Raw genomic sequence first — 57,671 nt, 5'->3', positions numbered from 1 at the left:
AGCAGAAAAGCATAGCGTATTTGTGCCGGAATATAGCGCTCCCCACCGGTTACTCTACGATATGAATCCATTGCTTCGCGGTTACGCTGCGATGTTTCATAAATACGTCCCAAATTGAAGTTGACGGAATTAGTGTCTTCAAATCCCAGTTCAAGCGCTTTTTTGAAATAGCGTTCTGCATTGCCGTAGTCATCCAGTTCAGCGGAGAGCAAACCGATAGCCAGTGCTATATCCGGATTGGAAGCATTTTCGCTTTCCAGCCGGTGAAATTGCTCACGGGCCAGACTGAATTTTTTGTTTTCCATTAACGCACGGATATAAGCAATCCGCAGATCATTAGCTTTCGAATACTGATCAAGGTAACGCTTATAAAAATTTATTGCAGCCGGGTTATCGAGTTTTTGCAGAATGCGGCCTTGATGAATTGCCGCCATTTCCCATTCTGGCCGCAACTTGAGCGCCTTTTGCATGGCATCGGATGCCAGCTTCGGCTGATCTGCCGCCCAGGCGGCCTGAGAGACGGCAAAATGTGCTTCTGGCAGTTTATCGTAGGATCGCGCCAACTGCCGAACCAGTGTCAGCGCTTCTTGTTTGTCAGGATGACGCGACAGCAGCTTGTTGATTTGCATAAAGGATTTACCCACTGCATCCGGTTGCGAAGCCAGCAACTTTTCGAGATGAGGACGCGCTCTGTTTAATTGACCCACATCAATAAATAAAATAACCGCAGCCTGATGCGCCGCTTGCGACTGTGGCTCAAGCGTTACCCACAAATCAATTGCCTCTTGCGCAAGTGCTGGTTGCCGGGTACGCAGGGCAATGTCGGCTGCCCGCTCAGCAATTCTGGCATCCCGGGTGATGTGCGCCAACCTTGCGTAGCTTTCTGCAGAAATATCCAGTCGATCCCGCTGTAGTGCCGTTTCCGCCAGCAAAAAATCAAACAATATTTCCTCAGTCAGACTCGAGTCAGCATGCTGACTGCTTCTCGCAATCGCATTGGTCAAATCGCCTGGATTGTGTTCGATTGCTGAACTGGATCCAGCCTGGCTGTCAACCTTGGGCAACGGCGCGCATCCTATCAGACCAAGCAACAACATCATTATTTTAATGTTCATCTAGTTAACCTTATTTCAACCTTAGTAGTGCTCAATACCTGTTTGAGACCCGACCTATATCCGCTTGGTTCTTATTTTACGGCATATCGAAATTATCCCAACAGGTTTACGGAGCTATCATTGGAATGGATTGATATTCTCTGCTGGTGGGGATTGAGAGAATGGATTATCGGCGGGTTGAGTGCCAAGTTGCTCAAAAGGATTAGCAGGCCTTTCCTGGGTCTTTTCTTGCGCGCGACCGGCATCTTTCGCTACTGCTCCGGCATGTACAAACCGCCAGTCCTGATAGCTTTTGGCTTTTTCAAATTTGGTATAATCCTCCGGAAATCCTGCTCGTTTTATTGGTTGCGTTGTAGCCAGACTATACACTCCTGTAATTCCTCCATTTTCCTGTTCGATCAATCCCCATTCAAAACTGTTGGTCATCGGATCAAAAAAAATTTTCCGCAAATGCCGCAGTGGCTTGGGTCCCCGCTTATCTTCAAGAAGCTGCTCCAGTGTTTCCGGGTAACGGCTGGTGGCGGTCGTTACCTGCGCAGCATCATGATAGGACGTGATGGCCAGACGAAACTGATCACCGATAAAAAGTAGCTCCAATTCTTTCTCCCGCTGGGAAGTGGTCTGCCAGACCTCTCCGGCAGCCGCCAGCATCACGCCTGCCAGCAGGGTGGCAAACAATGTCCATATATAGACGTACCCTTGTTCCCGGTAGCTGCTTATCACCCTACCACTTCTCGTAAAAAGTTCCATCAAGCGCCTGCTTGTCTGAAGTAGTGCGGACGTCATACACTCCTTCCATTTCCTCATCAGGCGGCGGTATTTCTGCCCACACCGGCTGCTCCGTGACGGGATCCACTGGAATGGCGCGAATATAACGCTCATCAACCAACTGCTGCAGATCCTGTGGGTATTTGCCAGTATCCGCAAAGTATTTATCAATCGCATCGCGCATAATGCTGAGATTCTGCTTGAGGACCGTCTCCTTAGCACGATCTACCGATGTGAAATAACGAGGCGCCACAATGCTCAATAAGGTAGCGATGATTGCCATCACCACCAGTAGCTCAATCAGAGTAAAACCTCGTGCAACAGGAAATGCTAAACGCTTGAGCATAGCTACCATTGGTTATAGGGAATACCGTTCAAACCCTTTTGTTCCGACAAAGAGTAAACATCAAATATGTCGTCTCCTTCATCGGGGTTATCCGGCGGGCTTTCATAGCTGCGCTTGCCCCAGGTTTCTGCCGCCGGTACTTCGGAATCGGCAAACATTGGATCACGTGGCAGTCGACGCATAAAAAAAATATTTTTCTTGTCAGGTGTTTTGATATCCGGCACTCCTGCCTCTAAATCTTCGAGCTTGCGGGGATAACCCGTTTCATCCGCCTTTTTCTCTACCCTGCCTTCGTCAGCCGCCAACTTATAGGCATCAATCGCGGTACGGATCTGTCGTAATGCAGTCCGCAGCGCCTGTTCCTTTTCCCGTTTGACCATCATCTCCTGCAAAGGCATGGCTGCAGACGCTAAAATAGCCATGATGGCCACCACGATCATCAACTCAATTAATGTGAAACCACGGCTATTAGATTTCGGCAACATCAACTCGTTTAGAAACTATCATTCCCATGTTACTGCAACGTTATACTCGCTACGGGAGGAGCCTGAATCTCGACAGCTTCACCCTTCTCATCCTGTACCCGCACGCCATCAACTGAAATAGTGGTTGTGCCAGTATTAGCCCCAATGACTTTGAAACGCAAAATACTGGTCATACCCGTCGGCTGTTCGCGACCGAATTTAAGCGTGCGCGACCCCGAGTTTTCGGCGCCATCCATCAGCTCAAGCGCGCTCTGGTCATAACCCAGATCAACTTCGCCGGTTAACTGGGTGTTTTGCGTGATCAGGCGTACCGTGGCGGTAAATTCCCGTCCCATTGCCACACTGGCTGGTGCTTGCAGGTTAAGTGTCGGCACCGGCGAGCGCGCCTGCGCTGCAGCAGCTTCAAAAGGATTGACTGTTTCCTCATTATCTCGTGATCCAGAGCGCAATGCCTGTCCGAATACATTGCTCCCTCCCAGCCCACCTGCGCCTCCGCTGGGCAGCAAACTCAACGATTGCGGTGCGGTTTTGCGAATGTTGACCGGAATATTCCCAGCCGCACTGGCAGTACCGGAATGAAACTCGCTCTCGAAATTGCTGGGTTGAATCACATTACGCACAATACGCGGCGTGATCAGCAGAACTATCTCTGTTTTATCGCGAGTCAGATTTTGACTGGCAAACAATCTGCCCAGCACCGGTATATCTACCAGGCCAGCTATCCCGCTAAGCCCTCTCCTATCCTGATCCTGAATCAGCCCTGCCAGTACCTGGGTTTCGCCATCGCGCGAGAAAAGCAATGTTTCAGCTGATCGAGTGCCGATCCTGAAAGCGGTAGTAGTGCCAGATGTTTCTCTTGCTCCGAGCGTACTTACTTCCAGTAAAATTTTTATGGAAACCTCGCTGTTCGGTGAGATAACGGGCTCAACCTCCAACTTAAGCCCAACGTCAAGAAAAGTGACATTTTGCGATACAACTCCGGTTGAAGTTGCGTTTGAAGAGAAAATAGGAATTTTATCACCGATCATAATTTTAGCTTTCTCCCGACTCTTCACGCGGATGCGCGGATTTGCCAATATGTCATTAGCTGTCAGAGTTTTCCTGAATTCAACCAACACTTGGTTGGCAATAGAGAAATTACGCAACCCATCGATACTGGTTTGAGTCAGTTTAAGAAGCCCATCGGCACCAAGGACAGGGGCAGCCGTACCCACTCCCGGTAAAAAACTAAAACTGGTTTGTGTTGGCATGTCTGGTCCAAGCTTCAAGGCGTTATTACGGTTGATTTCTAGCACCTCAACTTCCAGCATCACTTCCGGATCGGGAAAATCGTTGATCGTCACCAGCCGCTCCACCAGCCGGATCATTTCCAGTGTGTCGCGCATGATAAACAGGTTAAGGCGTTCATTAACATAGATATCTCGTGCCTTGACCAGTCCGCGCACCATCGCGACCATCTGCTTGACGTCGGTATTATTGATGTGAAAGCTGCGCACGACCAGTTCCTGATAATCCTTTTGCTTAGCGGGCGTATCCGGATAAATCAACAGGGAATTTTCGTTGAGTACCTTATACGCCAGCTGATTCGTCAGCAGAATCAGCTTTAATACATCCTCGATCGGATTATCACGTACAAAAATTGAGGTTTTGGCTTCCTGCTGTACAGTGCGGTCAAAAATAAAATTGATACCAGCGGTACGCGAAATTAGTTCAAAAATGGTTTTTAGCGGTGCATCGCGAAATTCCATGGTAATCGGCTGACGGAAAGCCGAGACCAGTGACAATTGCGACATTTCAGCACGTGAGATACGTTCGCTCAGTTCATTGACCAGCTGCCTGGCGTCAGCCTGTGCCGGATTTTCGGCAAGAACACCGCGGATGATTTTTTCTGCCGCCTCGATCTGATCGTTCGCCATATATTCTTTAGCCTGCTTGACGAGTCCGTTATGCTTTCTGTCGATTGCGGCCGCTTCCAGTCCGGCAATGGCGCGTTCATTATTCGGCGCAATTCCCAGAACCCGCAGATAAGCCTGCTCGGCTGCGTCGATATTACCAGTCAGCAGTTCATTGTCTGCCTGGAGCAGCAATTGTCCGGCCACTGAATCCAGTTCCCGCACCAAGGCCACGCGAATCTCGATATTTTCCGGTTCTTCATCAGCGGCTTGTTGCAATTTACCCAGACCGGCTTCGAACTGCCCCTCTGTAATCAATTGCTTGCCCTGTAAAAAAGCAGGGTTCTTCGTGGTGTAACTCGCACAACCTGCCATCCAGATAAGCAATAAAAGCACCAACAGGGGTTTACTAGCATTCATCAGGTTTTTCCAGACGTTTTTTCATTAATGACAAGCTTTTGTTTGATTCCCAATGGCAGATAAGTCAATTCGAGGACGTCATCACGGATACTGTCCAAACGGTATAGGCCGTCGATCCGCTCTCCGACTTTGGTGGCATAATTCTTTTCCTGATGTACCAGAAATACTCGTGTGACACGGCCATCGCTAACCCGGCCCAGATATTTAATTGCTAATGGGGGCGCGACAGGTGTGGGTGCAGGAAGCGGTTTACTCGCTCTTCTGGCGACAAAAAAGGGATCATCTTCATCCTCTTCATCCCCCCCTGCCTTTTTTCTTGCATTTACGGGTGGGGGCTGCCAGGAATTCACAGCAAAAATATCATCCGCTTCTGCCTTGAAAGTGCGTTTCCCCAGTTGATCAACCGGAAGTGTCTGGTTAGACCGGTTATCAGAAGCGCGTGTACGCCTGTCCACATTGCGGGTGGGTAATACCGCTTCTGCTGCGGTATCTACTCGCGATTCCTCCGGTTCCTCGTCTATCGCGATGACTGCTAGCAAGGTAGCAGCGAGCGCACTCCAAAGGACAATTTTACGCACTAGCGGGTTAGTCATGCTTATGTTCCGGATGGCAGAAAACGAGGCCGTGCAGCGGCACAGGGTAAACAGAGAAAAACTTAATAATCATTCAAATATAGATACATCCCCAGGCTGGCATCGATTCTGCCAGCCTGGATGTTCTCACGTTTAATGACAACACTCGCCAATGCCAGGGCAGGCACTGCCTGCAGTGCATCGGCAATGAAGGCCCGGAGTTGGGGATAACTGCCCCGCACTGGCAGCTGGATTTCGTAACGCGCTAGCTTTGCCTCTTTTTCCAGCACCAGACGGTAATCTCCCCGGCTGACTTCAACTCCCCGGTTTTTGGCAATCTTGTCCAGTTCGTTGATCCAGAATGGAGAAGAATCGCTGCGTGGGAAAAAATCATAGAACACCTGCAGCGCCTGGTCATCATTCAATTGGATCTGCTCCGGAAACTCAGCTCGTATACTTTCCGCTGTTTTTACTTTCTTTTTCAATGTATTTTTGGTTTGCTCCTGCGGCAGGACCGCTGCGAATAAGACTACCAGCGCCAGCACCAGCATACCCAAACCCAACTTACCGACATTACTCAAACACGCAAGACGCCAGCGCAGTCTGATCAGTGAATGACTGAAATTGAATTTCGCCATGCCTAAATGGAGTCCAACCAGGTAAGTGCAATCAGGAAATTGACCGGGCGCTGTGGGTGATCCTGCCTAATGCGGTAATTGACCAGATGAGCATTTTTAAAAACTGGTTCCCGTTCCAGCGCTTCAACATACTCAACCAGCCCTTGCAGGTTCTTTGCCTCACCTGAAATGCGAATGGCACGATTGGCAGCGTTAGGTTGTAGCGACAGTAATGAGACATCTTTGCTGGCTGCCAGCTCCAGAGAATCAAACACCGGTTCCCACGGTAGATTGAGCCAGCTGATAATTTCCCTCGCCTGTTTCACCTCCTGCTGGGTGACCTGAGTGACACGTGTCGATGCAGCTCTGGGAGAGATACGCTGTTTTTGCTGTTGGAGCAATTGTGCTTCGCGCGTTTCCCATTTAGCCATTTTGCCCATGGTGATTTTAAGTTGGAAGAAAACCACGATCAGTGCGAGTATTCCTAACAACAGCAGCAGATAGTCGACCACGCCTATTGGTCGCTTTCGATAAGGGAAAGTTAATTTAAGGCTACGCATAGGCGCTCACTTGACTTTCTGGCAATGCTGTAAATGGGAACTGGGCGGGAACAGGCTGTTCTGATTGTATCAGTCGTTCAAAATACCATCCCTGTACTTGCGGTAGCTGCCATTCGATCGTAGCAGGGGCAAATACCTGTACCCGTTGCGGTCGAGTATCAGCCGGCTGACCAGACAGGATTGCTTCCTGTTCCAGTGCGGACAACAGCTCCTGCTCAAGATTGTCGACAATCCGCTGATTGCGGATACCCCGCCAACGTCCAGCCAGAATAGATGCCAGACAGAAACGATTGTTTTCGATCAGCACAAACCACAGCTGCTCGCTGGACAGCTTCCTGGACCAATAATCAAGTGCTGCAGCTAGATAGGGTTCGGTATATTTAAGTTTCAATTCGTGGCGTACGGCAAAATGCTCAAGTGCCGCCAGTAACCCCAGTGAAACTCCAGCGCATAGGCCCCCATCCAGCGGATCCCAACTACTTATGCTCAGTGCCCATTCTTCGACACGATCCCCATAAGTCTCGCGCATCTGAAAACTGGCATAAGTTATCAGTTCGTCAGGACTCGCCAAAGCTGATTGTGGCGCAATCACTCCGTAACGCACAAAATCATCTGCCAGCGTTATCCGTAAGTCGCTACCAGCCTTGATCTGCGTATTGAGGAGTTCCATAAGCTGTTCCAGCTGATGCAACGGTAATTCCCATGGCAATGGCTTTGTAGTCGGATCAGCCAATTGTGGGCACATAACGCGCTGCCGGAACAAGGGAAACGGTTTGAAGCCACGTGACTGCCCGGCGACAATCACCTGATCGGGCGCCAGAAAAACCGCTAATTGATCACGCCACAATCGTGACACGGTTCGCCTCCTGTAAGCTCGTTTGCCCGGATTTGACCATATTCAGGGCTGCCTCACGCAAGAAGTGCGTACCGTTATTGCGTGCTGCCTCTTTGATGCGGCGAATCGGCGCCTGGGCAACGATCAGCTCCCGGATTTCGTCGTTCAGCAGTAAAATTTCCGCAATAGCATTACGTCCCCGATAGCCGCTCCCTCGGCACTGTCCACAGCCTTTCGATACCTGGAAGTTATACTGTTTCGCTTCTTCCAGCGATATGCCGGAAACCTCGATCATTACATCATCAGGCTGCTCCGCCACCGTACAATGCGAACACAACACCCGCACCAGGCGTTGCGCAACGATGCCATTCAGCGCCGAAACAAAGCTGTAAGGATCCACGCCCATGTGTGCAAAGCGGCCAATGACGTCAAACACATTATTGGCATGCACCGTAGTAAATACCAGATGACCGGTGAGCGCCGCCTGAATGGCAATCTGGGCTGTCTCGGCATCCCGGATTTCGCCGACCATGATCTTATCGGGATCATGCCGCAGGATGGAACGCAAGCCACGCGCGAACGTCAGCCCCTTTTTTTCATTGACGGGAATCTGCAGCACACCCGGCAATTGATATTCAATCGGATCCTCAATAGTGATGATCTTGTCATGACCATGATTGACTTCCGAAATAGCGGCATAGAGAGAAGTCGTCTTGCCGCTGCCGGTCGGTCCTGTCACCAGCAGCATGCCATAAGGCTCGGAACTGAGGCGGCGAATGCTGGCAATGGCCGCACTGTCAAAACCAAGTTGATTGAGCGTCAAACCATCAACATGATCGGTCAATGCTTGCCGGTCAAGTATCCGCAGCACAGCATCTTCACCAAAAATACTGGGCATGATAGAGACGCGAAAATCAATCTCCCGCCCCTGAATTTTGACCTTGAAACGACCATCCTGGGGAATGCGGCGTTCGGCAATATCGAGATCGGACATGACCTTGATACGCGAAATGACCTGTTCAGCAAGATCCGCGCCCTGCATCACGCCAATCGTTGACAAAACGCCATCGATGCGATATTTGATCGACAGTGCACCTGGCGCAGTTTCAAGATGAATGTCACTGGCTTGGGATTTGTGTGCATCATATAAGGTGGACTGCACCAGCCGTACGACCTGACTGGTCCCTTCATGAATAGTCTTGAGCGACAGCTCCTCGATACCGGCATGCAGCAGGTTTTCCTGTGAAGCGGGCAGTACATTGTCCATCGCGCGCATGCTGGCTTCCTGCTGGGCAAAAAATGCAGCCAGATCGGCCGGATGTACCAGATACCACAATGCGTTCACCGGGATGAATTCTTCTGCCCATGCGCGCAAACCCGGACGAAACGGATCACTGACCGCCAGTAAGTAAGTCGAATCCTTTTGTAACAACACACATTCCTGCTTGACCGACTGGGCAAAAGGTAACAGGTCAAAAGCCGTTGTTGCCGCGTGCAAATCCTGCATGGTCAGCACCGGCATATACAACATCTTACCAAGTGCAGCCGTCAGTTCTTCTGGTGTACCGGAAAATTCTTCTTCCAGCGCCTTGATCAACGAAGTTCCACGAGCGGCGGATTGCTCGCGTGCCAGCGTAATCTGCTGCAGGTCAATTGCCGGAGCGGTTGAGAAAATGGTGTCTGTCTGATTCAATTAATACTGCCCGCCAGCTCAAAAATGGGAAGATACATAAGAATAATGATGCCTCCGATAACGATTCCAATCACCGCCATCAGCAGCGGCTCGATCAGCTTGGTTGTCCACTCGACCCATCGGTTAATCTCTTCATCATGAAAATTGCCGATGCGCTCCATCATGTCGCCCATCATGCCGGTGCGCTCTCCGACACGCAACATGCGGCTGCCAACCGCAGTCGTTAATTCGGCGCTTTGCATAGCCTCGGAAATGGTTCTCCCTTCCCGAATCAGGGTCGCGGCAATCTTTACCCTGGGGCGAAAATGCGGTTGTAACAGATTACTGACCATTTCCAGCGCCTGCGTAACCGGAATGCCGCCACGAAGCAGCATGCCCAGCGTCTTGTAGAAGCGTGCAAGTTGATATACCCGCATTCTTTCACCAACAGCAGGAATTCGCCATAACGCCTGTAGCATCTGTGCCCGAATCTGTGGCTGGGAGAAGGTATAAGCAATCACAGTCAGCACTCCCGTGGCAATAACCGCCAGCACCCAGCCATTTTCCTGCACAAGATGCCCCCACTGAATCAGCAGCATCGACATCCATGGTAAATCCGTGCCGATGTCTTCGTAGATTGCGCTGAATTTAGGTACGACAAATACCAGCAAGAAAACTGCCACCAACAAACCCAGTACCAACAGCAGCACGGGGTAAATTGACGCCCCCACCAGTTTTTTGCGCACCAGGTCCATTTGCGATTGATAAACCAGGTAACGTGTCAACGCTTCGGCAAGATCACCCGTGCGCTCGCTTGCCCGTACCGTGGCAACATACAACGCCGGAAATGCCTGTGGGTGAAATTCCAGTACACGTGAAAATGTCATGCCTTCGTATAGGCGTGTCAGCAGATTATGCAACAGTTCACGTACCGCGTTATCTTCTTCTTTTTCAGCCAGCGTCTCGATACTTTCTACCAGACTGAGCCCCGCGTTCAGTAACGCGAGCAGTTCCTGTGAAAAATTGGGCAGGGGGAAACGGGTATTGGAGAAACTCGGCAATAGTTCTGAGAAATTTCGCCGCACACTGAGCACCATTCCACCCTGGGCACTGATTTTCTCACGAACCTCAGCTTCACTGCTCGCCTCCAGCTCCAGCGATACGGTTCCCTGTTTGGCCATCAACGCCTTGACCTGATACCGCATGATTATTGGTGATGCAATTTACCGGTTACCAATTGGTGATATCTGCATCTTCACCTGTCCCACCCGGCTGACCGTCCTTACCGAATGAAAGTAGATCAAAATCGCCTCGCTCGCCCGGATATTTATATTGATAAGGATTGTTCCACGGATCCGCCGGCAAACGCTTGCTCAAATAGGGCCCCTGCCACCTCGGCTCATTTCCAGGATTGGCGAGCAACGCATTCAATCCCTGTTCGGTGCTGGGGTAATGCCCGACATCCAACCGATATTGGTGCAGGGCTTTTTCAAGAGAATCAATCTGTGCCTGCGCCATTTTGACTTCCGATTTACCCACCTGTGAAAAATATTTGGGACCGACATAGGCAGCCAGCAGGCCAATAATGACCATTACTACCAGTAATTCCAGCAAAGTAAATCCACGTATACTAGCCATACGCGGCAACACGCAAACATGCTTCATATTTAGATAACCTTTGATTTTGAAATTGAGTATCTGGACAATTCTTTGCAAGCCAGCACATAGTCAAGCATCGTGCTACATGAGAATCACAGCAAATAGTCTTGCTGGCATGGGTGACAACAATAAACGAACAGAACTTTTTACGTTTAATTGGATGACAATAGTAGAGTCGCGTTCCTTCCTGGTCAAGCGGGAATTTTAATTTAGGGATACCGCCAAAAGTCTGCCATTCGCCACAACACTTCGTCGCTCAATAATTATACTTACTCGCCTGTACGAGCCATCAGGTAAACGCCGAAGTTTATCAAAATAATATTACATTTATGAAGCTAAAATTCACGAAAATGCAGGGCCTGGGCAATGATTTTATTATCATCGACAACATTCACCAGACGTTTGTACCGGATGCAGAGCAAATCCGCCGTTTATCAGACCGCCACTTCGGTATCGGTTTTGACCAGCTGTTGCTGGTAGAAAAAGCCAAGGGTGATGCTGATTTTCGTTATCGAATATTCAATGCGAATGGCGAAGAAGTGGAACAATGTGGCAATGGCGCACGCTGCTTTGTGCGCTTTGTGCATGAACAGGGATTAACTGACAAAAAAACTATCCAGGTCGAAACTCTTCAAGGAGTCATTACCCCTACACTGAGAGCAGATGGTGAAATATCGGTCAACATGGGTGTTCCCCGCTTTGAACCGGCGGATATTCCCTTTCATGCAAACCAGCGTTCCCTCACTTATCCATTGACTATCAATGGTAAGCAGACCGAGATTTGTATTGTATCCATGGGCAATCCCCATGCCGTACAAATCGTACCCGATATCGAGCATGCGCCCGTTGCCGGTGAAGGACCGCTGATCGCAACTCATCCTTATTTTCCAAACGGCGTCAACGCTGGCTTTATGCAAATCGTAGATCGCTCACATATCAAACTGCGAGTTTTTGAACGAGGTGCGGGTGAAACACTTGCCTGTGGCACCGGTGCCTGCGCTGCAACCGTTTGCGGCATTCTGCTGCGGAAACTGGATAACGATGTTTTGGTGACCACATCAGGCGGCACGCTTCGCATCCGCTGGCAAGGAGCAGGCCAGCCAGTGTGGATGACGGGACCAGCAGAAACGGTATTTACCGGTGAAATCAAACTGTAAAACAATAAAATGACCAGCCTATCATATTGATCGTTTTAAGCGGCTTAACGATACCTATGACCATGCTGGGGGGACACGGTGGTCATCACCATTGTACAAGCCTTATTTGAGGAATTCCGTGAAACCTACCTATTATGTCGTTCTGAAAAATAGAAACGCTATATTTCCCCCTGAAAAACACTCCCGCTGAAGAAACCTGGCATATCGCGCCGAACGTATTCGAGCAACATTCAGCAATTCGCTAGCACCGCGGTTCAAGCAGAATAACCGAATGCGGTAACCTCAAGTTTTGGAGTCGCATCTTTGACTCCGTCAATACCCGATCTACCGTTTCCGGTCGATCCTGCTGACCAGGCACTGAGCCGCTCGGAAGAAAATGGCAAAAATTGTGTGCGCTACCTGGGAAATTATATGGTATCTGAACAGGAAAATTACAGCGTTATACTGCTTGCTATGCTACGCTTGCTTTTCCAGAAACCACTGAAGAGGGCAGCAAATGGCTTTTCTGCCATTATATATACCAGGTAGCAAGCGGCTGAAGATTGTGATTGCGGGCGGTGGCTATGCCGGCATTGCCGCAATGACGACGCTGTATCGGTATATGCCTGAAGCGGAAGTCACGTTGATCGATCCGAAAACGGAGCATCTCAAGATAACGCATTTGCATGAGACTTTCCGTTATCCTCTGACCGACTTTCTAGTACCTTTTTCGATATTGACGCAGCAATTTGGCTGCCGCCATGTTCAACATTCACTGAATATCACTGCTGGTCACCTGAAACAATGGCAGCAAGGAAAATGTATCCAGATCGATGAGCATACCCTGCCATTCGATTATCTGCTGATTGCAACCGGTGTACACGCCAATCAGAACAACTTTGGGGAACAGGTACTGGGGCTGGATGATTTTTCCAGAACAGCAGGATCAGACTTGCTTGATTCATATCTGTCTGCATCGAGTGATGTGGAGACTTTCATTACCATTGTGGGTGGCGGTGCGACTGGCATCCAGTTTCTATTCGAGATTGCCGATTTCCTTCGCCGTATGCGCAGTGCTTGCAGGCTGCGACTGATCGATAGCGGTGAGCACGTTTTGCGCCAGTTTCCAGCTGATTTCTCCCGGTATGTGCAAGCCCGCATGCAGGAAGAAAGCATCGAATTCCATCCATCGGTTCGTTTTGTCGGCCAGCAGGGAAATCAATTATTGCTCAAGCATAAAACGACCGGCCAAGACTTTACTCTACCTTCGATGCTATCACTGGTATTTTCGGGCAAGCAGGCGGAAACACTCAAAACCAACAGCTTCGGACAGGTCGTAGCTGATCAGGATATCCTGACCAACATCTTCGCTGCAGGTGATTGCACGCATTATCAGTCATTCGGCTCCAACGCCATGACCGCGCAATCCGCAGTACGCAAGGGAAAGCTCGCGGCGCGCAACCTGCTGCGCCACTCTGGTATCATCAAAATCATGGAGCCTTATCTGCATCGAGATATTGGCTATGTCGTCAGCCTTGGGGCCACAGATGCGGTCGGCTGGCTGGCAATTGAAAACAATGTCGTGACAGGCATGCCCGCATTGCTGATCAAGGAAGTGGTCGAAGCACAGTACGACTTATTGTTAACCGGCGTGGATACCTATCTGATATAAATCAGCCATAGATTCATGATTGTGTCGCGCCAGCAGGAGACTGTTTCATGTTTAATTTGTTTAACGATACTGTGGTTGCCGGTACAGCCAGCACAGAAATTCAATGTTCAAACGAAAAGCTGTTTGATTTTATCGGCAACCAGTTACTGACGAACTACCCACGATGGTCGCCCGAAGTCCGGGAACTGGAACAACTCACTACGGGTTCTATTACACAGGGCACCTTATGCCGCCAGGTTCGAGTAGATCAGGGAAATCAATCGGAATCAACTTTCAAGGTGGTCATTTTCAACCCGACATCCAGAATCTGCTTCGAAGGGGTATCCAACCCTTTTCGCTGTGATTATGTACTGGAAGCAACTGATCAGAACGCAACGCGCATATCATTTACTTTTGAACTGCTACGCTTAGAGCTGCACATGCGTCCTTTTGAAAAATTAATACGATTTGCGGTTCAGGATGGCAGCGAGCGCACCGTGCGTAATATCCGCAAGCTGATAGAGGCAGAGCACTAGGGTCAGGAAAAACCGCGGCCTAGTTTTTAGAACACCCACTTGAAATTGTCACACGACGGTTGCAGGTACAATATTGGAGAAAAATAATGGATTTTATCGTTGAAAAAGACCCAGGGCTCATTCCACAGGTATTGTCAAAAATCCTGGATTCATGTGTCAATGGCATTACTCTGGCCGATCCCGATCAGGAAGATCTGCCGCTGGTATATGCCAACAAGGCTTTCGAAATTATTACCGGTTACTCCCAGGCAGAAACGCTTGGACGCAATTGCCGCTTTTTACAGGGTACCGATCATGACCAGCCCGAGCGCCTGCGCTTGAAAGAAGCGATTAAAAATAAACAACCAGTTAAAATCGTACTGCGCAATTACCGTAAAAACGGAGAATTGTTTTATAACCACCTGAACATCACTCCGCTGTTCGATACTGACGGAAGATTGCTTTATTTCCTGGGAGTTCAATATGACGTGACTGGTCAGCATAATGCCGAAATAGAAATTGCACAGCTGAAAGAACAGATAGCTACCTTGTCTGGGACTCGTTCATAACACCCCAGAAATCCGGAAAATAGTTCCATGCTATTCATTAAATGGCTGCTTATCATTATCTTTGTAATGGCAGTGATTATGGTCGCAGCGGGCCAGCTAGGGCTGTTCAGAGGAAACCCGCCCGATGATCTTGGAGTACACGATGGCAGATTAAAGCCGCCAGCACCGACACCTAACAGTGTTTCCAGCCAGACCGCACTCTACCCAGAGCATCCCCAAAAAGACTATGCCACCATTGCTCCCATTAAAATTGATCGTAGCGGAGAAGTCATGTTGGCGAAGATCAAAACTATTGTTGCAACCACACCGGGCGCACAGATCGTCGAGAGTACTCCGGATTATCTCTACGCCCAGTTCACCACACCTATCCTGAAATTTGTCGATGATGTCGAATTCTGGCTTGATCCCGGCATGAACGTGATTCACGTCCGTTCCGCATCTCGTCTGGGCAAAAGTGATCTTGGCGTCAATCGTCGGCGCATTGAAACGACTCGATCGGCACTCCAGCAGTTTTCTGAAAACAGTATCGACTGAGAGTCAATGTTTTAAAAACAAACATGCTGCGGAAATCAGTCGTCATATTGTCTTTTTTGGTTGTCGCGATAGCCATTGCCGGGTGGTTATCTCTGAGGGGCAGTTTGCCACGCCATGAAGGAAAACAACCAGTAACTGGACTGCTGCACACCGTAACAGTAGAGCGGGATATCGCCGGTAGCGTTACGCTGACTGGCGATAACCGGCTGGATCTGGCACGGGCCCTGGGTTATGTTCACGCCCAGGAACGATTCTTTGAAATGGATTTATTGCGTCGCAAAGCCGCCGGCGAACTGGCAGAACTGTTTGGCAGCCTGGCCCTGCCGGCAGACCGACACGCACGCGTGCACCGTTTCCGCAGCCGCGCACAAGCGATGTTTATAACATTGCCAAGTAATCAACGTGCGCTGTTGAATGCCTATACATCAGGGATCAATCAGGGTCTGGCAGATCTCGCGATCCGGCCATTTTCTTATCTGCTGACACAGACTGCTCCTCAAAGCTGGCTCAACGAAGACAGTCTGCTCGTAATCATGGCCATGTACCTGACCTTACAGGAAGCCAGCATCCATCGTGAGCCAAAATTTTCCGTGATGCGCTCTATCCTGCCGGCGACTGCCTATCGTTTTCTAACTGCCAGTGGCGGTGAATGGGATGCCCCGCTCGATGGCAAGCCGTTCGAATGGCCACCCTTTCCAGTTGAAAGTGAGCTGGATCTGCGCACACTCGATAAAGACCTGTTGCAGGATATCGAATTTGAGGAGGTCTATTCGGCGGGCAGCAACGGCTTTGCCGTCATGGGCAGTATGGCAGATGGCAAAGCATTGATTGCCAATGACATGCATCTTTCCCTAAGGGTGCCAAATTTATGGTTTCGCACCCGCCTGATTTACCCTGATCCTGAGTACCCGGAGCATATGATTGATATTACCGGTGTCAGCCTGCCGGGCGCACCCGCAATCGTAGCAGGTGCAAATCGTCACATTGCCTGGGGATTTACCAATGCTTACGGTGATTTTGCCGACTGGGTGCGGATCACCCTTCATCCGGAGGATCCTTCCCTTTATCATGATCGAGGCGAATGGAAACCATTGACAGTTTATAGTGAAACGATAAACGTCAAGGGAGCTCCCGTCGAAACACTCACAATCGCTGAAACTGATTGGGGGCCAATTCTGGAAAATGATCACGATGGCACCCCGCTTGCACTCGCGTGGACTGCGCATCGTACTGGTGCCGTCAATCTTGATCTTATTCGGCTCGAATCAGCCAAAACCGTTCATGATGCTGTCAAAATTGCTCCAGATATTGGCATTCCGGCGCAAAATTTCATTCTCGGAGACAGCGCTGGTGATATTGCATGGACAATCGCTGGCCGCGTACCCGCGCGTCATGGTAATTTCGATAGCACTCTACCCGCGAACTGGGGGAAAGGCGACATCGGTTGGCAAGGCTGGGCAGCAGCCGAAGACTACCCGCGCATCAATAATCCCCCTGGCAGGCGGATCTGGAATGGCAATTCACGCATGATCGACGGTAACATGCTCAAGTGGTTGGGGGATGGCGGTTATGAATTAGGTGCCCGCAGCCAGCAGATTCGTGATGGGTTACTGATGCGCAATCAGCTCTCACCTACGGATTTGCTGGCGATACAGCTGGATGACCGCGCAATATTGTTGGAACGCTGGAAGCAGTTACTTGATGATGTCCTGTTGAATCAGACGGCTGGCTGGAGTCAGGCCATGCAGCAGGGATTACGTGATTGGGATGGACATGCCTCCGCCCAGTCGGTATCCTACCGGTTGGTGAGGAATTTTCGCCATGAAGTCATGCGAAGCACATTGAGTGGATTTGCCGCAAAAATAAAAGCCAGTCAGCCTGATTTCACATTACCACGACTGAATCAGATCGAACATGCCGTCTGGCAGCTACTCGAACATCAGCCACTGCACTTGCTACCACCAGGCTATCAAAATTGGCCAAATCTGCTTGCGTCAGGTGCTGAACGTATTGCCAGAATAGCTCGATCGCAACCAGGAGGAATAGCAGCTTACTCCTGGGGAAAAGAAAATACCGCAGAAATCCGGCATCCACTCAGCCAGGCGCTACCCGAATGGCTGGCCAGATGGCTGGACATGCCGGCTGATCCATTACCTGGCGATCATCATATGCCACGCGTCCAGGCGCCCGATTTTGGAGCTTCAATACGATTTGGAGTAGCGCCGGGTGATGAAGCCGCCGGATATTTTCACATGCCAGGCGGACAAAGCGGCCACCCACTCGCCCCCTACTATGGAAATGGTCATGCTGACTGGGTAACCGGACATGCCAGCCCGTTTTTGCCCAGCGCAGGCAAATACAGGTTGTTATTAATTCCCGCTAATTAATTATAAGGTCTGATATGAAAAAATTTTTCCTGATACTGATCAGTGTGTGCATCGGTCTATTCTCAACCAGCGCTATCTCCAGCGATCCAGATACGCGTCACATCATCCCACTCAATATGATGCAGCGCCATCATATTTTATCCGAGATGCGTGCCTTGCTTGAAGGTACGCAAGTTATCCTGCAATCTCTCGCTAAACAGGACATGGCTGCAATTGCCAAACACGCACGCAGCCTGGGTACAGAAATGCCCCATACTGGCGAGCAACACTTACACGGAATTCTGCCAAAACCTTTCGTTGCGATGGGTATGCAGGTTCATCGGGGATTTGACCAGATTGCAACAGAAGCCGAAACATCACGACATCCTGAGACCATCCTGCAACGATTGAGTGATATCACCCGTATCTGCGCAGATTGTCATGCCGGTTACCAGATCAGGTTACGCGCATCATCTGGCCATACAGAGTTAGATAAACCCCATCACAAGCATTAGAAACTGCAGTTAACCGGCTACAAATGTTTATCAGATAACAATATCTCAATATATTTGAAATCGTGTCGATATAATTTACATTCTCAATGATTGACACGATTCAAGTGATGACAACTAATACACAAAAAAAATTGCTGGTAGTGGAAGATGATCCAGGACTACAAAAACAGCTACGCTGGAGCTTTGATAACTTCACTGTGGTAACTGCCACTGACCGGGAAAGTGCGCTGGCCCAGATGCGGCGGCATACGCCTGCAGTTGTTACCATGGATCTCGGTCTGCCACCAGATACAGATGGCGCAACAGAAGGACTTGCCACCTTGCAACAGATTCTGGAGCTGGCCCCCGATACCAAGGTTATCGTATTAACCGGCAATCAGAATCGCGAGAATGCATTAAAAGCCATTAGCTTGGGAGCGTATGACTTCCATCAGAAACCTTTTGATGCAAACGTGCTCAACCTGATTGTCAACCGGGCATTCTATCTGCATCAACTACAATGCGAGAACCGCGAACTGCTCGAGCCCTCCGCAAATACAACCATACCTGGTTTCATTTCCAATGATCCGGGTATGGTCAAGCTTTGTCAGCAAGTACAACGTGTTGCATCATCAGATATTTCCGTCGCATTGCTGGGAGAAAGTGGCACTGGAAAGGAACTGCTGGCGCGCGCACTACATGAACTGAGTAATCGAAAGAAACATCATTTTGTAGCAGTTAACTGCGCAGCCATTCCGGAAAACTTGCTGGAATCCGAGTTATTTGGTTATGAAAGAGGAGCGTTTACCGGTGCAGTAAAACAAACACCAGGTAAAATTGAGCTGGCTCAGGGAGGCACTTTCTTTCTCGACGAAATCGGAGACCTGCCATTCTCATTACAATCCTCATTATTGCGTTTTCTGCAGGAACGTAAAATTGAGCGAATTGGAGGACGTGAGGAAATCCCGGTTGATGTTCGAATCGTATGCGCAACTCATCAGAGCCTGAAAGACATGATTGCCGCCAAAACCTTCCGGGAAGATTTATTTTATCGCTTGAGCGAGACCACGATTCAAATACCCCCATTACGTGACCGTGTGGGAGATGCTGTATTACTTGCACATTTTTTTAAAAACCGATTTTGCGTCAAGGATAAACGTCAAGGATTGAATTTTAGCCAGGAAGCACTGAACGCGATTGACCGTCACCAGTGGCCAGGTAATGTGCGTGAAATTGAGAACAGCGTCAAACGTGCGGTCGTGATGGCGCAAGGTAATCAGATCTCGGTGGAAGATCTGGGTCTGATGCCTGCCAACAAACCAATTGAATTGACCACTCTACGTGAAATACGGGAAAAAGCAGAATGTGAAACCTTGGTCAAAGCTCTCGCCAGAGTAGATGGAAATGTTGCCAAAGCAGCAGAAATATTGGGTGTGACCCGACCGACTCTCTACGATTTAATGAACAGGCACGGTCTTAAAGGCAATGTTAAAAATATTACACATTAAGCAGAGTCAGATACGGGTAAGTATATTAATCAGCATATAGTTTTTCTGCACATAACAATTTTAAAACGCAGCGAAGAATAGTAACGCGTTGCGGAGTATGAAGTGGTTTTTAGAAAGAAGCGCTTAAGAGAACCTCTAAAATACAGAGTTCTAAGCAAGACCAGGCGTGAATAAAAAATGTTAATGCAGCGTATGATTGATATGTAAGGAAACATTTTTTGTGAGCGTCCAAATATGAATTTTTAGAAGCGCCCTCGAACTGTATCAAGCTAGCTACTTGCACATTTTACAAATTACCTCCCTGACCAACCGACATGCCCACTCTGTATCATGAACTGATCTTAAAATCAGCTGACCGTTCCGCCCATGCTGTTGCATTGATCGATCGTCAGCAGCAGCTCGACTATGCCACGCTCGCCAATGCCACCTGCTCATTTGCGAATGCTTTAAATGTCCATGCGCTTGCTCGCGGAGAACGTCTGGCTGTTTACCTCGAAAAACGCACTGAAGCCATTATCGCCATGTTTGGGGCCTGTGCTGCTGGCGGAGTATTCGTGCCAGTCAATCCGTTACTCAAAACTGAACAAGTCGCCTATATCCTGCAGGACTGTAACGTCAGGGTACTGGTGACTTCAGTCGAGCGCTACAAACTTCTGCTATCTGCTCTGCCATCCTGTCACGATCTGCGCATGGTTATCCTCGTGGACGATGTCATACCATTATCTGTGCCTCCCGGTCTGGAAGTCACCGATTGGCAGTCATTCCTGACGACTGCATCCAATCAATATTGTTACCCGCACGTGATCGATAGCGATATGGCAGCCATTTTGTATACCTCCGGCAGTACCGGCAAGCCGAAGGGAGTGGTGCTCTCGCACCGCAATCTCGTTACTGGTGCCAAGAGCGTTGCGCAATACCTCAACAACCATCCGCAGGATCGCATCCTGTCCGTTCTTCCGCTAAGTTTTGATTACGGGTTGAACCAGCTGAATACTGCTTTTTATGTGGGTGCGACCGCCGTGCTGATGAATTACTTACTACCCAGGGATATTCTGAACATCATCCGGCAGGAAAAAATTACCGGGCTTGCGGCAGTACCACCATTGTGGGTGCAACTGGCGCAACTGGACTGGCAGAAAACTGATTCGTTACGCTACATCACCAATTCCGGTGGCGCGATGCCACAAGCAACATTGGCGCGGCTGCGCGGTGTCTTACCTGCCACACAGATCTATCTGATGTACGGTTTGACTGAAGCCTTTCGCTCGACTTTTCTGCCGCCCGATCAGGTCGATAAACGTCCTGATTCCATGGGCAAGGCGATTCCCAACGCTGAAGTAATGGTGCTGCGTGAAGATGGCTCTCACTGCGCACCCGGCGAACCAGGCGAACTGGTGCATCGCGGTCCGCTGGTTTCGTTGGGTTACTGGAATGATTCCGACAAAACCGCTATGTGTTTCAGACCGATTACGCCACGTCAGTCGGGATTGACCATTCCCGAACTGGCGGTATGGTCTGGTGATACCGTACGAATGGATGAGGAAGGATATCTGTATTTCATCGGTCGTCGTGATGACATGATCAAGACTTCCGGCTATCGGGTCAGTCCGACCGAAATAGAAGAAGTGGTTTATGCCACTGAAACCGTCGTCGAGGCAGCAGCTTTCGGTGTTCCCCACCCCACGCTCGGTCAGGCGATTGTTGTGGTGGCATTACCCGTGGCTGGAGCAGATACGGTCAAAGAAAAGATTTTTTCTGCTTGCAAACAACAGTTACCTGCTTTCATGCAGCCGGCCCTGGTCGAACTCAGGCAAGCCAGTTTGCCGCGTAATCCCAATGGCAAAATTGACCGAAAAAACCTGGCTGCAGAATTCGTACATTCTTTTGAGGCAACGCAACCATGAAAACCAGCCAGCCACTGCACAACGCTTTGCTGCAACCTTATCCAGTAGAAGATCACTGTCTCGTCATTGGCGGCATACCTCTCACCCGGTTGATGCAGCGGATTGGACGAACTCCGTTCTACGCTTATGACCGGCGGCTAATCCGCGAGCGTGTCAGCCTGCTGCGGCAACATCTTCCACAAGGCGTTCACCTGCATTACGCAATGAAAGCCAATCCCATGCCTGCCGTCGTACAGCATCTGGCACAATTGGTGGATGGAATCGACGTGGCATCGGCGGGTGAGATGAAAATTGCGTTGGATACCGGCATTACGCCGGAAAATATCAGTTTTGCGGGACCTGGCAAAAGCCGTCAGGAACTGGCTTGTGCCATCGCTGCCGGTATTGTCCTGAATATCGAATCTGAGCAGGAATTGACAGCCATCATCGAACTGGCTGAACAGATGTCTCTCCGCCCCAAAGTGGCCATCCGTGTCAACCCGGATTTTGAACTCAAGTCATCCGGCATGAAAATGGGAGGGGGCGCCAAGCAGTTTGGTATCGATGCCGAAACGGTTCCAACAATACTGGCTCGTATTGCCAGAACTAATATCGATTTTGAAGGGTTGCACATTTTCAGCGGTTCGCAAAACCTGAAAGCGGAAGCCATCCAAGAGTCACACGAAAAAACACTACAACTTGCTGTGCAGCTCACTACCGCCTCTCCGGTTAGAGTGCGCACCATCAATATCGGTGGCGGTCTCGGTATCCCTTATTTTCCGGGTGAACAGCCATTGGATCTGGCTGTGATTGGCAGTAATCTCGGGAAACTGCTGGCAGAAGTTGCACCTGCACTGCCTGGCGTACGGTTTGTAATGGAACTGGGTCGTTACCTCGTTGGTGAGGCGGGAATCTACGTCTGTAAGATTCTGGATAAAAAAGTTTCCAGAGGACAAGTTTTCCTGGTGACTGATGGTGGTTTGCACCATCATCTGGCCGCCTCGGGAAATTTTGGCCAGGTAATCCGTAAAAACTATCCTGTTGCAATCGGAAACAAAATGAGCATGACGGATACCGAAATAGTATCGGTGGTCGGTCCATTATGCACCCCGCTTGATTTACTGGCTGATCGGATGATGCTTACCAGAGCAGAGCCTGGCGATCTTGTCGTTGTTTTTCAGTCCGGCGCTTATGGACTGACCGCAAGTCCCCTGGCTTTCCTTGGCCATCCTGCTCCAACTGAAGTGCTGGTTTAGGTGGCAGAGCACGCATCCTTCATATTTCCGCACGTTATCATCTGTCATGCTGGCAACTTGTGCTGCTGTCAGCGCAGGCATCATATTGACATCAATTCAGCGACATCAATTCAGGAGGTAGTATGAGTGGTATTTGTGGTTGGTTGGAGACAGACTGTGCCGCAAGCGAGCGTCGGCAAATAATAGAACGCATGACGAAACCACTGGCTGGCTTCGACAACAGTCCAATACAAACGGTTATCAAGGGCGACTGTGCGTTAGCCATAGCTGCAGCGCCTCATCTTGCCCATCTGTATGAAGTCGATGATGTGCTGGTTGCAATCTATGGTGACGTCAGATTCAAACAGACCACACCCCAAGCAAATATTCCAGCGGATAACGTGGCGGCAGTCCTCGCCAATCAATGGCGGCAGCGTGGGAAAGCGATTCTGGCGAACCTTGCCGGAGAATTTGTATGCTGCGTGCTTGACCGAAAAGCGGGTGAGCTGAATCTGGCCATCGATCCAATGGGTACACGCACCTTTTATTATCAACCCATAAGAAACGGGCTTCTATTTGCCACCCGTGCCGATTCCATCTTGGCGCATCCGCAAGCCATTGCTGACATCAATCCTCAAGGTATCTTCAATTATTTTTATTTTCACATGATTCCTTCGCCCGATAGCATTTATCAGGCGCAAAAAAAACTGCTCCCGGGTGAATTACTGACTTTTGCCCGTGGACAGATTCAATGTGAGCATTATGCGCAAACACGATTCAATGAAACCAACGAACGCCCCCTCCCGGAGCTTAAGCAGGAATTTCTAGCGCTGCTGAAATCCAGTGTCAGTGAAGCAGCACAAAACCAGCAGGTTGGCGCCTTTCTGAGCGGGGGCACGGATAGCTCCACATTGGCAGGCATTTTGACCGAGGTGACAGGTAAGCCGGCAAAAACCTATTCAATTGGCTTCGAGGCTGAAGGCTATGACGAGATGTCTTACGCACGCATTGCTGCCCGTCATTTTTCAACTGATCATCACGAATACTATGTCACGCCCGATGATGTGGTAGCAGCCATTCCCAGAATTGCCTCGATCTTTGATCAGCCTTTTGGCAACGCTTCTGCTATCCCGGCTTACTACTGCGCACGTATGGCGAAACAGGACGGACTGGACAGATTGCTGGGAGGGGATGGTGGCGATGAGCTCTTTGGCGGCAATACACGCTATGCCAAACAGTACATTTTCTCGCTATATGAGAGAATTCCGGCCTGGTTGCGCAATGGCGTCATTACCCCACTGGTTTTGTCGTTACCATCCGAGTCCGGTCCCGCACTTACCAAAAAGGCACGGAGCTATGTCGCACAGGCAACGGTTCCCATGCCACATCGAATGGAAACTTATAACTTATTGGTACGCTATGGCGTCAATTCAGTTTTTTCTGACGAATTTCTGACGCAGATTCGACCAGAGTATCCTGCTGACCTGCTTGAACAGACTTATAACGAATCCCGAGCAAGCAGTCTGATCAACCGTATGCTGGCGCACGACTGGAAATTTACATTGGCAGACAATGACTTGCCAAAAGTAGTGCAAGCTTGCCAGCTGGCCAATATGGAAGTTGCCTTTCCATTTCTTAACCATGAAATGGTTACTTTTTCTGCAGGACTAACGCCGCAACTAAAACTGAAAGGTACCCAGCTACGCTATTTCTTCAAGGAAGCGCTGCGTGACTTTCTGCCCGATGAAATCATTACCAAACAAAAACAGGGTTTTGGACTGCCATTCGGTGTGTGGTTACAAAACGACAAAGGGCTCAAGGAAATTGCGGCGGACAGTCTGCACGACCTGAAGTCGCGCCACATCATCCGTGACGGGTTTATAGACACCCTACTAAATCAGCATTTACACGAACATGCAAGCTATCATGGCACCATGGTCTGGCTGCTAATGATGCTGGAATATTGGCATAAACAACATATCGCCACACAAAATACCTAGTTATATTGATTTTCCTCATGGCATTTCAATCAATTTATGATAGATTGCTAACTTTCCAGTGTCTCATTGCGACGACAGCTTTATTTTTCATCTGGCCTTTAATTACGAAGAGCAACTATCTACGATTAGAAAAATCATGATTACCAGTCAAAGTATGACTGGCAATCATGATTATGTTCTTTGATTTGATGGCTGATTGACGCATTAGAATTCGGTTTATTCAATTTTAATTGTGAATACCTTTCAATTAGCTACTTTTCAGAGAACACCATGAATGATATCGAAGCTGCTTTCAATGAATATTTTGAAATTGTTAATGCTGGTACTCCGGAACTGCTTAAAAAGGTTTTTGATCTTCGTTACCGCATATTATGCGTGCACAATACCTTTCCGGACTTCAACGGCTCAAGATTTCCGGATGGACTCGAGCATGATGAATATGACCGCCACTCTGTGCACATTTTATTACGGCACCGCTCATCCGGTATTTTTGTGGGAACAACCCGGCTAATTTTGCCGGATAGACAATATAACGAAAGAAAATTTCCAACCGAGCTGCATACCCGTTTTTTTCCAGGATTTACACTTGATAAAATTTCTCGCCGGCAAACCTGTGAAATATCTCGTTTTGCTATTCTCAGCGATTTTTTTAGAAGAAAAAAAGATCAAGAAGTCACGCCGTCTAACAGCATGGTATCCACTGGAAAACATGATCGCCGCCGTTTCCCTCACCCAATGCTTGCATTAGTGGTAGGCATCATCCGCTTATGTGCCAAGCATAAAATTTATTACCTGCTCTCGTCCATGGATCCGGCTTTAAACAAGCTACTGGGATTCTACGGCCTACAGCTTAATCCAATTGGACCAACCGTTGACTATCATGGCATTCGTTGCCCCTATCACGTTTCCATATTCGATATGCTGGACAGAATGTATCGATGCCATCGGAATATCTGGGAGTTGGTTACCGACCATGGCAAATTCTGGCCAGCCGATCTTTCATCACTTCGATGCAACCATCATCGATCAGTAGACACAATCAAACTTAACGAATATGCCCGCTTGCATGACTAACGCTTACCAGACTGGGACGTGACAGGAAATCATTTATCTTCCAGCCTCAAGTGCATCCTACTGGCTAGTCTTATTTTTTTTTGTAATGTAGCAGTAGCTGGAGAGGCTGTTAAAACTGTTAGACCGATTACCCATCCAGGTGTTGGCGTGGATCACCTATCCTGTAATCTGTTACGCTCCATTTTTGGCATGCGGCTTCGCATCTGGCAAGATGGCTCTCCTATCCGGGTATTTGTTTTGCCAGATAACGCACCTATCCATAACGTATTTTCCAAACAGCAGCTTAATATCTTTCCCTACCAATTACGCGCCACATGGGATCGACTAACCTTCACTGGAACCGGACAGGCTCCCATTACCGTTCAATCAGAAGATGAGATGTATGCGCTGGTAGCCAGCACTCCGGGTGCAATTGGTTATTTGAGCGAAGCCAGGATTGATGAACATGTCAAGGTGATTCATGTCGATTAGCCGCATCTGCCAGGTAGTTCGCCGTCATTTATTTCAATATAGCATGATACTGACTGGAATATGGTTTCTCCCTGCTAGCAGTCTTGCTGATCAACTTGCACAAAATGAAAATCTTAATCCTTTGCGTATCAATGGCTTTTTGAGTCAAGGTTACGTCAAAACCGACAAGAATAATTTTTTTGGAAAAAGTGACGGTAAAGGCAGTCTGGACTTTCGTGAGCTGGGTCTGACTGCATCACTGCGACCCATCGGAAAACTGCAGCTCTCCGGACAGCTCTTGTGGCGCAGAGCAGGTAAAGGCAGCCGACATGGTATCAGTATCGATTTTGGTTTCCTGGATTACAGCATTATTACCAAGCCAGCAGGCGAATTTGGAATTCGTCTGGGCAGAACCAAAAACCCATTGGGGTTCTATAATGATACGCGTGATGTCCCTTTTACCCGTCCCAGTATCATACTACCCCAATCGATCTATTTTGACCGCACGCGCAATCTGGCGTTGGCATCCGATGGTGCGCAACTTTATGGCGAATCACGCACTGACTGGGGCAATCTCACTGCACAGTTCGGTACGGTTTTCCCTCAAGTGCATGATCGTGATACCGAGGTATCAATTCTCGGTGCAAACCGCCCGGGTGATCTGAAAACAAGGCTCTCTTATATTGGCAGAGTCGCATATGAACTGCCGAATGGACGTTTCCGGTTTGCGGTAAGCGGTGCACGGGTCAATGCAGGTTATGACCCCGGTATCAATGACCGACTTGACTCGGGTTTGCTCAAATTCACCCCCCTGATCCTGTCAGCGCAATACAATGCGGAACGCTGGAGTATCACCTCCGAATATGCGCTCCGTATATTCCAGTTACAAGATTTTGGTGTTCCTGCTTTCGAGAAAAAATTTACTGGGGAAAGTATTTATCTGCAGGGCACTTATCGCTTCACCCCTAAATGGGAAGCCATGTTACGCTATGACCTGCTATTTACTGACAGAACCGACCGCAGCGGGAAGAAATATGCTGCCGACGCTAAAGGACCGGCGCATTCCCGTTTTGCCAAGGACTTGACGATCGGGTTACGCTGGAACGTCACGCCATCCATCATGCTGGCGACCGAGTATCATCGTGTCAACGGCACTGCCTGGCTTTCCAGCCTGGACAACCCCGATATTACTCATGCCAAGCAGCATTGGAACCTGTTTTCATTTCAAGCTTCCTACCGTTTCTGATTTCTCAGCTAATGAAACCTGCTATTCCCAAACATAGTCACGCATCACACAATCATAACCATGAATTACCTGGAATTTTTGTTGGGCTGAATTGGAAGGTTTCCTTACTAAGTAGTCTGATTTTGCTGTTGGTTGTAACCACTTTCAGCTGGATCAACTACAACAGCTTGATCGGCACTATCGAACAACAGCGCAAAACGCAGTATCAACGCCATGCCCGGGAAGTTGAAAGCTTGATTGCACGCAGTTCACAAAATCTGCACCAACTCATCAAAATCATCCCTTATCTCAAAGGTATGGAAGATAGTTTGCTGACCAAAAATGCCGATACGTTATTCGAGAATTTTGATCGCTATTGGACGGTATTCCAGATTCAGAACGATATTGAAGATATTCGCTTTTATGATGCCGATGATTTATTGTTAGCAAGCTGGAGTAATCTGGACCCTAGTCTGAGGCGAGACAGCCTGATACTTGAAAATGTTCGCGAAGCCAATCAACGGGAACAGCCAGAAAGGGCGATGATTTGTGTGGATAATTGCACACAATATACCATTGAACCCTTGCTGATCAACGGTACTCGCGTGGGAGTCATTGCCATCGGCTCATCTCTGATCGACGTATTCCTGAACTTCCGGCGTGCAGCTGGAGCCGATATTGGGCTAATTGTCAAACATCCGGATGTAATGCTCGATCTGCAGTCTGCCAGCGACATGCATATTCCTGAATGGGATGGCCATATCACCGCGTTGACCAGTAATCAGAATAACCTGGCACTAATACATCAGGCAGCAAAACAATATCCTGATCTGCAAGTAATCACTGATGGCGTAAAAATTGAATCCAACAAACGGTATTACCGGATACAATCATTGCCACTCAAGAGTATTAGCACCGCTGATCAGGCGCAACTGATTATCGTCACTGAAATCTCCCAGACTGTTCAGGCGATTCAGGAATCGGTCTGGCGTATTGTCGTGATCGGTCTAATAGGCTTGATACTGTCAGAGATTGTGTTGTTTAGTCTGCTATCCAGACCGCTATCCCGTCTAACCCATATTGCATCAATCCTGCCGCGACTGGCCGGCGGGAATTTCAGCGGTTTTCGCAACACACTTACTACCTCCCGGCGAAAACACTACCTCAATGATGAAATCGATTTCCTCTACGATGCTTCGCTAACGTTGTCTCACCGACTAGAGCAACTGGAGGAAAAAATTGCCTATCGTACAAAAATGCTGGTCGGACAACGTGATGCGCTCAGCAAGGAGAAGAATTTTGTCGAGCACCTGCTGGATACGGCACAAGTCATCATTCTGACTCAGGATGTGGAAGGCAGAATCGTAATGATGAATGCCTTTGGCGAAAGATTGACCCATTACAGCGAAAGTGAGTTACAAGGCAAACACTTTCTGGCGCTGCTATCATCTGACAATGAAAATCAGCTTATAGATACCCATCTGTTGGATATTCAGCAGGGGCAGCGTGATCAGTTACGGCATGAAGCTATTGTACTGTGTAAGAATCACTCGAAACGCCATATTGCCTGGCTACATTCACGCCTTAACTGGGATGCCAATGATGATTCCTCTCAGGTTTTATCGGTTGGACTGGATATCACTGAATATAAGCGTGTTGAGGGACACCTGGCATGGCTAGCGGATCATGATCCCTTGACAAATCTCTATAACAGACGCCGTTTCAGCGAAGAGCTTGAACAGATCCTCGAATGGGCAAAACGCTATCAGCATCCGGGCGCATTGTTATTTTTTGATCTGGATCGTTTCAAGTATATTAATGATACCAGCGGTCACCAGACCGGTGATGCGCTACTGCGGATGGTAGCCAACCTCTTGTCACAAACCATTCGTCAGGCAGATATTTCCGGCCGATTGGGTGGAGATGAGTTTTCGGTTATCCTGCCGGAAATCACTCCGGATGCGGCCATTGAAGTTGCCAAGAAGATTCTTGCCCGTTTGAACGAAGCACAGTTCAAATTCAAAGGCCGGACTTATAGTATCGCAGCCAGCATCGGTATCGCTATTTTTCCCGATCATGGCGACAATGTTCATGATCTGCTTGCTGCGGCTGACTTAGCCATGTACCAGGCCAAAGAGACCGGGCGCGGCACCTGGCATCTTTTCTCGGATAGCGATAAGTCACGCGAGCGCATCCATACATTAGTGCATTGGCGTGAGAAGATTGAGTATGCCTTTTTACACAATCAGTACGTACTTTATCTACAGCCCATTTTGTCGTTAAATGATGGTCAAATCAATCACTACGAAGTACTTCTGCGCATGCATGATGAGAATGGAATCATTCATTCGCCAGCTCAATTTATCTCTGCCGCGGAACAAACCGGCCTTATCCATAAAATCGATCACATGGTATTACGCAAAGCAGTCACATTAGCTGCGCGGATCAGCCACCAGAATGAGCGCCGAATTGGGTTGTCGATCAATTTATCCGCGCACGCCTTTAATGATCCCGAGTTATTACCTATCATCAACGACGCCATCGCATCCCGTCAGATCGACCCTTCCTTGTTGATGTTTGAGATCACCGAAACAGCGGCGCTGGATAATCTGCCCGGTACCCGTAATCTGCTGCGTAAACTCAAAACGCTCGGTTGCGGTTTTACTCTGGATGATTTTGGCGTTGGCTTTTCCTCGTTTTATTATTTACGCGAATTACCCGTGGATGCCGTTAAAATCGACGGCTCTTTCATTCGTAATCTCGATAATAATCCCGATGATCGAATACTGGTTGCCGCTCTTTGTAGTGTAGCAAAAGGCTTTGGCAAAAAAATTACGGCTGAATTTGTAGAGAATCAGTCGATACAGGATATGCTAAAAAGTCTTGAAATTGATTTTGCGCAGGGTTATCACATTGGCAAACCTGCACCAGCAGAAAGCTTCTTTCCCGATCAAAACGGGGGCGCCTCTAAAGATCCAAAGCTCTAAGCAAGACTAGATATGAATAAAAAATATTGACACATATACATAGTATGGTGACGAAATATGGATTTTAGAGGTGCCCAACAATCAAGTTTACACAAGGGAATATAGAGTCATCATGATCACTGCGCTTTTTGAAACGAATATCTCCAGCCTGAAACTGCTTCATCGCGGCAAGGTACGCGATATTTATGATATTGATCAAGACAACTTATTGATAATACAGACTGATCGTATTTCCGCATTCGATGTTGTACTGCCAACACCGGTACCAGGGAAAGGGGTAATTCTGACAAGAATTTCTCAATTCTGGTTCAATAAGCTCGCGCACATCATGCCAAACCATCTTACTGGCATAGCGCCTGAGTCGGTAGTATCCGCCAAAGAAAGAAATCAGGTTACAAATCGCGCTTTCGTAGTTAGGAAGTTAAGGCCACTCGCTGTTGAAGCGATTGTACGTGGCTATCTTTCGGGTTCTGGATGGAAAGATTATAAACGTATCAGCGCAATTTGCGGTATTGCTTTACCCAGTGGATTAAAGGAAGCAGAGAAAATTCCTGGTGGAGCAATTTTTACTCCTTCCACCAAGGCCGCATCTGGGCTACATGATGAAAATATTTTACAAACTGAATATAAAGAACTTTTAGGCGTAGTACTCGCCGACAAGGTTAGCCGGTACGCAATTTCACTTTATGAAGAAGCGGCAGAGCATGCTTATTCACGTGGCATTATCATTGCAGATACCAAATTTGAATTTGGACTCGACAAAACTAACCAGCTTTATCTGATCGACGAGGCGCTAACGCCAGATTCTTCACGTTTCTGGCCAACGGAGGGATATCAGCCGGGAAGTAATCCTCCAAGCTATGACAAGCAATTTATTCGTGACTGGCTGGAAAAAATCAACTGGAATAAGCAGCCTCCAGCACCATCTATTCCACCCGACATATTGGAAAAAACCATTCAGAAATATCAACAGGCGTACGAAATACTGGCAAAGTAACCTTGCTATGGCAATATAATAGTACTTGCCTTAAATATTTTTAGTTTATCGTGCTGAGTGGATGGGGCCGATTAATACCAAATCCTTGCGCGTAGTCCACACCGATTTCAGCCAATTTCTCCAGTATCTCAGGCGTCTCAACCAACTCACCAATTGTTCTTATTTTCTGCGCATGCGCAAAACGGTTAATATCTGCAACCTTATTAAAATCTTCCTCGCTTCTGAGAATATTACAAATCAGGCTACCATTGATCTTGATGAAATCCGCTTTTATATTTCTTAACAGATGCAATGATTCCCGGTCGTAGTCAAAGCTGCACAGGGAAACCTGACATCCAAGGCTCCTGACATTTCTAGCAAAAATTGCACAAGCAGGCAGGTTAGCAGCGGCATCCGCTGTCTCTATTTCAAAACATAACCTGCGTGGTTTAATCTTGGCAGCATTTAGTCGTTCTTGAATAAACACAACAAACACCTTGTCTTCCAAGGTGCTTTTCGCTACATTGAGGCAAAGTATATTATTCGTATTACCTGCGTGGTTTTGTAACCACTCGATCGACTTGCTGACCACCCAGCGGTCTAGTCTGGGTAGTAGATTATAATTTTCAACCATTGGCAGAAACGCCCCAGGAGGAATCATGTTGGATTCTTCCTCTGCCATACGAATCAGGATTTCGTAATAAATTTCATCGTCCTGATGCGCCTCTACTGGAATGATTTTTTGAGCATGCAGATGAAAAGCCTCCCGCTCTATGGCTTGGAGAATCCGCTCAGGCAAATCTAGCAATGATTTTTGCTGCTTATGCGAAATCTGATAGCTTGATGGATTCCGGATACTTTTTTTTTCTTCGTTTGTTTCAGCAGTATTTGCTGACGAGACACCTCCAGAAGCAACAATCTGTTCCCCTTCTTTCAGAAGGCGCGGTGTGTAGAGGGCATAGAATCCGGTCACCTTGCCATTGGCATCAAAATGTGGCACAAACTGCCCGATAATAAGGCAAGCAGATTGGTTGGCTAACTGCTGGGTATGCTGAGCCTGGAATGTTTCTCCGGCAAGGATTTTTTCAAGGAACTGTTTTACACCCAGGTAGAAACTTTCATTTAGACACTCATGTATAAACTTGCCATCTGTTTGCTCCGGTTTCAGCCCGAACCACTGACGAAAAGCTCGATTGTGGTAACAGCATTGCAGCTCTCGATTGAAGTACGCGAGCATAACCGGAAAATTTTCATCGATAATTTGCAATTTTGTTTTATTTTCTGCAGAAGTTTTCTCTGCCCAAAGCCGGTATTTAATTTCGTTGGCTAGTCGTTCTCTTTGTGAACCTAATTGAGCAAGGTATCTAGAAAAATCTTTTTCTGCTCGGGCAATTTGCAATATTGTCGTACAGAGAGTCAAGATTAATGTTGCCCACAATATAGCTTCAATTTGCGGCTCTGCCGTCAGCTTCAGATTCTCCAATAGAATCAGCGATCCCGCTACGGCCATCGCAATAATTACCGATAGAAAAGGTTTGATCGTATTTATCCTGGAACCGATGTGCGTACTCATTTTGTAACTTCATCAAAATTTAATTTCAAACTGGCTAAATGATCTCATACTAACTGTGCTTGGCTATTGACTGGTTAACTGTCCACAGCTTCCAGAGACTATTGGGAGTCAAGCTGAATACTTTGACTGATCTCTCGCCCAATGCGGTTATTGTCAACTTTGCAATTCGCCTTTTTTTCAGTAAATCCAGCAAGGGCGAGAACCAGGCACTTTCAAGTTTCGTGAGTTCATTGCGCCACGCGGTAAAATCTCGATAGCAAACAGAGTTCCATAAATTATCCAACATAATTAATTGCTTCTTATCTTGCGCGCTGGATAACCAGTCATAGGCATTTGATGGTGGAGATTGACATTTCATACCAGCAGCATTAGCCAGGCCTTGCGTAAAATCATGATTGCTCCATATTTCGCAAGGTGCTGCCATCAAGTTCTGCGGCATGACACCACCTCCCCATATCCATAAACTATTGATGATTGGTTCCCCATGCATTTCTCGTCGTTGATTGATGGGATGTTCATGCAGCAACATTTGAATCTCATTGACTCGCCTTACCCACACCAAACTGCCGTCACCCACTGGCAATTGGTTATTGATATTTTTGCCCGCGACTTCACTCAAAAGCCTGGTCTGCATGACTGGCACCTCACCACTATGCACATACCAGCGATGCGGATGAAGCGGCAACAAGGTCAGCCCTTCCTCTGTAAGCAGCTCGTTAATGTTATCGGCTAAATCACCGGCTTCTTTAGGTGAAATATTCAACATTTGACCATCGACCAGAAGAATATGGTTATTCTCGATTCGTAAATGCACCGGATCAGCTCGTAACCAATAACCATCATCGCAAGCCCTGCTGGTATTCCTGCTGTCCATTTCCACCATGATGGGCGCAACCGGCCAATCCTGCTGCTTCTCAATCTTAAAAAATTGACACAACCAGGCTTCGATCGATGTTGTCGCATACTCACTACATCGACTTTTTTCCAGTATTTTCTCAAGGGCCGGCAGTCGCAGTTGATGATAAACCCCTGGCTCACCAGGGTCAGGCCAAAATAAAGCGGGAACGACTATGTCAATATGCATGAACCACATCCTTAAGAAAACAAATTCCTATAACTACTCTATACATCATATAGTTATACAATAACCACGGAACTATTATTACTCACCCAGCACATTCATTTGAACGATTACTTGCAAATCTGTCAAATAAGTATAGAATTGCGAATCATTCTCATTGTTATTGGATGGCACTTACTGATTAACTGATCCATCCCGATTCAACTCAAAACTTATTCATTAAGAACTTCTGATTATGTATATTTGTGTGTGCAAGGGAATAACTGATCGCGATATTCATGAGGCCGCCTTGAATGGCGCCATAAGAATGCGTGACATACGAATTGGTTTGGGCGTGTCTGAGCAATGTGGTGCCTGTGCCTGCCATGCCAAAATAGTGCTAGATAAAGCACAGCAACAAACCGACGCAACAGCAGTTTCCTGCAAAGGGTAAAGCAATATGTTATTATTGAAAATCATTTTTGGCTAGCCGCACAAGGAGATCTCATGAAAGGCAATACTGACATCATACGCTGGCTAAATGCCCAGCTCAAACATGAACTCACCGCTGTCAATCAGTATTTTCTACACGCCCGTATGTATAAAAACTGGGGATTCAACAAACTTGCTGATCATGAATATCATGAATCTATTGACGAAATGAAGCATGCTGATCAACTGATCGAACGTATTCTGTTATTGGAAGGATTGCCTAATCTGCAGGAACTAGGAAAGCTGTTGATTGGGGAAACCGCGCAGGAATGCGTCACTTGTGATCTCGACCTGGAGTATACCTCACGTGAAACATTGATCAAAGCTGTCGCAGCGTGTGAATCTACACAAGACTTTGTCTCGCGTGAAATATTCGAGCGCATCCTGGAAGATACCGAAAATCATATTGATTGGCTGGAAACACAAAGGGATATGGTACAAAAAGTGGGCATCCAGAACTGGTTACAAAGCCAGATTTGACCGGCCTGGCAAGGACTAGTCAAATCCTTGCCAGAAAACTCAAGACTGTCGATTGCCATAGCGTCGGGTGATGCCTGTATAGGGATTCGTGACGTGCTTCCGGAAAGACTACGATTTTTTTTTGCTGTACTGGCACAGTGTTGTATACCCGCATCGTCATTGGCAATCGTGCCTTGCTATCTTGTTCCCCATGCAGAAATAACACTGGGCAGGCGATAGCCTGAGCATAATCAACCGGGTTATGTGTGAATGCATTAAAATCAGCCTGCACTCCTCCCCAGAATAACAGTAAAAATGCGCTCGGAAAGTAAGGCACACCGAGATTATCAAAACGATTGATCACCGTATTGAACAAACTATCAAAAATACTTTCTACAATCAGTGCATCCGGTGCGATACCCAGTTGATCGACAGCTCTGAAAATTGCAGCTGCGCCCATTGATTGGCCATAAAGAATAATTTTTTTATATGCATAGTGCTCGCGTACATAACGAACACTCGCAGCGACATCTTCGGCTTCTACATAACCAATCGTGGTATAGGCAGCCGAAGACGTGCCAGAGCCTCGAAAATCCACCAGTAAGACAGCATGACCAATAGCAAGCAACGCTTTGGCTTCGTTGATCAATGCAGATTTTTCCATGGCATAGCCATGAAACAGAATAATCAGCTTATTCGAACTACCGGCACAATACCATGCACCCAAATCCAGTTGAGTACTTATGGTAATGATCTGATTACGACAGTCCGGATGCACGCTGGTTGGATTCGTCGACGGCTGCGGTCTTGAAATGGACTGTCCTTGTAACAATAAAGCTAACTTTCCACTAATGGAAGTCGTATCATATTTTCCCGGAACCGCATCGGATGTCGAGAAATGCAAAAAAGCATAGGCATGTTGGTAGGCCAGCACATTCAGTAAAAGTAACCCACCGACTACGATGCCAAGCAATATCTCGATAATCCCCTTATATCGTCTTTGCTTCAAAGCTGTTCTCCATCAGGTTTCCAAAGCAGTGATATACGCCTTTAAGCGATACCTATCCGCGAATATCCACTTTGCAGAATGTACCGTATAATATTGCACTACTATTCATGCAGATACCATTTAATGCTTAAACAAAACAATCCATGACTTTCCATTGCCCGGAGTGTGGTAGTGAACGCGTGCATCAGTCACGAGTCAGACCAGGAGAGCGCACTGCAGCCAATCTTTTTCAGATACCTTTCCGTTGCCGTGATTGCAAAACTCGCTTCTGGGGACGCAACACGGGTGCGTATATTGTTACCCTGGCAGGCGGGGGATTCACACTTTTCATCGGTTGGATCATCTGGTTTGCCCTTCTCCATGATGAACCCGGTTCAATCAAATTATTATCGGATTCTCAACCAGCTGCTATGTCAGAAGCACCCGCTTCAAATCCGCTGCTTTCTTCCGCTATTGCACGTGGTGAAGAAATTGATATAAAAACCCTCAATGATGAGGAAACATCGATACCAGACGCCAATAATCCACGCTACTACACTACCAGCCTGTTTCTGGATAAGGCAATCAAAGGCAGTGCAGATGCGCAATATCAGCTAGGGCTGCTTTACCTGGCCGGCAGAGGCACGCTGCAGGATTTTTCAGAAGCTGCAGAATGGTTAACTCTGGCTGCAGAACAGAACCATTCCCTTGCTCAGTATGAACTGGGGTTACTTTATCAGATTGGCCAAGGTGTGGAACTGGATATGGAAAAAAGCTATATTTGGTTCAACATTGCGGCAGCTGCCGGGGTCGAGCAAGCCATTCTAGCACGCGACAAGGCTATGCGCGCCTTGAGTGCTGCTCAGCTGAAAGCCGCACAGAAAGAAGCACGGGATTGGCTGGACAACAAATTGAAGTTTAAACAGAAAACCAACCAGAGATAGTCGTATAACGCCTTGGGTAAACGGCTTGCGAAACGCAGTGTAGCAAGTCCGGTGGAGCAAATCGGAACATATTTGACCCACTTGGTAGACGTCATTCTCCAGCACCTTTATCATGAGCCAAATCTTACAAGTCTCACAGGTAAAGGTCATACAGGCTTTCATTCAGCATACTCCTATTGTCCATGACGTCTAACGCCATACTCTGGGATAACTCGAGGCGAAACGAAGGTTTGCTCCAGGCAGCACTTTGCTATGCTATTTTCTTGAAAATCTACGCAAAAGGGTTGCCTGAAAATTTTCCAGACTTTTCTTCTTCTACCAACGGCATTACCCATTCCTGTAATTCTTTCAATGAAAGGCCTTTAGGAAAATGATTGTCTTGCCATATGGATACTGTTGAAGCGTAGCCATTGCAAAAGCATCACAGCTCCTTCTGGGATGAATGGCAAGACAGGTATCGATAAAATCATTAGGGCGCCTCTAAAAGTTTAGGATTCCAAACAAAACCAAGTGCGAGTAAAAAATATTAACGCAAAATATGATTGGTATACGAGGAAACATCTTTTGTGAGTAACGAAGTATTGTGACGAAATATAAATTTTTAGAAGTGCCCTATATGCGTAAGTTGGCTGACAGCTACTGCCAATATGCGTGCAGTTGCCAGACAAGGTAGCCAATCGAACCAAGGCAACAGAGCAGCGTCGCAACAGCATGATGGCGAAAGCTGCCAATAATGGTCATTTGCGGCTGCACAGAGATGATATATGGCTGTCGCTTGTCTTCTGGCCGAAAAACATGATTGGTTGCAGGCTCAAACTGTAGTGTCTGATGCAGCACTTCCGCCTCTGATCGAGCTGCTTGGCGAGCTGCCTCCCACTCGTTCAGATCAATTTCACCATCATGGTTGCTATCAAAGCGTAACAACAGTTGTTTGTTGTCCAGCTTCCAGCTGTCGAGCAGATCACGCATGATATCGCGCGATGAATGGTGGGTAGCCGGTGAATGAGTCGACAGCTGCCCAAGCACGTAAAGTCGCTGCCCCGGCAATATCAGGCGCTCAGTATAGCGATATCCACTTTTCAGCGACATGGCAAACAGTGCACTGTCCATGATGCCGGTGCGGACCGGCCATTCAGTGTCCCCATACCAGACGAGTTTTTCATTACTGACGACTTCCGCTCCATACGGATCAACCAGGCAGGTCCCCGTACCATCGTCGAGCAGGAACGGCGATTCGCTCGTATTCTGGTAAACGACCCGCCAGGCATTTCGTGATTTGAAACTCGATTTGCATTCGATCACACTCTGATACCAGAGGCAACGATGATTGGATAATGGCGCATAGATGGCACGATCCTGCGAAAACTTACCTTTGCCTTCAATTTCGACAAAACCCTGATGTGCGGAACGCAGACGGGATGTTGGGGTATCCTGAATCAGACGCCAGTATTTCCAAGCTCGCACAAAAAAATAAAAGCAGATTGTAATAGCTGCAATAGTTGCCAACAGAAGCGTTTCGCGGTCTTCGATCATGGCAATCTTGGCTCAGGCAAAAAATTGTGACAAGATCAGGCAAAGAGTCTTCTGAGATCGGGGTCAGCCTTGTTTTCAACAGAAAATTCCAGCAAATCACGCGCGCCGAATCCCAGCCATCTGGCAATGATGATTTCCGGAAACTGGTCAATCAGAACATTATTATTTTTGACGGCCTCATTGTAAAACTCGCGGCGATCAGCAATTGCATTTTCGAGACTGGAGATCCTCGCCTGTAAATGCTGAAATTTTTCACTGGTTTTCAGTTCCGGATAAGCTTCCGCGACCGCATACAGATTCCCCAGTCCCATCCTGAGCATGCCTTCTGCTGCCCCCAGAGAAGAGATATCACCTGCTTCACGTGCACTGGCAATACGTGCCCGCGCCTGCATAACCCTGTTCAGGGTTTCCTGTTCAAACTGCATGTATTGCTTGCAGGTTTCGACCAGCTTGGGCAGTTCATCATGGCGCTGTTTGAGCAGAATATCGATGTTTGACCAAGCTTGTGAGACGGTATGCTTGATATTGACCAGATTGTTGTAAATCATAATAGCAATGACCAGCAAAATCACCGCCACTGCCAGAAAACCAAAAAAATAGATTGATAGATCCATTATCACCTCCACAAATTTTCAGGAAATGATTCTTTAACGGCAAAGGAGGGGAAATTTAAAGCTGAAAATTAAATTCAGCTTATCTATCATGGCTACAGCAATGGCTATAGCATTATGATGTCGCTCAGAATGAGAAACGCAGTTCGGTATATACCCGGTCATTATTAGCAAAACGCCCAAACAAGCCGGTAGCTGGGCCATCGAACAGATCGGCGCCCATTGCTAGCCTCCAGTCTCGCGCAAGATTCCAGGTAATACGGGGACGCAGCATCCACTCACTGCGATTGAAGCTGTGAATGAACAGTACCTGCGCTTCGATATCCCGCCAGAGATCACTCTGTAAAAAAATACTGCCGCCACTTTCCCGTTTGTCTGCAAAAATATCCCGATCATGATTCAGGAATACCCGCTGAAAAAATTGCAAATTAAGACGAATGTCACGTGGCATGGTGAAGTCCAGTCCGAGCGCATAATCAATCGTATCCTGCGCTATCAGGCCGCTTGGCGCCGTCAGGCGGGCAACATTGAAGCGCCGACCATCGGTATAAACCAATTCACCTTTGAGTACCGCGTGCCCCAGGTCTTTGGTAAGCGTGCTGCCGATCTGGTCGATGGTTTCGTGGCGCGCCTGAAAGGTTAGCGGTCCACCCGGCTGGCTGACAAGGTGAAAGGTTGGAGTGGCATCTCGGCTATGGTAATAAAATGCGGCCAAATCCCACCCGCTGATCAATTGAGATAAACGCACGCCATAATTACTATTACTCGGATTCAACCCCGAGCGATCTTCATGCAGAAAATTAACCGGCAGATTGCCCGGCAGTGCAAATGGATAGAATTCCGCACCGGGACGACCGATTTTATCCACACTGGCGAAGGGAATCCATACGAAATCCGCATGAAAATCCTCTTTCGAATATTCAGTCCGGATTGCCCATTGCGGAATACGCATCTGGTCAAAATCCTGTAATACAAATTCACGCATATCCTTGGCGGAAACCACATCGGCAAAAAACAGACCGACCATTTCCCCCCAGATGATGTGTTGACGACCAATGCGCACATCAAAGTCACCAGCTGATACATCCAGATAGTTCTCCCGCAAAACGAATTCGAAACGCTGATCGCGGCGCACATCACGCGGGTAGAAATTGGAAATATCATGGATAGCATCATAGTCAAGGCGTGCACTCAACTTCCATTTTACATTGGGATTTAACTGCCCAAGATTGGCAAGCTCAGAACGTAAACGCAACTTGGAAGCGTGTGCAGGACTGGCAAAGACATTGGCAAATTCCAGTTGGGAAAACCCACGCCAGGCAGCAGTGGGTTGAAAGGCGCGAGCAAGCTGATTTGCTACTGGCGAGCCACTGTCATTAAATAAATTTTCCAGGGTAGGGTTTTGTGCGACACGAATCGGGCTGTTCGGTACCCTGGCCAAGCTACCAGTCTGGGCATACACCCCCTCCCAACAGGGCAACCATAATAGCAGCAGAATCAAACAGTTGAATATACTACATAAAAATCTCATGTATTATTTGAAAGCAGGTTGATCAAACATCAAGCATGCATAACGGCATTTTCATGGATGAGTTGACCATCTTCGATTCTCACCAATCGTCCAGCCATCGCCATTACCTTGGCATCATGCGTTGAAAAAACGAAGGTAGTACCGTTATCTTCATTAATTGCTTTCATTAACTGCAATATCCCATCCCCAGTTTTGTGATCGAGATTGGCAGTCGGCTCATCCGCCAGGATGACGCTCGGATGTGTGGCCAGTGCACGGGCAATCGCAACACGTTGTCGCTGGCCGCCGCTCAGCTGATTTGGGCGATGTCGCCCAAATTTAGACAGACCAACGATATCAAGAAACTTCGTAACCCGCTCCCGGCGCTGGGCAACACTCAGTTCCTTGAACTGCAGCAGCGGGTATTCCACATTCTCTTCCGCCGATAATACTGAGAAAAGATTAAATGTCTGAAAGATAAAGCCGATAGTTCTAGCTCTAAGCGCGGATAACTGATCGGGCGTTTGCCCGCTGGTATCCACATTGTTGATATAGATCTTGCCGGAGGAAGGAATATCGATGCAACCAATCAAATTCAACAGCGTGGATTTACCACTGCCAGACGGTCCGGCAATGGCCAGAAACTCGCCCTCTTTGATTTGTAAATCGATGTCCTTGAGTGCCTGGATATGCTCCGCACCCAGCATATATTCTTTGCAGACTTTTTCGAAGCGAACAATATTCATCTGTTTTATTCTGTACGGACAGTTTCAAGGATCAGTAAATCAGACGAACTCAACTCAGGAGATTACATATGATATTACGAACAGGTTTACTGCCAATTATGGCGACATTATTGCTCTTATTTCACACACAGGCGCAGTCCACCACGCCAACCGAACCTACAGGTCCGGATGCAATGGCAAAAAGTATACTGGAAAAAGCGGATGAAATTCGCTTTCCGCGCGATAGCTTTCAGGTGGAAGTCGTTATTCGCACTACTTCACCTGGCCGAGCTGACGAGCTACGTCAATACCGGGTGCTCTCCAAAGGTAATGAAAACAGTATTGTACTGACCACCGAACCGGCTGCCGAACGAGGGCAGGCCATTTTGATGAAAGGGCGCGATCTATGGGTTTTCATGCCAAGCGTCTCGCAACCGATACGACTATCACTCTCGCAGCGGCTGACTGGCCAGGTTGCCAATGGCGACATTGCCCGCGCTAATTTCACCGGTGATTACGATCCAAAGTTGTTACGCAGCGACACAATAGACGGTGAACACTACCACGTGCTTGAGCTGACTGGCGTCGATCGTTCGGTGACGTATCAGCGGGTATTACTGTGGGTCAATCAGGAGAATGACCAGCCGCTCAAGGCCGAGTTTTATTCGCTATCCGGCCGCCTGCTCAAAACCAGTCGTTATGAAAACTTCGAGATGGTTCTTGGCAAACTACGGCCAACACAAATGGTCATGGAAGACGCGCTCAAGCAGGGTGAAATTTCAGTATTGAATTATTCCGGGATGCAGTTACGCGATCTACCCAACAAATTGTTTACAAAAAATTACTTAAAAAGACTTGAATAATTGATTGATTACTGGGCTGGATTAATCCAGCCTGGCATACCCATCCAGACGAGACATCATTATGTTTTCAAAAGAACAGAATCTGGGCACATCCTTCAAACAGTATTTTGAAATTGTGCCTGCACTCAATGAATCCCTGAAGGCGGAAGCATACCGCGTACGCCATGCTGTTTATTGCGAAGATCTGGGATTCGAGCCTGCACGAATTAATAAACTGGAAACAGACCAATACGATCACAGCGCGATTCACTTACTGATCCGTAATGTTAAAAATCATGCGTTTATCGGCTGCACTCGTATCATTCGCCCTACCCTGGATACAAACCAGGGTTTGCTGCCATTTGAGCGTACTTGTGCCGATACGCTGGATCGCACCATTATCGATCCAATGAAATTACCTCGTGACAAAATTGGCGAAGTCTCCCGCCTGGCTGTCGTAGCCTCGTTCCGTCGACGCAAGGGAGAAGCTGCGCAGCCGATCAATCTTTCGGAAGAAGATTATCGTGAAGAATCCTTGCCACGCTTTCCCTACATTCCATTGGGACTGTACATAGGCACGGTCGAACTAGCGCGATTGAATGGCATTAAAATATTGTTTATGCTGACTGAAGAGCGGCTGGTAAACCATTTCGGCAGACTGGGCGCCCAGCCTGAATTCATCGGGGGGCCAATCGAACATCGCGGTACACGCTTTCCATCGATGGTGGATATTGACAAGCTTGTCAGTAATATGCGGCCTATCTTTCGTTCGCTTTATCGCTGTATTGCTGAAGACATTCAGAAAGAATTGATACACTGCAGGGTCCCTCTAAAAATGCAGGACTCTAAGCAAGGCCAAGCTTGAATAAAAAATATTTTACGAATCATATAATTGATATACAAAAAAAATTTTTGTATATCAAAGTATTGTGAAAAAATATGAATTTTCAGGAGTGCCCTATATAAATCAGGATGAGTAGAGAGGAGATTTATCCGGAGAATTCAGTTTGAGTATCAGCCGTTGACCAACTGACAAACGCGTACTACCGCCATTCCAGGACAGAATGATCTTGATATCAATCCCATAACGCTTCGCAATGCCATGAAGCGTATCGCCTTTCCTGACCACATGAATCAACTGCCCGTTCCCAGCATGATGGCGAATACCGTCCGGCCCGTATGCCAGATAGGTTCTTTCCCGTGTGCTGCGGCCATCACGTGGCACCAATAAAAGCTGTCCATTTTTCAATGCCGAATGTGAATGCAGGCCATTGATTTCTTTCAATTTTGATACGTTGATACGATAACGCTGCGCCAGCTCCGGCAAAGTTTCTTTATCTTTCACTTCATGAATTCGCCATGAAACGAGTTCCTTGTCATAGTTTTCCATATTTTTGACAAAGTTCATCACATTGGCGACCGGTAGCAACAGCCGGCGTGGTGCGTTACTGATGCGGATAACTGGCCGGTTATAGGCTGGATTAAGAGCATTAAATTCTTTTTCGGAAATTCCCGCCAGTCTCGCTACCAGATGCACATCAATCTGCTCCGTCAATTCGATCTGCTCAAAATAGGGATGGTTGGGGATGGGCGTAAGCCTGACTCCATAGCGTCTGGGGTGTGCAATGATATTGCGGATGGCGAGTAATTTCGCAACATATTGGCGCGTCTCTGCCGGCATGCGAATAGCAGTGAAGCTGACCGATTTCTCGCCACCGTGATCTTCATTGATCACTTTTAACAACGCGCCCTGCCCCCAGTTGTAAGCGGCCAATGCCAGTTGCCAATTGCCAAACATGCGATACAGCATTTGCAGATAATCCAGCGCGGCATCGGTTGCCGCTACGATATCGCGACGCTCGTCATGCCACCAGTTTTGCTCCAGCCCGAACGCTTTTCCGGTTGCAGGAACAAATTGCCACAACCCGGCGGCATGTCTGCGTGAATAGGCATCCGGATCGAACGCACTTTCGACAATTGGCACGAGCGCAATCTCAGCCGGCATGCCACGGCGCTCGACTTCGCCCAGAATATAGTAAAGATAACGCTGGCTTCGCTCGACTATCTGATTGATGAATCGCTGATTACTGAAGTTTTTTTCGTAACTGCCTGTTTCCAGACCAGGAGGATTGCCCAGGGAAAACCGGGAGCGCATCCGCACCCACAAGTCATCCTGAAGTTTGTATGCTTCAGCACGTACGGTTTCTCGAGCGACGATATTCCTGTGATTGCTCACTAAAGTCTCAGCCATTGCTGCTGTAACCGATATCATGATCAGAGCAAAAACACTTGCTGCCCGGACCATCCATTGCATCATGTTCTGGTTATTGTTTTTCATGCTCTTATAAATTCCACATGGTCAGGTGGATGCCACACATTGATGATCTGGCATGCAACACCAGACCACCCCACACTAAACTATTGATTTATATTGAGACAAGCCCTGCAATTAAACCATGCACGAACTTCCATCAGTCCCAGTTTAACACACCTCCGGTTTGGTACTCAGTCACACGGGTTTCAAAAAAGTTTTTCTCTTTTTTCAGGTCAATCATTTCCGACATCCAGGGGAAAGGATTACTCACCTCAGAAAAAATGGGATCCAAGCCAATCTGGTGACAGCGGCGATTGGCGATGAAGCGCAAATACTCCTTGAACATGGCCGCATTCAGTCCCAGCACACCACGCGGCATGGTGTCTTCAGCGTAGCGATATTCCAGCATCACTGCCTGCTGCATGAGTGCCGCGATTTCCTCACGGAATTCCCGGGTCCATAGCTGCGGATTTTCCAGCTTGATCTGGTTGATGACATCGATACCAAAGTTGCAGTGCATGGACTCATCGCGCAGGATATATTGGTACTGCTCAGCTGCGCCTGTCATTTTGTTCTGCCTGCCCAGTGCAAGAATCTGCACAAAGCCCACATAGAAAAATAGCCCTTCCATGATGCAGGCAAATACAATCAGGCTTTTGAGCAACTGTTGGTCCGTCTCCAGCGTACCAGTCTGAAATGACTGATCAGTCAGGATATCAATAAAAGGAATCAGGAATTCGTCCTTCTCGCGGATCGAATCAACTTCATGATAGGCATTAAAAATTTCACCTTCATCCAGCCCGAGTGATTCGACGATATACTGGTAGGCATGGGTATGAATCGCTTCTTCAAACGCCTGGCGCAACAAATATTGACGGCATTCCGGGTTAGTAATATGCCGATAAGTGCCCAACACAATATTATTAGCCGCCAGCGAATCTGCCGTTACAAAAAAACCGAGATTACGCTTGACCACACGCCGCTCGTCCTCGCTTAACCCATTACTGTCTTTCCACAGCGCAATATCACGGCTCATGTTGATTTCCTGCGGCATCCAGTGATTCGCGCAGGCCGACAAATATTTCTCCCATGCCCACTTGTATTTGAATGGCACCAGTTGGTTGACATCCGCGTGGCAGTTGATGATACGCTTGTCCTCCACCGACACACGGCGATGATTGATGGGCAGATCAGCCTGGCCTTTATCCTCAGCGCCCGCTTCTTCGTGCGGATTCCTGCGCGGATTGGTATGCGAAACCGCATCCAGTGTCAATGCGCTATTACCCGATAAAACACCCGCTGCACCATTATTGCCTGCAGAATTTTCTTCGTCTTCAAACGTCAACATAGTCTATTTCTCCAATTTTGATTTTTTCAACCAGGTTTACTGGCACGCTTCACAATCCGGATCATCGATCGCACATTGCTGGACAACCGTCTCGGCTGGCTCATGGTGCGCCGCAACCGCATTTAACACACCTGTATGCACGGTCGATTTCTCAGCTGCTGTCGCTCCCAGCGTGCGTAAATAATAGGTTGTCTTTAGACCGCGCACCCACGCAAGCTTATAGAGCGCATCGATTTTCTTGCCGGATGCATTGGCCAGATACAGGTTGAGTGATTGCGCCTGATCGATCCACTTCTGCCGTCTCGCTGCCGCCTCCACCAGCCAGGCAGGGTCAATTTCAAATGCCGTTGCATAAAGTGCGCGCAGTTCCTGGGGAATCCGGTCTATCCTGCTGACCGCGCCATCATAGTGCTTGAGATCAGCAATCATCACTTCATCCCAAAGCTTTCTCTGTTTGAGGTCGTTGACCAACCACTGGTTCGCAATCGTGAATTCGCCGGAAAGATTAGACTTGACGTACAGATTCTGGTAAGTCGGCTCAATACTGGCGGAAACCCCAACAATATTGGAAATGGTTGCCGTTGGCGCAATCGCCAGACAATTGGAATTGCGCATGCCAAATTGCCTGATTCTGGCGCGCAGCGCATCCCAGTCGAGTGTGGCCGTGGTATCGACTTCCACCTGTCCGCCACGCTCCTCACTCAGCAATGCCAGTGTGTCCTGTGGCAGGACGCCGCGATCCCACAGGCTGCCCGTATAAGTCGCGTAGACCCCGCGCTCCTCCGCAAGCTCGGTAGATGCCCAGTAAGCATGATAGGCAACAGCCTCCATCGAGCGATCGGCGAATTCGACTGCTTCCTGCGAAGCATAGGCGATCCCCAGCTTGTGCAGGCAATCCTGAAATCCCATGATACCAAGTCCCACCGGACGATGGCGCAAGTTGGCATTACGCGCCTTGGCGACGGCATAAAAATTGATATCAATCACATTGTCCAGCATCCGCATGGCGGTATTGACCGTTTGCCTCAGTTTGTCATGATCCAGCTTGCCATCAACAATATGTGCCGCCAGATTGATGGAACCAAGATTGCATACCGCGATTTCCCTGTCGTTGGTATTGAGCGTGATTTCGGTACAGAGATTGGAGCTGTGCACCACGCCTACGTGGTTTTGTGGCGAACGCACATTGCACGGATCCTTGAACGTAATCCACGGATGGCCGGTTTCAAACAACATGGTCAGCATCTTGCGCCACAATTGCCGGGCAGGGATGCGTTTGTACAAACCAAGTTCATTGCGTGTCACCCTGTCTTCATAATCAAGATAGGTCGCTTCAAAAGATTTGCCATATTTTTCATGCAGATCAGGGGTATCTGATGGTGAAAATAGCGTCCAGCTCCCGTCTTCCATCACACGCTTCATGAACAGATCCGGCACCCAGACGGCCGTATTCATATCATGGGTACGCCGACGATCATCGCCTGTATTTTTGCGCAGCTCGACAAATTCCTCGATATCGAGATGCCAGCACTCCAGATAGGCGCACACCGCGCCCTTACGCTTGCCGCCCTGGTTGACCGCGACTGCCGTATCGGAAACCACCTTGAGGAAAGGTACCACTCCCTGCGACTTGCCGTTGGTGCCCTTGATGCGCGCACCCATTGCCCGCACCGGTGTCCAGTCATTGCCCAGACCGCCGGCAAACTTGGAAAGCAGCGCATTTTCCTTGATCGCCTCATAAATACCATCGAGACTGTCTGGCACCGTCGTCAGATAGCAGGATGACAACTGGGAACGCTTGCCACCGGAATTGAACAACGTTGGCGTCGAACTCATGAAATCAAATTTTGACAACAAATGATAAAACTCGATGGCGCGCGCTTCACGATCAATCTCGTTCAATGCCAGCCCCATCGCCACCCGCATAAAAAATGCCTGTGGCAGCTCAATGCGCCGCTCCTGGATGTGCAGAAAATAGCGATCGTACAGAGTTTGCAAGCCTAGATAACCGAACTGCAGATCACGATCCGCCACCAGCTCTTTTGCCAGTAACGGCAGGTCAAACTGGGCAAGTCGCTCATCCAGCAAATCCGCCGTAATTCCCTGCTGAATGAAGCTCTCAAAATAATCGGCATAGCGCGATTGCATCGCCTCCTGTGTGACCTCTTCCCCGAGCACCTCGTAGCGAACATTGTCCAGCAGCAGCCTCGCAGTCACATAGTTATAAGCAGGATCTTTCTCAATCAGCGCACGCGCCGACAACACCGCGGATTTCCGGATTTCGTCCGCCTGCACCCCATCGTACAAATCCCGCAGCATGGCTTTGAGAATCACGGCAGGATCGACTGCCGCGCCGAGATCCCGGCAAGCTGATGCAATCCGTGCGGTTAACCGCTTCATATCAAGCGGCACACGCTGCCCGTTTTCCACCATATGCAGTACGACCGCCTCGCTGGTCTGCTTCCTGGCTGCCCGCTCACGCGCACGCGCTTCCCGATACAACACATAAGCACGCGCCACATCATGTTCCCCAGCGCGCATCAACCCCAGTTCAACCTGGTCCTGAATATCCTCGATATGAAACGTACCGCCATCCGGTCGGCGGCGCGTCAAGGCGTCAACCACTTCTTCTGTCATGCGTGACACAATCTCGCGCACTCGGGACGACACGGCACTTTGCCCACCTTCCACCGCAATAAATGCTTTGGTCATCGCGACCGAAATCTTGCCGGGCTCAAACGCCACGACGGCGCCATTACGGCGTATCACCTTGTACTGCGAATAATTCTGTTTTTCAATCGATGGATCATGTTCTGAAAAGCTGTCACGGTAAACGGCACCGGTAACAGGGTTGTCCGTAGCAGGTTGCATAGCTGTTTTCTCCTGTGGGATGCAAGTGATCGCCGAATGGCGTATGTCAAAAGGATGCTGATAGATTAATTGCCTTAAACACAATATGTTGTGTTTAATTGCCATAAATAACCATACCTATAGCGTATAGGCATTCTAGTTGATCCAGCAAAAATGGCAAGTTTTTTAAATTATTTTTGCAAAAATACGTTATTGTTGACTGATATCAACACCAGCACGCCCCTATAATTCCGCTATCAATCATCAGGGTAGCTCTAAAAATTCATAGTTCTAAACAAGACCAGGCACGAAGAAAAAATGTTGGCACAGCACATAATTGGTATGCAAGAAAACATTTTTTATGAGCAACGCAGTATTGTGGCGAAATATCGATTTTTAGAGATACCCATCAGCGAGGCACACCATCATGCACCCTAGTCAATGGAAATTACTTGCCAGCAGGCGTTTCCTGCCTTTTTTCGTCACTCAGTTCCTGGGCGCATTCAATGACAACGTATTCAAAAATGCGCTGGTCATTCTGATCACGTATGCCGCCATGGGCAGCAGCGGTCTGAGTCCGCAGATCATGGTGACGCTGGCTGCCGGTATTTTTATTCTGCCGTTTTTTCTTTTTTCCGCCACGGCGGGGCAATTCGCAGATAAATGGGACAAGGCGCAGCTCATCAAACACATCAAATTTGTTGAAATTGTGTTAATGATTGGAGCAGCGACAGGCTTTTACCTGAACAGCATGCTGCTTCTGCTGTGTGTCCTGTTTCTGATGGGCGCACAGTCCGCTTTTTTTGGCCCGCTGAAATACGGTATCCTGCCCGATCAGCTGGAAGCGCATGAACTGATCGGCGGCAATGCACTCGTCAGTGCCGGTACATTCATCGCAATTCTGCTGGGAACCATCGCCGGAGGGCTGCTGATTCTGAGTGAACAAGGCAACAACATAGTATCTGTCATGGTCATCAGCGCCGCACTGGTCGGCTGGCTGGTCAGCCTGTTCATTCCGGCGACGCGGCCTGCCTCACCGGATATTACCGTCAGTTACGCGTTGCTGCAGGAAACGCGCGCGATCATTGACCAGATTCGCGAACACCGCACCATCTTTCGCGCCATTCTTGGTATCTCCTGGTTCTGGCTGTTTGGCGCCACCTTCCTGTCACAGTTTCCGACATTTGCCAAAACGATCGTTAGTGGCAATGAAGAGGTTGTCACCCTGTTTCTTACCGTGTTCTCGATAGGCGTCGGTCTGGGTGCGCTGTTGTGCAACCGTTTCCTCAAGGGGGAAGTTGCCGCCACCTATGTGCCACTGGGTATCCTCGGCATGACGGTATTTACCGTCGATCTGTATTTTGCCAGCCAGTCCCTGCCACCACCACTTTCGCAGGAACTGACTGGCGCTGCGGCCTTCCTCTCCTCCATGGCACACTGGCGCATTCTGCTCGACATGCTTGCGATTTCGATCAGCGGCGGTCTGTACATCGTCCCACTTTATGCCATTGTTCAGAGCGAGGCCGAGGATTCTCATCGCGCACGCACCATCGCCGGCAACAACATCATGAACGCGCTGTTCATGGTGGTCTCTACACTCGGTATCAGCCTGATGCTGGCGCTCGACTTCACCGTGCCAGAAGTATTCCTGACCATCGCGCTGCTCAATGGCGTGGTCGCCATCTATATTTCCAGCCTGCTGCCCTATGCCCTGGTCAAATCCCTCCTGCAATGGCTGTTTCATACACTCTACCGGTTGGAAGTCAACGGTGCGGAGCATTATCGTCAGGCGGGCAGCCGCGTGCTCATCATCGCCAACCACCTGTCATTTCTGGATGCCGCGCTGATCAGTATCAGCCTGCCGGAACGACTGTGCTTTGCTATTAATTCCAACGTTGCCCGACGATGGTGGGTGAGACCGTTTCTGTTTCTCGCCGACACGGTCGCCATCGATCCCGCCAATCCGATGTCGACCCGCCTGCTGATCGAGCGCATCAAAAATGGCGATAAGGTTGTGATTTTTCCAGAAGGTCGCCTGACGCTTACCGGCTCCCTGATGAAAATCTATGACGGGCCCGCCATGATTGCGGACAAATCCGGTGCAATGTTGTTGCCAATCAGTCTCAAAGGGCCACAGTACACCCCTTTTTCGAGGTTAAAGGGCAAAGTTCGCTTGCGCTGGTTTCCCAAAATCAGCGTTGAAATCATGCCGCCCACCAGGCTCGATCTGCCGGACACCCTGCGAGGCAAGCAGCGGCGGCAGATGGCGAGCCTCAAACTTTACGATCTCATGACCGAAACCATGTTTCACAGTCACGTCATGCGCGAGACCCTGTTTCAGTCGCTGCTCGATGCCAGCGCCACTCACGGCAAGCAGCATATCATCGCCGAAGACGTCGAGCGCAAGCCGCTTTCCTATTTTCAACTGATCATGCGCAGCTTTATCCTGGGTCTGGTGCTACGTCGAATGATCCCTAATTTCGGCAACCAGCCGCATATCGGTATCCTGCTGCCTAACATGGTCAACAGTCTGGTCTGTTTCTTCGCCTTGCAGGCATTCGGGCGCGTCCCCGCCATGCTCAATTTTTCCAGCAGCAGCAAAAATCTGCTGCTCACCTGCCAAAGTGCGCGGATTCAAACCGTCATCACCGCGCGTGGCTTCATTGAGAAGGCCAAACTGAGCAACCTGATCACCGATTTGCAGCAACAAGGCATTCTGCTGTGCTATCTGGAAGACATCCCTCACAGGATTCACTGGTGGGACAAACTGATTGGCTGGCTGTCGGCATCCCTCCCCCGGCTTGCCTATCGTTTGACTGATTCACGGCAGAATCCGGACGAGGCAGCCGTAATTTTATTCACCTCCGGCTCGGAAGGCGTGCCCAAAGGCGTGGTGCTCAGCCACGCTAACCTGCAGGCCAACCGTTATCAGGTCACTTCCCGCATCGATTTTGGCCCGGACGATATCGTCTTCAACGTCCTGCCGATCTTTCATGCGTTTGGCCTGACAGGCGGCACCCTGCTGCCGGTATTGACCGGCATTCGCACCTTTCTCTACCCTTCGCCACTGCACTACCGCATCATTCCCGAGCTGGTCTACGACACCAACGCCACCCTGCTGTTCGGCACCGATACCTTCCTGACCGGGTATGCCCGCTACGCCAACGCCTATGATTTTTACAGCGTGCGCTACGTCTTTGCCGGGGCGGAAAAACTGCGTGAGGCCACACGCAAACTCTGGTCGGAAAAATTTGGCGTGCGTATTTTTGAAGGCTACGGCGCAACCGAAACCTCCCCTATCCTTAGCCTCAATACCCCGATGCACAATCGCGCCGGATCGGTGGGCAGGCTGCTGCCAGCCATCCTGCACCAGCTGGAACCGGTGCCAGGCGTGGAACAGGGCGGTAAACTGCTGGTAAAGGGCCCCAATATCATGCAAGGCTACTATCTGGCGAATACGCCCGGCAAAATCGTGCCGCCAGCGGATAACTGGTACGATACTGGCGACATCGTTGCCATCGACGACGAAGGTTATGTGTTTATCAAGGGGCGCGTCAAACGCTTTGCCAAAATTGGCGGTGAAATGGTTTCACTGACCGCCGTCGAGGAAGCCATCTGCCAGCTCTGGCCGGATGACACGCATGCCGCCATGCAATCATCGGATGAGAAAAAAGGTGAAAAAATCATCCTCGTCACCACTTGTCCGCATGCAAACCAGACCGACCTCATTGTTCACTTCCGCGAAAACGGCCTGGGAGAACTGGGCATCCCCAAAACTATCCTCGCCATCGACCGCCTGCCCATCCTGGCGAGCGGCAAAACGGACTATGTCACCCTGCGGGAATGGATGGAACAGCAACTTGCATTATGAATGGAACCCAACTGAACAGAAATGCCCAAAACCTGACCGGGCAATTCCTTCTTTTCAGGCAGGTACTCCGCATGATCAGGAGCGCCCGCTCACCGATGCAAGCGTCCGTCACCGGCGCGCACCATTCGACCATCCGTAATTGTTCATCCCCAACGGCTACCTCGGTGACCAGCACCGCCATCTACTCTTATTTTTTCCTGAAAATGCTAAAGTTTGCAAACACCTTGACGTAATTACCCATGCAACAGGTAATATTGCAAATCAATTCAGACAAACTCATTTTTTACACCAAGGAAGGAGAAACAATCCATGCAAGTTAATCAAAAAGGTTTCACATTAATCGAGCTGATGATCGTCGTCGCGATCATTGGGATTTTGGCGGCCGTGGCAGTACCGGCTTATCAGGATTACACCGTTCGTGCCCGCGTAACTGAAGGGTTAAATTTAGCAGCTGCCGCTAAAACTACAATTTCAGAAAATGCTGCAGTTGCCGCAGCAAACCTTTGTAACGGATTTACGGCACCAACAGCAACGCCTGGTGTTGCCAGTGTTGCCTGCACCGCAGCCGATGGAACTATTATCGTCACTTTCACTGCAGCAGCAGGTGGCGGCACTATTAACATGGTCCCGACTAGTGGCGGTGCAGCTCTTGCTGCGAATGCGGTTCCCGCTGGCGGAAGTGTTGACTGGAATTGTACAACCGGTTCGTTAGCAGCTAGATTCCGGCCAGCTCAATGCCGTGCCTAATCAGGTCTAGACTTACAAAAGCAGAACTCAAACAAAAATACCCCTTCGGGGGTATTTTTGTTTGTACACCATAAGCCATGTAGCCCTGTAGGATGGGCACCCCGTGCCCACGCGTAAACACACGCATTCTCCTCAACGCACAAAAAAATCACCCCATTTTTCAAAGATCATTCCGTTTGATCGGATATAAACCGCGTGGGCACCCCACATGATTTTTTCGTTGTATCCCACACCAGCATCGACGTTTTGCTTTGCCGTAACCCCTATCCCCGTCATTCCCGAGGCGCTTCTGATCGGGAATCCAGTTTTTAGACCATCGACATTCTGGATCCCCGATAAAGTCATTCGGGGATGACGGCGTTGGATTTGTTTCAGCCCTGTAGCCCTGTAGGGTGGGCACCCCGTGCCCACGAGTAAACACGCGCATTCTCCTCAACGCACAAAAAAATTACCCCATTTTTCAAAGATCATTCCGTTTGATCGGATATAAACCGCGTGGGCACCCCACATGATTTTTCCTGATTAGCAACGAACGTCAGCCATTCGAATAGAGTGCAAGCCCTGTAGGGTGGGCACCCCGTGCCCACGCGTAAACACACGCCTTCTCCTCAACGCACAAAAAAATCACCCCATTTTTCAAAGGTCATTTCGTTTGATCGGATATAAACCGCGTGGGCACCCCACATGATTTTTTCGTTGTATCCCACACCAGCATCGACGTTTTGCTTTGCCGTAACCCCTATCCCCGTCATTCCCGAGGCGCTTCTGATCGGGAATCCAGTTTTTAGACCATCGACATTCTGGATTCCCGATAAGGTCATTCGGGGATGACGGCGTTGGATTTGTTTCAGCCCTGTAGGGTGGGCACTCCGTGCCCACGAGTAAACACACGCATTCTCCTCAACGCACAAAAAAATTACCCCATTTTTCAAAGGTCATTTCGTTTGATCGGATATAAACCGCGTGGGCACCCCACATGATTTTTTCGTTGTATCCCACACCAGCATCGACGTTTTGCTTTGCCGTAACCTCTATCCCCGTCATTCCCGAGGCGCTTCTGATCGGGAATCCAGTTTTTAGGCCATCGACATTCTGGATCCCCGATAAGGTCATTCGGGGATGACGGCGTTGGATTTGTTTCAGCCCTGTAGGGTGGGCACCCCGTGCCCACGAGTAAACACGCGCATTCTCCTCAACACACAAAAAAAATCACCCCATTTTTCAAAGATCATTTCGTTTGATCGGATACAAACCGCGTGGGCACAAAAACGGTGCCCACCCTACAGAGCTGTCTCCCGTCTTCGCGAGAACAGCCCCAATTGGGCCGAGGTGATGGAATTGCCGCCCACTACCCTGACCCGATCATGACCGTTTTCCCAATAATGTAACGAGCAACAGCGTCCTGCTTGTGCTTTCCTGCAGGAATGTTTATGCTGGCCGGGGCCATACCTGCCACCCCGTAATAAACGCTGGATAAGCACGGTTCCAATCAATAATGTCAAAACTCGATCGCACCAGGGAACAGATTGCTTATTTGAAACTTTGGCTGGGCATGCTGATCGCAGCATTGATCAGCCTCACTGGCTGGTTGCTCTCAAATTTCCAGACCGTTCATTGGCTTCTGGTTTTTGCTGCTGTCATTGCCTTGACCATCCTTGGTTTTGCTGGTTATGGCATGCACAGACGCATTGAGGAAAAAATGGCGTCACTTGAGGAGTTATAAAATGACTATTGTCGTAGCAATCGTACTGATCGCCGCTGCCGCTTTCATCGCCTATCTGGCATTTGATGCTATCCGCAAATCCTGAGTTTACGCGTGGGCACAAGGTGCCATCACTATCAGCCCTGTAGGGTGGGCACCCCGTGCCCACGCGTAAACACTGATTCAATACGAGCGAATGGGAATGTGACAAATTGTCGCAGGCAATGGCTAGCAGAGCGTTTATTCACCCGAAACCAGAAAAGAGTAACGGCAAAATCATTGCTGGTAGAATTTCAAGTACTATGCACCCCCACCTGGTTTCACCTTAATTCCTGAAGAAATTGACAGTTATGCTCAAACGGAACCCGGCACGAAAGTATTGATCAAACCACCATGAAATACACAGCTCTCATTATTGTTTTGTCAATGCTTTTTCCATATCAGGTTTTCGGACAGACCTTGCCTGATCTGGGTGATGTGTCGCAAGCAACCGTTACTCCACGCCAGGAGCGTCAGATCGGGTTGCAGATCATGCGTCAGATTCGAGCAGACCCGAGTTATCTTGATGATCCTGAGGTAGCTGACTATCTAAGCAGAATCGGTAGCAGACTGGTGGCGGTATCTGACCGCTATGTATTTGAACATTCGTTTGAATTCTTTGCGCTCAACAATTCGGAAATCAATGCGTTTGCCATGCCCGGTGGCTTCATGGGATTTCACAGTGGTCTGATCACTGCCGCACAGAGTGAATCCGAACTAGCCGGTGTCATGGCGCATGAAATAGCACATGTCACGCAGAAACATCTGGCCAGAATGATTTCCGGTAGTCAGTATCCCGGGATGATCGCTTCGATCGCCGCACTGGCTATCGCCATTTTAGCTTCGCGCTCCAATCCTCAAGCTGGTTCGGCCGTGATGGCGGCGACGCAAGCCGGGATGATTCAGGCGCAACTGAATTTTACGCGCAAGCATGAAAAAGAGGCCGACCGGATAGGGTTCGACATGCTGGTCAAAGCCGGATTTGATCCGCATGGCATGGCTTCATTTTTTGAACGCATGCAAAATGCCAGCCGTTATCATGAAAGCGGTGCTCCCTCATTTCTTAGAACGCATCCGGTAACATTTGAGCGGATTGCCGATATTCAAAATCGAGTTCGTGAAGTTAGTTATCGCCAGGTACCCGATAGCATCGAATTTCACCTCGTTCGCGCGAAGTTGCGCGCTCTGCAGGGAAGCGCCTTTCAGAAAGTATCAGAATTTGATGCGCGTCTGCAGGACAGGCGCTACATTAACGAGACGGCAGAACGCTACGGACTGATTCAGGCGCTGCTCCGCGCCAGGCAATACGGGCGCGCTGAAAAAGAGCTGAATGTGCTTTATCAGACTATCCAGTCCGACCCTGCCGCTCAGCCAATCAAAAATCATAGTCTGGGCAAACCCATCAGAATAGCGGGAGATTATGTACAAGCTGCGGCAATGATCGATACTCTCGCTGCACACGTTAAATTTGAGAATGGGCAGGTTGAAGATGCATTCAAGCTTTACCAGACTGCTCTGGCAGCTTATCCTCATTACCGCGCGCTCATTTATGGCTATGCTGACGCGCTGTTGCAACATGGCCAGCCACAGAAAGCGCTTGATTTCACCAGGAAACAATTACAAATTTTGCGCAACGATATCAGGCTTCACCAGCTTGAAGCGCGCAGCCATGAGGTGCTGGGCAACCGTTTACAACAACATCAGGCACAGGCCGAAGCGCTGATTCTGGAAGGAAAATACAAGCAGGCAATTGGGCAGCTGGAAATTGCACTACGGCAGAAACACGAAAACTTTTATCAGTTATCGAGCGTAGAAGCGCGTTTGCGGCAATTGAAAGAAGCGGTTGCTGAACATGAAAAAGATAGATAACTGGGTTGCACCATTTTCCAGCAAAAAACTGACAAAACATGCTAAAAAAAATTGTACTCATCATTATCCTGCTGATAGCCGCTTTTTATGGCTATTCTTCGCTCAGTAACGACGCCGGTCCCGTTGAATATAAAACCGGGCAGGTTGATCGCGGTAAGCTGATCCGTACGATTTCCGCCAATGGCACGCTCACCCCACTGGAACTGATTGAGGTTGGTACCCAGATTTCCGGTACCGTTACCCGAATTTATGCTGATTTCAACGATCAGGTTAAAACGGGCCAGATACTGGCAAAACTCGATCCGGCGCTGCTTGATGCCCAGTTGCAGCAATCCACTGCTAATCTGAAGAGTGCGCAGACCAGTCTGGCTCTTGCCATCAGTAAACTGTCGCGTAGTCGTCAATTAGTCAAAAAAGGATTTATTTCCAGCGAAGCTCTGGATGAAGCTGAGCAACAGTTCAAGGCTGCCCGTGCGCAGGTGGGTGTTAATCAGGCACAAGTAGCGCGGGATCGCGCCAATCTCAACTACAGCATTATCCGTTCACCGATTTCCGGTGTGGTGGTGGCGCGGGATGTCAATGTCGGGCAGACCGTAGCTGCCAATTTCCAGACACCCACGCTGTTCCAGATCGCGCGCGATCTGCGGCAG

Annotated in this window: 51 protein-coding genes (2 of these 51 running past the window's edge); 26 read left to right on the top strand and 25 right to left on the bottom strand. The window is 48.8% G+C overall.

Annotated elements, in window-relative coordinates; all coding sequences use genetic code 11:
* The 12 genes from NSMM_RS07780 to gspG all read right to left on the bottom strand — a co-directional run.
* On the bottom strand, positions 1 to 1,115 hold the 5' portion of the coding sequence (locus tag NSMM_RS07780) for a tetratricopeptide repeat protein (protein WP_090286266.1). 622 nt of this gene lie to the left of the window's left edge; only the first 1,115 of its 1,737 coding nucleotides appear in the window; it begins with the start codon at positions 1,113 to 1,115; its stop codon lies beyond the left edge, outside the window.
* 117 nt (positions 1,116 to 1,232) lie between these two features.
* A complete protein-coding gene (locus NSMM_RS07775; protein WP_090286265.1) occupies positions 1,233 to 1,865 on the bottom strand; it encodes a hypothetical protein in 633 nt (210 codons plus the stop codon).
* A complete protein-coding gene (locus tag NSMM_RS07770) occupies positions 1,840 to 2,229 on the bottom strand; it encodes a type II secretion system protein (protein ID WP_090286345.1) in 390 nt (129 codons plus the stop codon). Before NSMM_RS07770 ends, NSMM_RS07775 begins: the two co-directional genes overlap by 26 nt.
* Positions 2,230 to 2,231: 2 nt before the next feature.
* The gene (locus NSMM_RS07765) at positions 2,232 to 2,714 is read right to left on the bottom strand and encodes a type II secretion system protein (RefSeq protein ID WP_090286262.1); all 483 of its coding nucleotides are present in this window, start codon (positions 2,712 to 2,714) and stop codon (positions 2,232 to 2,234) included.
* A 29-nt stretch (positions 2,715 to 2,743) separates the two neighbouring features.
* Positions 2,744 to 5,026 carry a secretin N-terminal domain-containing protein gene (locus NSMM_RS07760; protein WP_090286260.1) on the bottom strand — a complete coding sequence of 761 codons (2,283 nt, stop codon included), beginning with the start codon at positions 5,024 to 5,026 and terminating at the stop codon, positions 2,744 to 2,746.
* Positions 5,026 to 5,619: a hypothetical protein gene (locus tag NSMM_RS07755; protein WP_090286258.1), complete on the bottom strand. Its 594-nt coding sequence runs from the start codon at positions 5,617 to 5,619 to the stop codon at positions 5,026 to 5,028. The genes NSMM_RS07760 and NSMM_RS07755 overlap by 1 nt, the downstream gene beginning before the upstream one ends.
* Before the next feature lie 62 nt (positions 5,620 to 5,681).
* Entirely contained in the window at positions 5,682 to 6,236 is a 555-nt protein-coding gene (locus NSMM_RS07750) for a hypothetical protein (RefSeq protein ID WP_090286256.1), read from the bottom strand.
* 2 nt (positions 6,237 to 6,238) lie between these two features.
* Positions 6,239 to 6,775 carry a PilN domain-containing protein gene (locus tag NSMM_RS07745; RefSeq protein WP_090286254.1) on the bottom strand — a complete coding sequence of 179 codons (537 nt, stop codon included), beginning with the start codon at positions 6,773 to 6,775 and terminating at the stop codon, positions 6,239 to 6,241.
* Positions 6,768 to 7,631 (bottom strand): hypothetical protein, encoded by an 864-nt coding sequence (locus NSMM_RS07740; protein WP_143001892.1) that lies wholly within the window; start codon positions 7,629 to 7,631, stop codon positions 6,768 to 6,770. Before NSMM_RS07740 ends, NSMM_RS07745 begins: the two co-directional genes overlap by 8 nt.
* Positions 7,612 to 9,303 carry a GspE/PulE family protein gene (locus NSMM_RS07735; RefSeq protein ID WP_090286250.1) on the bottom strand — a complete coding sequence of 564 codons (1,692 nt, stop codon included), beginning with the start codon at positions 9,301 to 9,303 and terminating at the stop codon, positions 7,612 to 7,614. The genes NSMM_RS07740 and NSMM_RS07735 overlap by 20 nt, the downstream gene beginning before the upstream one ends.
* Complete coding sequence (locus NSMM_RS07730) at positions 9,300 to 10,487, bottom strand: type II secretion system F family protein (RefSeq protein WP_090286248.1); 1,188 nt, start codon at positions 10,485 to 10,487, stop codon at positions 9,300 to 9,302. The genes NSMM_RS07735 and NSMM_RS07730 overlap by 4 nt, the downstream gene beginning before the upstream one ends.
* A gap of 25 nt (positions 10,488 to 10,512) precedes the next feature.
* Positions 10,513 to 10,947, bottom strand: a complete 435-nt coding sequence (gspG, locus tag NSMM_RS07725; RefSeq protein ID WP_090286343.1) for a type II secretion system major pseudopilin GspG — start codon at positions 10,945 to 10,947, stop codon at positions 10,513 to 10,515.
* Positions 10,948 to 11,270: 323 nt separating this feature from the next.
* Here gspG and dapF point away from each other — a divergent pair, with 323 nt between their 5' ends.
* From dapF to NSMM_RS07640, 16 genes are all read left to right on the top strand, one after another.
* A complete protein-coding gene (gene dapF, locus NSMM_RS07720; protein WP_090286246.1) occupies positions 11,271 to 12,098 on the top strand; it encodes a diaminopimelate epimerase in 828 nt (275 codons plus the stop codon).
* Positions 12,099 to 12,594: 496 nt separating this feature from the next.
* Positions 12,595 to 13,749: an NAD(P)/FAD-dependent oxidoreductase gene (locus NSMM_RS07710; protein WP_090286242.1), complete on the top strand. Its 1,155-nt coding sequence runs from the start codon at positions 12,595 to 12,597 to the stop codon at positions 13,747 to 13,749.
* 47 nt (positions 13,750 to 13,796) lie between these two features.
* Positions 13,797 to 14,264 carry an SRPBCC family protein gene (locus NSMM_RS07705; RefSeq protein ID WP_090286240.1) on the top strand — a complete coding sequence of 156 codons (468 nt, stop codon included), beginning with the start codon at positions 13,797 to 13,799 and terminating at the stop codon, positions 14,262 to 14,264.
* An 86-nt stretch (positions 14,265 to 14,350) separates the two neighbouring features.
* Complete coding sequence (locus tag NSMM_RS07700) at positions 14,351 to 14,812, top strand: PAS domain-containing protein (RefSeq protein ID WP_090286238.1); 462 nt, start codon at positions 14,351 to 14,353, stop codon at positions 14,810 to 14,812.
* A 27-nt stretch (positions 14,813 to 14,839) separates the two neighbouring features.
* The gene (locus tag NSMM_RS07695) at positions 14,840 to 15,346 is read left to right on the top strand and encodes a DUF1499 domain-containing protein (protein ID WP_090286236.1); all 507 of its coding nucleotides are present in this window, start codon (positions 14,840 to 14,842) and stop codon (positions 15,344 to 15,346) included.
* Positions 15,347 to 15,369: 23 nt separating this feature from the next.
* A complete protein-coding gene (locus tag NSMM_RS07690) occupies positions 15,370 to 17,733 on the top strand; it encodes a penicillin acylase family protein (protein WP_090286234.1) in 2,364 nt (787 codons plus the stop codon).
* A gap of 14 nt (positions 17,734 to 17,747) precedes the next feature.
* Complete coding sequence (locus tag NSMM_RS07685) at positions 17,748 to 18,227, top strand: hypothetical protein (RefSeq protein ID WP_090286232.1); 480 nt, start codon at positions 17,748 to 17,750, stop codon at positions 18,225 to 18,227.
* Between the two features lie 86 nt (positions 18,228 to 18,313).
* Positions 18,314 to 19,714, top strand: a complete 1,401-nt coding sequence (gene prsR, locus NSMM_RS07680; RefSeq protein ID WP_245654728.1) for a PEP-CTERM-box response regulator transcription factor — start codon at positions 18,314 to 18,316, stop codon at positions 19,712 to 19,714.
* Between the two features lie 314 nt (positions 19,715 to 20,028).
* Positions 20,029 to 21,618 (top strand): acyl-CoA ligase (AMP-forming), exosortase A system-associated, encoded by a 1,590-nt coding sequence (locus tag NSMM_RS07675; protein WP_090286230.1) that lies wholly within the window; start codon positions 20,029 to 20,031, stop codon positions 21,616 to 21,618.
* Complete coding sequence (locus NSMM_RS07670; RefSeq protein ID WP_090286228.1) at positions 21,615 to 22,853, top strand: pyridoxal-dependent decarboxylase, exosortase A system-associated; 1,239 nt, start codon at positions 21,615 to 21,617, stop codon at positions 22,851 to 22,853. Before NSMM_RS07675 ends, NSMM_RS07670 begins: the two co-directional genes overlap by 4 nt.
* A gap of 122 nt (positions 22,854 to 22,975) precedes the next feature.
* On the top strand, positions 22,976 to 24,832 hold the full coding sequence (locus NSMM_RS07665) for an asparagine synthetase B family protein (RefSeq protein WP_090286226.1): 1,857 nt from the start codon (positions 22,976 to 22,978) through the stop codon (positions 24,830 to 24,832).
* Positions 24,833 to 25,102: 270 nt separating this feature from the next.
* Positions 25,103 to 25,906, top strand: a complete 804-nt coding sequence (locus tag NSMM_RS07660) for a PEP-CTERM/exosortase system-associated acyltransferase (RefSeq protein WP_090286223.1) — start codon at positions 25,103 to 25,105, stop codon at positions 25,904 to 25,906.
* Between the two features lie 18 nt (positions 25,907 to 25,924).
* Positions 25,925 to 26,377, top strand: coding sequence for a type 2 periplasmic-binding domain-containing protein (locus NSMM_RS07655; protein WP_245654727.1), 453 nt, complete (start codon positions 25,925 to 25,927; stop codon positions 26,375 to 26,377).
* Positions 26,367 to 27,602 carry an OprO/OprP family phosphate-selective porin gene (locus NSMM_RS07650; protein ID WP_245654726.1) on the top strand — a complete coding sequence of 412 codons (1,236 nt, stop codon included), beginning with the start codon at positions 26,367 to 26,369 and terminating at the stop codon, positions 27,600 to 27,602. The genes NSMM_RS07655 and NSMM_RS07650 overlap by 11 nt, the downstream gene beginning before the upstream one ends.
* Before the next feature lie 11 nt (positions 27,603 to 27,613).
* Positions 27,614 to 30,568 carry a bifunctional diguanylate cyclase/phosphodiesterase gene (locus NSMM_RS07645; RefSeq protein WP_090286221.1) on the top strand — a complete coding sequence of 985 codons (2,955 nt, stop codon included), beginning with the start codon at positions 27,614 to 27,616 and terminating at the stop codon, positions 30,566 to 30,568.
* A gap of 112 nt (positions 30,569 to 30,680) precedes the next feature.
* A complete protein-coding gene (locus tag NSMM_RS07640; protein ID WP_090286219.1) occupies positions 30,681 to 31,565 on the top strand; it encodes a phosphoribosylaminoimidazolesuccinocarboxamide synthase in 885 nt (294 codons plus the stop codon).
* Between the two features lie 40 nt (positions 31,566 to 31,605).
* On the opposite strand, the gene NSMM_RS07635 is transcribed toward NSMM_RS07640, so the two are convergent.
* On the bottom strand, positions 31,606 to 33,117 hold the full coding sequence (locus NSMM_RS07635; protein WP_090286217.1) for a sensor domain-containing phosphodiesterase: 1,512 nt from the start codon (positions 33,115 to 33,117) through the stop codon (positions 31,606 to 31,608).
* Between the two features lie 49 nt (positions 33,118 to 33,166).
* Complete coding sequence (locus NSMM_RS07630) at positions 33,167 to 34,201, bottom strand: hypothetical protein (protein ID WP_090286215.1); 1,035 nt, start codon at positions 34,199 to 34,201, stop codon at positions 33,167 to 33,169.
* Between the two features lie 232 nt (positions 34,202 to 34,433).
* Between NSMM_RS07630 and NSMM_RS07625 the strand changes: the two genes are divergently transcribed.
* Together NSMM_RS07625 and bfr are read left to right on the top strand one after the other, a co-directional pair.
* Entirely contained in the window at positions 34,434 to 34,631 is a 198-nt protein-coding gene (locus NSMM_RS07625; protein ID WP_090286213.1) for a (2Fe-2S)-binding protein, read from the top strand.
* Between the two features lie 53 nt (positions 34,632 to 34,684).
* Entirely contained in the window at positions 34,685 to 35,149 is a 465-nt protein-coding gene (gene bfr, locus NSMM_RS07620) for a bacterioferritin (protein WP_090286211.1), read from the top strand.
* 19 nt (positions 35,150 to 35,168) lie between these two features.
* Here bfr and NSMM_RS07615 read toward each other — a convergent pair whose 3' ends face one another.
* Positions 35,169 to 36,137: an alpha/beta hydrolase gene (locus NSMM_RS07615; RefSeq protein ID WP_090286209.1), complete on the bottom strand. Its 969-nt coding sequence runs from the start codon at positions 36,135 to 36,137 to the stop codon at positions 35,169 to 35,171.
* Between the two features lie 143 nt (positions 36,138 to 36,280).
* On the opposite strand from NSMM_RS07615, the gene NSMM_RS07610 reads away from it, so the two are divergent.
* Entirely contained in the window at positions 36,281 to 37,060 is a 780-nt protein-coding gene (locus NSMM_RS07610; RefSeq protein WP_090286207.1) for a tetratricopeptide repeat protein, read from the top strand.
* A gap of 636 nt (positions 37,061 to 37,696) precedes the next feature.
* Here the strand turns inward: NSMM_RS07610 and NSMM_RS07605 are convergent.
* The 4 genes from NSMM_RS07605 to NSMM_RS07590 all read right to left on the bottom strand — a co-directional run bounded on the left by NSMM_RS07605 (position 37,697) and on the right by NSMM_RS07590 (position 41,460).
* Positions 37,697 to 38,593: a GIDE domain-containing protein gene (locus NSMM_RS07605; RefSeq protein WP_090286206.1), complete on the bottom strand. Its 897-nt coding sequence runs from the start codon at positions 38,591 to 38,593 to the stop codon at positions 37,697 to 37,699.
* A 35-nt stretch (positions 38,594 to 38,628) separates the two neighbouring features.
* A complete protein-coding gene (locus NSMM_RS07600; RefSeq protein WP_090286204.1) occupies positions 38,629 to 39,207 on the bottom strand; it encodes a LemA family protein in 579 nt (192 codons plus the stop codon).
* Between the two features lie 124 nt (positions 39,208 to 39,331).
* On the bottom strand, positions 39,332 to 40,645 hold the full coding sequence (locus tag NSMM_RS07595; protein ID WP_245654725.1) for a DUF1302 family protein: 1,314 nt from the start codon (positions 40,643 to 40,645) through the stop codon (positions 39,332 to 39,334).
* A gap of 119 nt (positions 40,646 to 40,764) precedes the next feature.
* On the bottom strand, positions 40,765 to 41,460 hold the full coding sequence (locus NSMM_RS07590) for an ABC transporter ATP-binding protein (RefSeq protein ID WP_090286202.1): 696 nt from the start codon (positions 41,458 to 41,460) through the stop codon (positions 40,765 to 40,767).
* A 68-nt stretch (positions 41,461 to 41,528) separates the two neighbouring features.
* On the opposite strand from NSMM_RS07590, the gene NSMM_RS07585 reads away from it, so the two are divergent.
* Complete coding sequence (locus NSMM_RS07585; protein WP_090286200.1) at positions 41,529 to 42,302, top strand: outer membrane lipoprotein-sorting protein; 774 nt, start codon at positions 41,529 to 41,531, stop codon at positions 42,300 to 42,302.
* Between the two features lie 61 nt (positions 42,303 to 42,363).
* The gene (locus NSMM_RS07580; RefSeq protein ID WP_090286196.1) at positions 42,364 to 43,146 is read left to right on the top strand and encodes a PEP-CTERM/exosortase system-associated acyltransferase; all 783 of its coding nucleotides are present in this window, start codon (positions 42,364 to 42,366) and stop codon (positions 43,144 to 43,146) included.
* Positions 43,147 to 43,248: 102 nt separating this feature from the next.
* Here NSMM_RS07580 and NSMM_RS07575 read toward each other — a convergent pair whose 3' ends face one another.
* The 3 genes from NSMM_RS07575 to NSMM_RS07565 form a co-directional block, all read right to left on the bottom strand.
* Positions 43,249 to 44,619 (bottom strand): transglycosylase SLT domain-containing protein, encoded by a 1,371-nt coding sequence (locus NSMM_RS07575; protein WP_245654724.1) that lies wholly within the window; start codon positions 44,617 to 44,619, stop codon positions 43,249 to 43,251.
* Positions 44,620 to 44,752: 133 nt separating this feature from the next.
* On the bottom strand, positions 44,753 to 45,943 hold the full coding sequence (locus tag NSMM_RS07570; protein ID WP_090286194.1) for a ribonucleotide-diphosphate reductase subunit beta: 1,191 nt from the start codon (positions 45,941 to 45,943) through the stop codon (positions 44,753 to 44,755).
* 36 nt (positions 45,944 to 45,979) lie between these two features.
* The gene (locus NSMM_RS07565) at positions 45,980 to 48,814 is read right to left on the bottom strand and encodes a ribonucleoside-diphosphate reductase subunit alpha (RefSeq protein ID WP_090286192.1); all 2,835 of its coding nucleotides are present in this window, start codon (positions 48,812 to 48,814) and stop codon (positions 45,980 to 45,982) included.
* A 406-nt stretch (positions 48,815 to 49,220) separates the two neighbouring features.
* Here NSMM_RS07565 and NSMM_RS07560 point away from each other — a divergent pair, with 406 nt between their 5' ends.
* Positions 49,221 to 52,664 (top strand): acyl-[ACP]--phospholipid O-acyltransferase, encoded by a 3,444-nt coding sequence (locus NSMM_RS07560; protein ID WP_090286190.1) that lies wholly within the window; start codon positions 49,221 to 49,223, stop codon positions 52,662 to 52,664.
* 309 nt (positions 52,665 to 52,973) lie between these two features.
* The gene (locus tag NSMM_RS07550) at positions 52,974 to 53,411 is read left to right on the top strand and encodes a pilin (protein ID WP_090286186.1); all 438 of its coding nucleotides are present in this window, start codon (positions 52,974 to 52,976) and stop codon (positions 53,409 to 53,411) included.
* Between the two features lie 132 nt (positions 53,412 to 53,543).
* Here the strand turns inward: NSMM_RS07550 and NSMM_RS07545 are convergent, their stop codons facing one another.
* From NSMM_RS07545 to NSMM_RS07535, 3 genes are all read right to left on the bottom strand, one after another.
* The gene (locus NSMM_RS07545; protein ID WP_090286184.1) at positions 53,544 to 53,756 is read right to left on the bottom strand and encodes a hypothetical protein; all 213 of its coding nucleotides are present in this window, start codon (positions 53,754 to 53,756) and stop codon (positions 53,544 to 53,546) included.
* Positions 53,757 to 54,019: 263 nt separating this feature from the next.
* Positions 54,020 to 54,232 carry a hypothetical protein gene (locus NSMM_RS07540; RefSeq protein ID WP_090286182.1) on the bottom strand — a complete coding sequence of 71 codons (213 nt, stop codon included), beginning with the start codon at positions 54,230 to 54,232 and terminating at the stop codon, positions 54,020 to 54,022.
* 79 nt (positions 54,233 to 54,311) lie between these two features.
* Positions 54,312 to 54,524 (bottom strand): hypothetical protein, encoded by a 213-nt coding sequence (locus NSMM_RS07535; RefSeq protein ID WP_090286180.1) that lies wholly within the window; start codon positions 54,522 to 54,524, stop codon positions 54,312 to 54,314.
* Between the two features lie 382 nt (positions 54,525 to 54,906).
* On the opposite strand from NSMM_RS07535, the gene NSMM_RS07530 reads away from it, so the two are divergent.
* The 3 genes from NSMM_RS07530 to NSMM_RS07520 form a co-directional block, all read left to right on the top strand.
* On the top strand, positions 54,907 to 55,134 hold the full coding sequence (locus tag NSMM_RS07530) for a hypothetical protein (protein ID WP_090286178.1): 228 nt from the start codon (positions 54,907 to 54,909) through the stop codon (positions 55,132 to 55,134).
* A gap of 372 nt (positions 55,135 to 55,506) precedes the next feature.
* Positions 55,507 to 57,021: a M48 family metalloprotease gene (locus tag NSMM_RS07525; RefSeq protein WP_090286176.1), complete on the top strand. Its 1,515-nt coding sequence runs from the start codon at positions 55,507 to 55,509 to the stop codon at positions 57,019 to 57,021.
* Between the two features lie 38 nt (positions 57,022 to 57,059).
* Positions 57,060 to 57,671, top strand: partial view of an efflux RND transporter periplasmic adaptor subunit gene (locus NSMM_RS07520; protein ID WP_090286174.1) — the 5' portion only. Its footprint extends 522 nt past the window's final position; only the first 612 of its 1,134 coding nucleotides appear in the window; the start codon lies at positions 57,060 to 57,062; its stop codon lies beyond the right edge, outside the window.

Source organism: Nitrosomonas mobilis, from assembly GCF_900103035.1.
Taxonomy (GTDB): Bacteria; Pseudomonadota; Gammaproteobacteria; order Burkholderiales; family Nitrosomonadaceae; genus Nitrosomonas; species Nitrosomonas mobilis.
The sequence above is the reverse complement of the archived record's forward strand: the minus strand, read 5'-3'. Positions and strand labels throughout refer to the sequence as shown.

Excerpts from the sequence above, each read along its gene's own strand:
- NSMM_RS07775 (WP_090286265.1), bottom strand. The coding sequence starts at position 1,865 with ATGGAACTTTTTACGAGAAGTGGTAGGGTGATAAGCAGCTACCGGGAA.
- NSMM_RS07770 (WP_090286345.1), bottom strand. The coding sequence starts at position 2,229 with ATGCTCAAGCGTTTAGCATTTCCTGTTGCACGAGGTTTTACTCTGATT.
- NSMM_RS07765 (WP_090286262.1), bottom strand. The coding sequence starts at position 2,714 with ATGTTGCCGAAATCTAATAGCCGTGGTTTCACATTAATTGAGTTGATG.
- NSMM_RS07760 (WP_090286260.1), bottom strand. The coding sequence starts at position 5,026 with ATGAATGCTAGTAAACCCCTGTTGGTGCTTTTATTGCTTATCTGGATG.
- NSMM_RS07755 (WP_090286258.1), bottom strand. The coding sequence starts at position 5,619 with ATGACTAACCCGCTAGTGCGTAAAATTGTCCTTTGGAGTGCGCTCGCT.
- NSMM_RS07750 (WP_090286256.1), bottom strand. The coding sequence starts at position 6,236 with ATGGCGAAATTCAATTTCAGTCATTCACTGATCAGACTGCGCTGGCGT.
- NSMM_RS07745 (WP_090286254.1), bottom strand. The coding sequence starts at position 6,775 with ATGCGTAGCCTTAAATTAACTTTCCCTTATCGAAAGCGACCAATAGGC.
- NSMM_RS07730 (WP_090286248.1), bottom strand. The coding sequence starts at position 10,487 with ATGCGGTATCAGGTCAAGGCGTTGATGGCCAAACAGGGAACCGTATCG.
- gspG (WP_090286343.1), bottom strand. The coding sequence starts at position 10,947 with ATGAAGCATGTTTGCGTGTTGCCGCGTATGGCTAGTATACGTGGATTT.
- dapF (WP_090286246.1), top strand. The coding sequence starts at position 11,271 with ATGAAGCTAAAATTCACGAAAATGCAGGGCCTGGGCAATGATTTTATT.
- NSMM_RS07710 (WP_090286242.1), top strand. The coding sequence starts at position 12,595 with ATGGCTTTTCTGCCATTATATATACCAGGTAGCAAGCGGCTGAAGATT.
- NSMM_RS07705 (WP_090286240.1), top strand. The coding sequence starts at position 13,797 with ATGTTTAATTTGTTTAACGATACTGTGGTTGCCGGTACAGCCAGCACA.
- NSMM_RS07700 (WP_090286238.1), top strand. The coding sequence starts at position 14,351 with ATGGATTTTATCGTTGAAAAAGACCCAGGGCTCATTCCACAGGTATTG.
- NSMM_RS07695 (WP_090286236.1), top strand. The coding sequence starts at position 14,840 with ATGCTATTCATTAAATGGCTGCTTATCATTATCTTTGTAATGGCAGTG.
- NSMM_RS07690 (WP_090286234.1), top strand. The coding sequence starts at position 15,370 with ATGCTGCGGAAATCAGTCGTCATATTGTCTTTTTTGGTTGTCGCGATA.
- NSMM_RS07685 (WP_090286232.1), top strand. The coding sequence starts at position 17,748 with ATGAAAAAATTTTTCCTGATACTGATCAGTGTGTGCATCGGTCTATTC.
- prsR (WP_245654728.1), top strand. The coding sequence starts at position 18,314 with ATGATTGACACGATTCAAGTGATGACAACTAATACACAAAAAAAATTG.
- NSMM_RS07675 (WP_090286230.1), top strand. The coding sequence starts at position 20,029 with ATGCCCACTCTGTATCATGAACTGATCTTAAAATCAGCTGACCGTTCC.
- NSMM_RS07670 (WP_090286228.1), top strand. The coding sequence starts at position 21,615 with ATGAAAACCAGCCAGCCACTGCACAACGCTTTGCTGCAACCTTATCCA.
- NSMM_RS07665 (WP_090286226.1), top strand. The coding sequence starts at position 22,976 with ATGAGTGGTATTTGTGGTTGGTTGGAGACAGACTGTGCCGCAAGCGAG.
- NSMM_RS07660 (WP_090286223.1), top strand. The coding sequence starts at position 25,103 with ATGAATGATATCGAAGCTGCTTTCAATGAATATTTTGAAATTGTTAAT.
- NSMM_RS07650 (WP_245654726.1), top strand. The coding sequence starts at position 26,367 with ATGTCGATTAGCCGCATCTGCCAGGTAGTTCGCCGTCATTTATTTCAA.
- NSMM_RS07645 (WP_090286221.1), top strand. The coding sequence starts at position 27,614 with ATGAAACCTGCTATTCCCAAACATAGTCACGCATCACACAATCATAAC.
- NSMM_RS07640 (WP_090286219.1), top strand. The coding sequence starts at position 30,681 with ATGATCACTGCGCTTTTTGAAACGAATATCTCCAGCCTGAAACTGCTT.
- NSMM_RS07635 (WP_090286217.1), bottom strand. The coding sequence starts at position 33,117 with ATGAGTACGCACATCGGTTCCAGGATAAATACGATCAAACCTTTTCTA.
- NSMM_RS07630 (WP_090286215.1), bottom strand. The coding sequence starts at position 34,201 with ATGCATATTGACATAGTCGTTCCCGCTTTATTTTGGCCTGACCCTGGT.
- NSMM_RS07625 (WP_090286213.1), top strand. The coding sequence starts at position 34,434 with ATGTATATTTGTGTGTGCAAGGGAATAACTGATCGCGATATTCATGAG.
- bfr (WP_090286211.1), top strand. The coding sequence starts at position 34,685 with ATGAAAGGCAATACTGACATCATACGCTGGCTAAATGCCCAGCTCAAA.
- NSMM_RS07610 (WP_090286207.1), top strand. The coding sequence starts at position 36,281 with ATGACTTTCCATTGCCCGGAGTGTGGTAGTGAACGCGTGCATCAGTCA.
- NSMM_RS07605 (WP_090286206.1), bottom strand. The coding sequence starts at position 38,593 with ATGATCGAAGACCGCGAAACGCTTCTGTTGGCAACTATTGCAGCTATT.
- NSMM_RS07600 (WP_090286204.1), bottom strand. The coding sequence starts at position 39,207 with ATGGATCTATCAATCTATTTTTTTGGTTTTCTGGCAGTGGCGGTGATT.
- NSMM_RS07590 (WP_090286202.1), bottom strand. The coding sequence starts at position 41,460 with ATGAATATTGTTCGCTTCGAAAAAGTCTGCAAAGAATATATGCTGGGT.
- NSMM_RS07585 (WP_090286200.1), top strand. The coding sequence starts at position 41,529 with ATGATATTACGAACAGGTTTACTGCCAATTATGGCGACATTATTGCTC.
- NSMM_RS07580 (WP_090286196.1), top strand. The coding sequence starts at position 42,364 with ATGTTTTCAAAAGAACAGAATCTGGGCACATCCTTCAAACAGTATTTT.
- NSMM_RS07575 (WP_245654724.1), bottom strand. The coding sequence starts at position 44,619 with ATGAAAAACAATAACCAGAACATGATGCAATGGATGGTCCGGGCAGCA.
- NSMM_RS07570 (WP_090286194.1), bottom strand. The coding sequence starts at position 45,943 with ATGTTGACGTTTGAAGACGAAGAAAATTCTGCAGGCAATAATGGTGCA.
- NSMM_RS07565 (WP_090286192.1), bottom strand. The coding sequence starts at position 48,814 with ATGCAACCTGCTACGGACAACCCTGTTACCGGTGCCGTTTACCGTGAC.
- NSMM_RS07560 (WP_090286190.1), top strand. The coding sequence starts at position 49,221 with ATGCACCCTAGTCAATGGAAATTACTTGCCAGCAGGCGTTTCCTGCCT.
- NSMM_RS07550 (WP_090286186.1), top strand. The coding sequence starts at position 52,974 with ATGCAAGTTAATCAAAAAGGTTTCACATTAATCGAGCTGATGATCGTC.
- NSMM_RS07545 (WP_090286184.1), bottom strand. The coding sequence starts at position 53,756 with ATGACTTTATCGGGGATCCAGAATGTCGATGGTCTAAAAACTGGATTC.
- NSMM_RS07540 (WP_090286182.1), bottom strand. The coding sequence starts at position 54,232 with ATGACCTTATCGGGAATCCAGAATGTCGATGGTCTAAAAACTGGATTC.
- NSMM_RS07535 (WP_090286180.1), bottom strand. The coding sequence starts at position 54,524 with ATGACCTTATCGGGGATCCAGAATGTCGATGGCCTAAAAACTGGATTC.
- NSMM_RS07530 (WP_090286178.1), top strand. The coding sequence starts at position 54,907 with ATGTCAAAACTCGATCGCACCAGGGAACAGATTGCTTATTTGAAACTT.
- NSMM_RS07525 (WP_090286176.1), top strand. The coding sequence starts at position 55,507 with ATGAAATACACAGCTCTCATTATTGTTTTGTCAATGCTTTTTCCATAT.